General features: G+C 38.7%; 56 protein-coding genes (1 of these 56 running past the window's edge). 54 read left to right on the top strand and 2 right to left on the bottom strand.

Annotated features, from left to right (window positions below; all coding sequences use genetic code 11):
* Positions 1-60 precede the first annotated feature (60 nt).
* The 10 genes from murD to ACGHIY_RS05490 all read left to right on the top strand — a co-directional run bounded on the left by murD (position 61) and on the right by ACGHIY_RS05490 (position 10,146).
* Positions 61-1,431 (top strand): UDP-N-acetylmuramoyl-L-alanine--D-glutamate ligase, encoded by a 1,371-nt coding sequence (gene murD / locus ACGHIY_RS05535; RefSeq protein ID WP_287507332.1) that lies wholly within the window; start codon positions 61-63, stop codon positions 1,429-1,431.
* Positions 1,431-2,540, top strand: coding sequence for an undecaprenyldiphospho-muramoylpentapeptide beta-N-acetylglucosaminyltransferase (murG, locus tag ACGHIY_RS05530; RefSeq protein ID WP_012864506.1), 1,110 nt, complete (start codon positions 1,431-1,433; stop codon positions 2,538-2,540). Before murD ends, murG begins: the two co-directional genes overlap by 1 nt.
* A 14-nt stretch (positions 2,541-2,554) precedes the next feature.
* Positions 2,555-3,937, top strand: coding sequence for a UDP-N-acetylmuramate--L-alanine ligase (gene murC / locus ACGHIY_RS05525; RefSeq protein ID WP_105086602.1), 1,383 nt, complete (start codon positions 2,555-2,557; stop codon positions 3,935-3,937).
* A complete protein-coding gene (locus ACGHIY_RS05520) occupies positions 3,934-4,866 on the top strand; it encodes a D-alanine--D-alanine ligase (RefSeq protein WP_105086601.1) in 933 nt (310 codons plus the stop codon). Before murC ends, ACGHIY_RS05520 begins: the two co-directional genes overlap by 4 nt.
* Positions 4,867-4,894: 28 nt before the next feature.
* The gene (locus ACGHIY_RS05515; RefSeq protein ID WP_105086600.1) at positions 4,895-5,776 is read left to right on the top strand and encodes a cell division protein FtsQ/DivIB; all 882 of its coding nucleotides are present in this window, start codon (positions 4,895-4,897) and stop codon (positions 5,774-5,776) included.
* Entirely contained in the window at positions 5,777-6,472 is a 696-nt protein-coding gene (locus ACGHIY_RS05510; RefSeq protein WP_105086599.1) for a DUF881 domain-containing protein, read from the top strand.
* The gene (locus tag ACGHIY_RS05505; RefSeq protein WP_004696202.1) at positions 6,469-6,813 is read left to right on the top strand and encodes a small basic family protein; all 345 of its coding nucleotides are present in this window, start codon (positions 6,469-6,471) and stop codon (positions 6,811-6,813) included. Before ACGHIY_RS05510 ends, ACGHIY_RS05505 begins: the two co-directional genes overlap by 4 nt.
* 138 nt (positions 6,814-6,951) lie before the next feature.
* The gene (ftsZ, locus tag ACGHIY_RS05500) at positions 6,952-7,992 is read left to right on the top strand and encodes a cell division protein FtsZ (RefSeq protein WP_004696200.1); all 1,041 of its coding nucleotides are present in this window, start codon (positions 6,952-6,954) and stop codon (positions 7,990-7,992) included.
* Positions 7,993-8,072: 80 nt separating this feature from the next.
* Positions 8,073-8,642, top strand: a complete 570-nt coding sequence (locus tag ACGHIY_RS05495) for an outer membrane beta-barrel protein (protein ID WP_004696198.1) — start codon at positions 8,073-8,075, stop codon at positions 8,640-8,642.
* A 256-nt stretch (positions 8,643-8,898) separates the two neighbouring features.
* Positions 8,899-10,146, top strand: a complete 1,248-nt coding sequence (locus ACGHIY_RS05490) for an aminotransferase class I/II-fold pyridoxal phosphate-dependent enzyme (protein WP_004696196.1) — start codon at positions 8,899-8,901, stop codon at positions 10,144-10,146.
* Positions 10,147-10,275: 129 nt separating this feature from the next.
* On the opposite strand, the gene ACGHIY_RS05485 is transcribed toward ACGHIY_RS05490, so the two are convergent.
* The gene (locus ACGHIY_RS05485; RefSeq protein ID WP_004696194.1) at positions 10,276-10,545 is read right to left on the bottom strand and encodes a DUF896 domain-containing protein; all 270 of its coding nucleotides are present in this window, start codon (positions 10,543-10,545) and stop codon (positions 10,276-10,278) included.
* A 123-nt stretch (positions 10,546-10,668) separates the two neighbouring features.
* On the opposite strand from ACGHIY_RS05485, the gene nth reads away from it, so the two are divergent.
* The 40 genes from nth to ACGHIY_RS05285 all read left to right on the top strand — a co-directional run bounded on the left by nth (position 10,669) and on the right by ACGHIY_RS05285 (position 49,971).
* Positions 10,669-11,304 (top strand): endonuclease III, encoded by a 636-nt coding sequence (nth, locus tag ACGHIY_RS05480; RefSeq protein ID WP_278451667.1) that lies wholly within the window; start codon positions 10,669-10,671, stop codon positions 11,302-11,304.
* 1 nt (position 11,305) lies between these two features.
* Complete coding sequence (locus tag ACGHIY_RS05475; protein WP_278451666.1) at positions 11,306-12,751, top strand: hypothetical protein; 1,446 nt, start codon at positions 11,306-11,308, stop codon at positions 12,749-12,751.
* A 104-nt stretch (positions 12,752-12,855) separates the two neighbouring features.
* Complete coding sequence (locus ACGHIY_RS05470; protein ID WP_390525345.1) at positions 12,856-13,125, top strand: YdbC family protein; 270 nt, start codon at positions 12,856-12,858, stop codon at positions 13,123-13,125.
* Between the two features lie 79 nt (positions 13,126-13,204).
* On the top strand, positions 13,205-13,402 hold the full coding sequence (gene rpmE / locus ACGHIY_RS05465) for a 50S ribosomal protein L31 (RefSeq protein WP_004696185.1): 198 nt from the start codon (positions 13,205-13,207) through the stop codon (positions 13,400-13,402).
* Between the two features lie 57 nt (positions 13,403-13,459).
* Positions 13,460-14,365, top strand: coding sequence for a DUF1385 domain-containing protein (locus ACGHIY_RS05460; protein WP_278451765.1), 906 nt, complete (start codon positions 13,460-13,462; stop codon positions 14,363-14,365).
* A 2-nt stretch (positions 14,366-14,367) separates the two neighbouring features.
* Positions 14,368-15,450 (top strand): peptide chain release factor 1, encoded by a 1,083-nt coding sequence (prfA, locus tag ACGHIY_RS05455; RefSeq protein ID WP_004696177.1) that lies wholly within the window; start codon positions 14,368-14,370, stop codon positions 15,448-15,450.
* Complete coding sequence (gene prmC, locus ACGHIY_RS05450) at positions 15,443-16,312, top strand: peptide chain release factor N(5)-glutamine methyltransferase (RefSeq protein ID WP_278451665.1); 870 nt, start codon at positions 15,443-15,445, stop codon at positions 16,310-16,312. The genes prfA and prmC overlap by 8 nt, the downstream gene beginning before the upstream one ends.
* 1 nt (position 16,313) lies before the next feature.
* Positions 16,314-17,345, top strand: coding sequence for an L-threonylcarbamoyladenylate synthase (locus tag ACGHIY_RS05445; RefSeq protein WP_278451664.1), 1,032 nt, complete (start codon positions 16,314-16,316; stop codon positions 17,343-17,345).
* A gap of 112 nt (positions 17,346-17,457) precedes the next feature.
* Complete coding sequence (locus ACGHIY_RS05440; protein WP_278451663.1) at positions 17,458-17,904, top strand: low molecular weight protein arginine phosphatase; 447 nt, start codon at positions 17,458-17,460, stop codon at positions 17,902-17,904.
* Between the two features lie 11 nt (positions 17,905-17,915).
* On the top strand, positions 17,916-18,353 hold the full coding sequence (rpiB, locus tag ACGHIY_RS05435) for a ribose 5-phosphate isomerase B (RefSeq protein ID WP_278451662.1): 438 nt from the start codon (positions 17,916-17,918) through the stop codon (positions 18,351-18,353).
* Positions 18,354-18,398: 45 nt separating this feature from the next.
* Positions 18,399-19,631, top strand: coding sequence for a serine hydroxymethyltransferase (gene glyA, locus ACGHIY_RS05430; RefSeq protein ID WP_004696166.1), 1,233 nt, complete (start codon positions 18,399-18,401; stop codon positions 19,629-19,631).
* Between the two features lie 185 nt (positions 19,632-19,816).
* Positions 19,817-20,443, top strand: a complete 627-nt coding sequence (gene upp, locus ACGHIY_RS05425; protein WP_004696164.1) for a uracil phosphoribosyltransferase — start codon at positions 19,817-19,819, stop codon at positions 20,441-20,443.
* Between the two features lie 244 nt (positions 20,444-20,687).
* Entirely contained in the window at positions 20,688-21,713 is a 1,026-nt protein-coding gene (locus ACGHIY_RS05420; RefSeq protein WP_012864497.1) for a sugar-binding transcriptional regulator, read from the top strand.
* A gap of 68 nt (positions 21,714-21,781) precedes the next feature.
* A complete protein-coding gene (gene gap, locus ACGHIY_RS05415; protein ID WP_278451661.1) occupies positions 21,782-22,792 on the top strand; it encodes a type I glyceraldehyde-3-phosphate dehydrogenase in 1,011 nt (336 codons plus the stop codon).
* Positions 22,793-22,805: 13 nt separating this feature from the next.
* Positions 22,806-23,984: a phosphoglycerate kinase gene (locus ACGHIY_RS05410; RefSeq protein WP_278451660.1), complete on the top strand. Its 1,179-nt coding sequence runs from the start codon at positions 22,806-22,808 to the stop codon at positions 23,982-23,984.
* Between the two features lies 1 nt (position 23,985).
* Entirely contained in the window at positions 23,986-24,756 is a 771-nt protein-coding gene (gene tpiA / locus ACGHIY_RS05405) for a triose-phosphate isomerase (RefSeq protein WP_278451659.1), read from the top strand.
* 13 nt (positions 24,757-24,769) lie between these two features.
* Positions 24,770-26,296: a 2,3-bisphosphoglycerate-independent phosphoglycerate mutase gene (gpmI, locus tag ACGHIY_RS05400; protein ID WP_390525344.1), complete on the top strand. Its 1,527-nt coding sequence runs from the start codon at positions 24,770-24,772 to the stop codon at positions 26,294-26,296.
* A gap of 117 nt (positions 26,297-26,413) precedes the next feature.
* Positions 26,414-27,697 (top strand): phosphopyruvate hydratase, encoded by a 1,284-nt coding sequence (gene eno / locus ACGHIY_RS05395; RefSeq protein ID WP_278451657.1) that lies wholly within the window; start codon positions 26,414-26,416, stop codon positions 27,695-27,697.
* Between the two features lie 188 nt (positions 27,698-27,885).
* Positions 27,886-28,896 carry a GspE/PulE family protein gene (locus ACGHIY_RS05390; protein ID WP_174892267.1) on the top strand — a complete coding sequence of 337 codons (1,011 nt, stop codon included), beginning with the start codon at positions 27,886-27,888 and terminating at the stop codon, positions 28,894-28,896.
* Positions 28,880-29,899, top strand: a complete 1,020-nt coding sequence (locus ACGHIY_RS05385; protein WP_004697309.1) for a type IV pilus twitching motility protein PilT — start codon at positions 28,880-28,882, stop codon at positions 29,897-29,899. The genes ACGHIY_RS05390 and ACGHIY_RS05385 overlap by 17 nt, the downstream gene beginning before the upstream one ends.
* A gap of 8 nt (positions 29,900-29,907) precedes the next feature.
* A complete protein-coding gene (locus ACGHIY_RS05380; RefSeq protein WP_008601184.1) occupies positions 29,908-31,080 on the top strand; it encodes a type II secretion system F family protein in 1,173 nt (390 codons plus the stop codon).
* 39 nt (positions 31,081-31,119) lie between these two features.
* Entirely contained in the window at positions 31,120-31,566 is a 447-nt protein-coding gene (locus tag ACGHIY_RS05375) for a competence type IV pilus major pilin ComGC (RefSeq protein ID WP_004697182.1), read from the top strand.
* Positions 31,567-31,619: 53 nt separating this feature from the next.
* Complete coding sequence (locus tag ACGHIY_RS05370) at positions 31,620-32,162, top strand: prepilin peptidase (RefSeq protein ID WP_390525343.1); 543 nt, start codon at positions 31,620-31,622, stop codon at positions 32,160-32,162.
* The gene (locus ACGHIY_RS05365) at positions 32,141-32,602 is read left to right on the top strand and encodes a hypothetical protein (protein WP_024061885.1); all 462 of its coding nucleotides are present in this window, start codon (positions 32,141-32,143) and stop codon (positions 32,600-32,602) included. The genes ACGHIY_RS05370 and ACGHIY_RS05365 overlap by 22 nt, the downstream gene beginning before the upstream one ends.
* Before the next feature lie 7 nt (positions 32,603-32,609).
* Positions 32,610-32,966, top strand: a complete 357-nt coding sequence (locus ACGHIY_RS05360) for a hypothetical protein (RefSeq protein ID WP_120054854.1) — start codon at positions 32,610-32,612, stop codon at positions 32,964-32,966.
* Positions 32,963-33,607 carry a hypothetical protein gene (locus tag ACGHIY_RS05355; RefSeq protein WP_120054853.1) on the top strand — a complete coding sequence of 215 codons (645 nt, stop codon included), beginning with the start codon at positions 32,963-32,965 and terminating at the stop codon, positions 33,605-33,607. Before ACGHIY_RS05360 ends, ACGHIY_RS05355 begins: the two co-directional genes overlap by 4 nt.
* Positions 33,588-33,995: a hypothetical protein gene (locus ACGHIY_RS05350; protein WP_021148255.1), complete on the top strand. Its 408-nt coding sequence runs from the start codon at positions 33,588-33,590 to the stop codon at positions 33,993-33,995. The genes ACGHIY_RS05355 and ACGHIY_RS05350 overlap by 20 nt, the downstream gene beginning before the upstream one ends.
* Before the next feature lie 9 nt (positions 33,996-34,004).
* Complete coding sequence (locus tag ACGHIY_RS05345) at positions 34,005-34,859, top strand: hypothetical protein (protein WP_390525342.1); 855 nt, start codon at positions 34,005-34,007, stop codon at positions 34,857-34,859.
* 169 nt (positions 34,860-35,028) lie between these two features.
* Complete coding sequence (locus ACGHIY_RS05340) at positions 35,029-35,439, top strand: fimbrial assembly protein (RefSeq protein ID WP_390525341.1); 411 nt, start codon at positions 35,029-35,031, stop codon at positions 35,437-35,439.
* A complete protein-coding gene (locus ACGHIY_RS05335) occupies positions 35,408-35,836 on the top strand; it encodes a hypothetical protein (protein ID WP_237301763.1) in 429 nt (142 codons plus the stop codon). Before ACGHIY_RS05340 ends, ACGHIY_RS05335 begins: the two co-directional genes overlap by 32 nt.
* Before the next feature lie 119 nt (positions 35,837-35,955).
* Entirely contained in the window at positions 35,956-36,798 is an 843-nt protein-coding gene (locus ACGHIY_RS05330; protein WP_287501600.1) for a shikimate kinase, read from the top strand.
* A complete protein-coding gene (locus tag ACGHIY_RS05325; protein WP_390525768.1) occupies positions 36,770-37,684 on the top strand; it encodes an ATP-dependent 6-phosphofructokinase in 915 nt (304 codons plus the stop codon). Before ACGHIY_RS05330 ends, ACGHIY_RS05325 begins: the two co-directional genes overlap by 29 nt.
* Positions 37,685-37,842: 158 nt before the next feature.
* Positions 37,843-38,925: an efflux RND transporter periplasmic adaptor subunit gene (locus ACGHIY_RS05320; protein WP_287512023.1), complete on the top strand. Its 1,083-nt coding sequence runs from the start codon at positions 37,843-37,845 to the stop codon at positions 38,923-38,925.
* A gap of 12 nt (positions 38,926-38,937) precedes the next feature.
* Complete coding sequence (locus ACGHIY_RS05315; RefSeq protein WP_004696122.1) at positions 38,938-39,660, top strand: ABC transporter ATP-binding protein; 723 nt, start codon at positions 38,938-38,940, stop codon at positions 39,658-39,660.
* Positions 39,653-40,864: an ABC transporter permease gene (locus ACGHIY_RS05310; protein ID WP_287512022.1), complete on the top strand. Its 1,212-nt coding sequence runs from the start codon at positions 39,653-39,655 to the stop codon at positions 40,862-40,864. The genes ACGHIY_RS05315 and ACGHIY_RS05310 overlap by 8 nt, the downstream gene beginning before the upstream one ends.
* A 225-nt stretch (positions 40,865-41,089) precedes the next feature.
* Positions 41,090-41,554: a PaaI family thioesterase gene (locus ACGHIY_RS05305; RefSeq protein ID WP_077708498.1), complete on the top strand. Its 465-nt coding sequence runs from the start codon at positions 41,090-41,092 to the stop codon at positions 41,552-41,554.
* Positions 41,555-41,590: 36 nt separating this feature from the next.
* Positions 41,591-42,613: a phenylalanine--tRNA ligase subunit alpha gene (pheS, locus tag ACGHIY_RS05300; RefSeq protein ID WP_390525340.1), complete on the top strand. Its 1,023-nt coding sequence runs from the start codon at positions 41,591-41,593 to the stop codon at positions 42,611-42,613.
* A 9-nt stretch (positions 42,614-42,622) separates the two neighbouring features.
* On the top strand, positions 42,623-45,067 hold the full coding sequence (pheT, locus tag ACGHIY_RS05295) for a phenylalanine--tRNA ligase subunit beta (RefSeq protein ID WP_390525339.1): 2,445 nt from the start codon (positions 42,623-42,625) through the stop codon (positions 45,065-45,067).
* A gap of 88 nt (positions 45,068-45,155) precedes the next feature.
* A complete protein-coding gene (locus ACGHIY_RS05290) occupies positions 45,156-47,579 on the top strand; it encodes a DUF3656 domain-containing protein (RefSeq protein ID WP_390525338.1) in 2,424 nt (807 codons plus the stop codon).
* Positions 47,533-49,971 (top strand): endonuclease MutS2, encoded by a 2,439-nt coding sequence (locus ACGHIY_RS05285; protein WP_390525337.1) that lies wholly within the window; start codon positions 47,533-47,535, stop codon positions 49,969-49,971. Before ACGHIY_RS05290 ends, ACGHIY_RS05285 begins: the two co-directional genes overlap by 47 nt.
* 184 nt (positions 49,972-50,155) lie before the next feature.
* Here the strand turns inward: ACGHIY_RS05285 and ACGHIY_RS05280 are convergent, their stop codons facing one another.
* A complete protein-coding gene (locus ACGHIY_RS05280) occupies positions 50,156-52,243 on the bottom strand; it encodes a transglycosylase domain-containing protein (protein ID WP_390525336.1) in 2,088 nt (695 codons plus the stop codon).
* A gap of 163 nt (positions 52,244-52,406) precedes the next feature.
* On the opposite strand from ACGHIY_RS05280, the gene tyrS reads away from it, so the two are divergent.
* The 4 genes from tyrS to ACGHIY_RS05260 form a co-directional block, all read left to right on the top strand.
* Positions 52,407-53,615: a tyrosine--tRNA ligase gene (tyrS, locus tag ACGHIY_RS05275; RefSeq protein ID WP_390525335.1), complete on the top strand. Its 1,209-nt coding sequence runs from the start codon at positions 52,407-52,409 to the stop codon at positions 53,613-53,615.
* 239 nt (positions 53,616-53,854) lie between these two features.
* Positions 53,855-54,496 (top strand): CoA pyrophosphatase, encoded by a 642-nt coding sequence (locus ACGHIY_RS05270; RefSeq protein ID WP_005386328.1) that lies wholly within the window; start codon positions 53,855-53,857, stop codon positions 54,494-54,496.
* A gap of 77 nt (positions 54,497-54,573) precedes the next feature.
* On the top strand, positions 54,574-56,955 hold the full coding sequence (gene ppsA, locus ACGHIY_RS05265) for a phosphoenolpyruvate synthase (RefSeq protein ID WP_005386329.1): 2,382 nt from the start codon (positions 54,574-54,576) through the stop codon (positions 56,953-56,955).
* 98 nt (positions 56,956-57,053) lie between these two features.
* Positions 57,054-57,671, top strand: the 5' portion of a protein-coding gene (locus ACGHIY_RS05260) for a helix-turn-helix transcriptional regulator (protein WP_257846458.1). The gene runs 12 nt beyond the window's last position; 618 of the gene's 630 nt are visible here — the first part of the coding sequence; its start codon is at positions 57,054-57,056; its stop codon lies off the right edge, out of view.

Raw genomic sequence — 57,671 nt, 5'->3', positions numbered from 1 at the left:
AATAATGGTATGCTTATTAGATAGGATACATTAATTTTATAAATAATTTAGGTGATATAGATGGAATATGGAGATAAACATATACTTGTTCTTGGCGCTGGAGCTAGCGGTATAGGTGCATCTTGGGTATTAGCCCAAGTGGGTGCGCATGTTGTGTTAAATGATTATAAGCCTATGACACTGCCTACGGCTGAGGAGAAACGACTCGTTGCGGCAGGGGTAAATATTATTACAGGACATCAAGATGAATCCTTGCTAGATGGCGTGGATCGTATCGTTATTTCTCCAGGTATTTCTTTAGATATTCCGATTGTAAAAGCAGCACAGGCTCGTGGTATTGACGTGGTCAGCGAAGTAGAATTAGCTTATGAAGTATCTAAATCACCTATCGTAGCTGTTACTGGTACAAATGGTAAGACTACGACAACAACCTTATTAACTAAAGTACTAGAAGGCTCTGGAAAACCAGTTCACGTCGGTGGAAATATTGGTGATTCCCTTAGTGAAGTGGCGTATTCTATGCCTGCAGACGGTTTTTTGGTAGCTGAATTATCTAGTTATCAATTAGAGACAATCAAGCATTTTAGGCCTATTGGGGCTATTATGCTCAATATTACTCCAGATCACTTAGCTCGTCATAAGACGATGGAAAACTATATTGCTGCGAAGGAACGCATCTTTGAAAATCAATTAAGTACAGATTATTTAGTGTTGAATATAGATGATCCCGTTGTAGCTGATATGGAACATCGTGCGCCTAGTCATATTCTAAAGATTAGTCAAAAAAAAGCCGTAGAGAATGGCGCTTATTATGCTGATGGGAAATGTTATATTGCTAAAGATGGGGTAGCAAAATTTGTTATTGGAAATGAAGATATTCATATTCCAGGCAGTCATAATATTGAAAACATATTGACCGTTATTGCTTTATCTTATGCATTGGGCGTACCCGTAGAGACAATTCATCGTATTATTAGTGAGTTCCATGGCGTTGAACATCGTTTAGAACGCGTTAAAACGATTGATGGTATTACATTTTATAATGATTCTAAAGCGACTAATGTAGATTCTGTGGTTAAAGCATTAGAATCCTTTGATCAACAAGTTATTCTATTAGCTGGTGGTCATGATAAAATGACGCCTTTAGAAGACTTCATGGAGTTAGTTAAGGAGAAGACTAAAGCGGTTATTTTCATGGGGGAAGCGGCAGATCGTTTCGAGACGGCTGCAAAAAAGGCTGGTGTGAAGCCGATTTATCGTGCTTTATCCATGAAGGACGCAGTAGAGAAAGGCTATAAATTGGCAGAGACGGGCGATATTGTGCTATTATCTCCGGCTTGCTCAAGCTTTGATTGGTACAGCTGTTTTGAAGAGCGTGGAGATGACTTTAAACGTTGTGTTCATATGTTGCAAGAGGGAGGACACCATTAATGAAACGTGTTATTATTTCAGGTGGTGGCACTGGTGGACATATATATCCAGCAATAACTATATATAAGGAAATTATGAAACAAAATCCTGATGCAAAGGTGTTATATGTTGGTACCAAGCAAGGTCTCGAGGCTACATTAGTTCCTAAAGAGGGAATAGAGTTTACTACGATTCCTGTGCAAGGCTTGCAGCGTCAATTATCGTTAGGTACTTTAGTTACATTAGGTAAAACTGCTTTAGGCATTGTAAAAGCTAATGCTATAGTTTGTAAGTTTAAACCTGATGTTGTTATTGGTACTGGTGGTTATGTATGTGGGCCTGTTCTCTTGGCTGCAGCATTACATAATATTCCTACTATAATTCAAGAACAGAATGTCATAGCAGGTATTACTAATAAAATTCTGAGTCGTTTTGTTGATGTGGTAGCCCTAGGCTATAAGGATGCGGAAGCATCGTTTTCTAAAGCAAAGCGCGTAGTCTATACAGGGAATCCTGTTCGTCCAGATGTGCTAGTTGATTCGAGAACAGTGGGACGTAACTATTTCAATTTAAGTGATGATACCTTTACAGTACTCATAGCTGGAGGTTCTCGAGGGGCGAGAACTATTAACAATGCTATGATAGATGTACATAAACACTTCCAAGGTGTGAAAGGTATTAAATTAATCCATATTACGGGAAACGGAGAATATGAATCTGTTTTATCCCAATTGGGCATTACCGATGGGGATGGTTTAGGTAGTTCATCTTTGATTTTGCCGTATTTACATGATATGCCAAAAGCACTAGCAGCAGCCGATTTAGCAGTATTTAGATCTGGTGCTATAGGTCTTGCAGAATTAGCAGTTCGCGGTATTCCATCCGTATTGATACCGTATCCATACGCAGCGGAAGATCATCAAACCTATAATGCACGTATCTTTGTACAAGAAGGGGCGGCGCATATGATTGTAGATAAAATGTTGAGTGCTCACGATTTAATAGGGGAAATCGAGATGTTTATGGCCAACCGTGATTTGTTGGCACAAATGGGAGACCGAGCATTGCAATTGGGGAAACCGAATGCGGCTCATGATATTGCAAAATTAGCTTTATCTATTGCAAAGTAACAAGGAGAGGTTTTATGTTAGACGGTATTCACAAAATTCACCTTATCGGTATTGGTGGATCTGGTATGCGTGCGATAGCGAATATTTTGATTCAAAAAGGTTATGATGTATCTGGTTCAGATATTGCTGAATCTGCGGTGATTTCTAAGTTTAGAGATATGGGTGCCACGGTGCATATCGGTCATAATAAAGAATATGTAAATGGTGTTGATGCCATAGTTCGTTCTACAGCGATTCGTGAAGACAATCCTGAAATTGTTGCCGCTAAAGAGCAAGGGATTACCATTTTACATCGTTCTGATATTGTAAAGGCTGTATTAGATGTAACAGATGGTATCGCAGTAGCTGGTGCGCATGGTAAAACATCTACAACCTCAATGATTGGACAAATTTTAGTGGAGGCTAATGCGGATCCTACAGTAATTATCGGTGGCGAAGTAGATTATCTCAAAGGTAGCAGTTGCCTTGGGAAAGGCCATTTTTCCGTTGTGGAAGCGGATGAGAGCGATGGTTCATTTTTAAAACTGCATCCACATACTATCGTTATAACTAATATTGAAGATGATCATATGGATCATTATAAAACTATGGATAACTTGTTAAACGCTTTCTGTGAGTTCGTCGAAACGTTACCAGAAGCAGGCAAAGCTATCGTATGTGGTGATAATGAAAATATTCGTTATGTTATGAGCCGCGTAAAACGTACTTTTATTACGTATGGGTTAGAGGATAATAATGATTATGTAGCAAAAAATATTCATTATGTGGACTCTTCCTTGGTATATGATGTATATCATAAAGGCATTAATATAAGCCGCATCAGCTTGCGCGTGCCTGGAGAACATAATGTATTAAACTCATTGGCAGCCTTTATTGTGGCTCATGAATGTTGCGGTGTAGAGAATCGCTTTATCACAAAAGCGTTAGGTAAATTTATCGGTGCAAAACGACGTTTTGAAACAAAGGGTCATGTTGGTGGAGTCTGGGTTGTCGATGATTATGCACATCATCCAACAGAAATTAAAGCGACCTTAAGAGCGGCAAAAGAGCTTGAAAAACATCGCGTTATTTGTGTGTTTCAACCGCATCGGTATACACGTACAAGTTTGTTGAAAGATGAATTTGCCACTGCTTTTACAAGTGCTGATGAAATATATATGACAGATATTTACAGTTCTGGTGAAGATCCGATTGCAGGTATCGATGGACGTACTATTCCTGACGCTGTTGAAGCTGCTACACATAAGGTTGTACATTATGTACCATCTGTTGACGACATACCGGCTGTATTGGCAAAAATTGTGCGACCTAATGATCTGGTTATCACAATGGGTGCCGGTTCTATTAATCAATATGGACCCAAATTATTAGCTATATTGGAGGAAGGCTTACAATGAAAGATAGAAAAATAATCGTATTGATGGGTGGCCCTTCCAAAGAGGCTGAAGTATCTCGCCGTACTGGCGTTGCTATTGCGGAAGCACTCGAAAGCAAAGGGTATAATGCGCAAACATTAGAACTTAATCCTCGTACTGTTTTAAAAGATATTGAATCCTTAGGCGGAGAGATTGTATTTAATGCAATTCACGGCCGTTATGGTGAAGATGGCGCATTACAAGGCTTGCTTGAAATGGCAGAAATTCCATATACTGGATCGGGCATCATGGCTCATGCGGTAGGAATGAATAAAAAAGTAAGTAAAGATGTTTTCAAAGGAGCTAATATTCCAACAGCCGCTTCTGAATCCTTTAATGGTAATTTAGAATCTGCAGAAGCTATTATAGGACATATTCGTAAACAGTTTACGATTCCTGTAGTGGTAAAATCTGCTACTCAAGGATCTAGTATTGGCGTTACCATTGTTCGTGATGAGGTACAATTGGAGGATGCTGTTACAGAGGCACTAAAATATGATCCGATTCTTGTAGTAGAGCAATTTCTTGATGGTCGCGAATTTACAGTATCCGTTCTTGACGGCAAGGCCTTGTCAGTAATCGAAATCCGTCCACATTCTGGGGAGTATGATTATACCAGCAAATATACTGTAGGTGCTACAGAATATTTAGTGCCTGCGCCTATTAGTGAAGAAATGACTGCTGAGATGCAACGCATAGGGGAACTTGTGTATCGCGAAGTACAAGGCAGTGGGGTTATTCGTGTTGATATTATGACAGATCATGCAGATGATATGTATGTTCTAGAATACAATACTGTGCCAGGTATGACGGCAACGTCTTTAGTACCAAAGGCAGCTAAAGAAATGGGAATTGACTTTCCAACATTATGTGAAAAGATTCTATTAACAGCTAGTATAGGAAAATTTTAAGGGCTGAATAGAACATAAGGAGTTATCTATGGATGATAAGCAATACCATCCATCCAACTCTGGGGAGATGCAGTCTTCTACACCTGTTCAAGATGAACGGGCTGTATTTAGAAAACGAGTGTTAAAAATCGGTGGTGCAGTTACTCTCGTGTTGGTGGGATTGTTTACACTACCTATTCCTTTTGGATCCTTAAAAATTATAGGGTCGGATAAGGTAACTGTACAAGATGTAATGGTAGCAGGGGATATTCATGAACCTGTAAATATATTGCAAATTAGTACAGAGAAATTAAAAACTAGATTGGCGAAAGACTTACGGGTTGAAGAGGCCCAAATTAGTTATCAATTGCCATTTACAATGGTTGTACGTGTCATAGAGCGCAAAGCTGTTGCAGTTGTACCAGCTCAGTTTGGTTATTTAACACTTGACAGTAAAGGTCAAGTGATTGCATCAGAGCCTGCAATACAAGATACGTCGGTACCAATGATATCAGGTGTTAAGGCGGGAAATATTTTGTTAGGTGATACCGTTGTGGATAAGCCCATTTTAGCGGCTCTTGAATACTTAAACTCTCTTGATGAGAGCACCTTCAAGACTATTGCAGAAGTCAATATAGGAGATCCTGATGCAATAATGGCTTATACCGTATCGGGGGTGCAAATTAGATTAGGAGATAGTAAAGACTTACCTAAAAAAGCCGAGTTAACTCAGTCTATGTTACAAGATATTAAGACAACACATAGCAATGTACAATATATAGATGTTAATGTTTCATCACCATATATAAAAACTGATGTAATACCGGAAGTTAAAAAGCATCAGACTGGAACAAAGACAACAGAAAATTCATCTACTAAGAAGGATGATAAAAAACAAGATAAACAAGGTCATGTTGAAGATAAAAGGTAGATGATTGTCGTGAGACACGAACGGTGGGCAATAGCCTTAGTCAGTTGTATATTGGGTTTCATGGTTGTTACTCAATATAAGATGACTCAAGATAATATAGAAGAAAATATCCGTTTACAACGGGCTGGTGATTTAGCCGTACAATTACGAGAGGCTCAAAGTGAACGTGATACATTGTTAAAACAAATAGAAGAACTTAAACAGTCTGGTGCTAGTAGCAATGTTAAAGCAGATGAACAGTTGATGATGAAAGCAGCTTTAACTAATGTTAAAGGTACAGGTGTTAGTGTATTAATTGAGGATAGCTTAAAGCCAATTCAAAGTGGTGAAAATCCTAATTTATATGTAATTCATGATGAAGATATTTTACGTATTGTTAATGAATTGCGAGCTGGTGGGGCTGAGGCGATAGCTATCAATGATCAACGTCTCATAGGGACTTCTGAAATACGATGCTCTGGTCCGACTATTACTGTGAATGGTAAGGTTTTTGGGGCTCCTTTTACAGTTAAGGCAATTGGTGATCCAAAAACACTAAATTCTGCGCTCACCATGCGAGGCGGTGTGGTGGATTCCTTGAAACACTGGGGCATAAAGGTAACCATAAAGGAAGAAAATGAAATAGCTATTCCAGCTTTTACAGGAACCTTTAGAGAAGAGCATATAAAGCCTAATGAAACAGGAGGTAAAGAATGAATATTTATATCTTTGCCATTGTTGGTTTAATTGTAGGTACTACATTAGGGTGGCTTTCACCATTTCATATACCTATAAGTTATGCAAATTACACATCGGTCGCTGTTCTGGCTGCACTAGATGCTGTATTTGGTGGTAGCCGGGCTGCATTGGAACGAACCTTTGATCTTAGTAATTTTGTACTTGGGTTCTTTTCAAATGTTGTGTTAGCTGTTATTCTTGTATATGTAGGTGACCTCATAGGAATTAACCTATATTACGTAGCTCTTATTGGCTTTGGATTGCATGTATTTATTAATGTAGGCGCTATACGAAAGATTATTATGACTAAGCGATTCTAATAAATCACATTCTATATAGTGGAAAGTTTTTAAATTTTAGTGTAAAATAAATGTAATTGTTATAAGATTGTCAGTATATAAATCGATACATTGGGACGTATATTGATACGATAGATAACGATAAGAGGAGGAAGTTCAATGTCTGATTTTGCAAATATTAAAGTTATCGGTGTTGGTGGCGGCGGTAATAACGCTGTTAATCGCATGGTAGATAGCGATCTTAAAGGTGTTCAATTTTTATCCGCTAATACTGAAAGCCAAGTGCTTGAATTATCTAAAGCGGATGTAACGATTCAAATTGGCGAGAAGGTTACAAAAGGTCTTGGTGCAGGCGCAAATCCACAAATCGGTGAAGAGGCTGCTCAAGAAAGTCGCGAAGAAATTATAAAAGCTCTTGAAGGTGCTGATATGGTATTCGTAACTGCTGGTATGGGTGGTGGTACTGGTACAGGTGCTGCTCCTATCGTTGCAGAATGTGCTAAAGAAATCGGTGCCTTGACAGTAGGCGTCGTTACTAAACCGTTCGCTTTTGAAGGTAAACGCCGTCGTGCACAAGCGGAAAAAGGCATTGAATTCTTGACTCAAAAAGTAGATACTATTATCGTTATTCCTAATGATAAATTGTTGCAAGTTGTAGATAAAAAATGTTCCTTAAGCGATGCATTCCGTACAGCTGATGATGTACTTCGCCAAGGTATCAAGGGCATTTCAGACTTGATTCAAGTTCCTGGCTTGATCAATCTTGACTTTGCAGATGTTAAAACTATCATGACTGAACAAGGCGAAGCATTGATGGGGATTGGCGTTGGCGAAGGTGAAAACCGCGCTGCTGACGCAGCTAAAATGGCTATTAATAGCCCATTGTTGGAAACATCTATCGATGGTGCAAAAGGCATCTTACTCAATATCTCCGGTAGTGCTAACTTAAGCTTGTTTGAAATTAATGAAGCTGCCGAAATTATTTCTGAAGCGGCGGATCCTGATGCAAATATTATCTTTGGTTCTGTTATCGATGAAAGCTTAGGCGATACAGTTCAAATTACTGTTGTGGCAACTGGTTTTAATTCAAATACTAAGAATGTACCTGAATTCGGTAAAACAACAACTACATCCCGTCCGGCATCCACTACAAATACTAACAATGGTATCCCTGATATCCCTGTATTCATGAAACGCTAATTTATAGATTGTATAATTATTATACCTATCAATTAGTAACTTATTAAGACATACCATTGGTATGTGTATAGGAGGTAAAAATGAAGAAATTAGTATTATTAACTTTAGCAGCTACAGTTGTAGCCGGCAGTGCATTTGCTGCAGCTCCTGTAACAAAAATTAGTGATGGATCCACCAAGGTACAAGCTGATTATGCTTTTAAACAACACGTATCTAACGGTGGTGGCAATAGCAATGATGGTTTCGGTGTTTCTTTACAACACGACCTTTCCAATAAAGCCGCATTACAATACTCTTACGATAAATTAAATGCAAAAAATGGCGATATTAAAGATCATCAATTAGCATTGGTTTATAAGGTACATCCAAATGTAAATCTATATGGTGCAGGTACTGCGATTCGTACAAATGATACTGAACTTGGTTTCCAAGCTGGTGTTATCGGTCATGTACCTTTGACTAATAAAGTAAACGGCTTTGCTAAGGCTGGTTGGGGTAATGATATTAAGCAAACTTATCAAGTAGGTGCTCAATATGAAGTACGCCCTGATGTAGATTTGAATGTATACTATGGCTATGATAAATATAGCGTAGATAGCAATGATAAAACTGCAAAAGGTTTACACGCTGGTGTAGGCTACTCCTTCTAAGGATGATAAGGACCACTCTTTTGAGTGGTCTTTTTTTTATATATTTACTGTTTTATTGTATATTTGTTAACAATTTTTCCTAAATAAGGTACTTAATTATTATATATATATATATATATTTAATAAGTGTTGAATTACTAATAGTTAGTTAAATCTTCTATGTATACAATATATTTACTGAATATACGTTGTATATTTAAATCAGTTTAGGTATGATAAATGTGTAATATTCATTTCAGATAGGATGGTGCAAGTTATGACAAGTGTTGCTGCAAAGCATGCAAAAGGAAAAAAATTAAAAGACGTAATCTTCGTAACTGCTGGTCAAGCTCAAGCTGATGCTAAAGAAAATGGCCGTGAGAATGTTGTGAATGGTACGTTGGGTGCTATTCATGATGAAGAGGGAAACTTAGTTTTTCTTAAGACCGTTAAAGAAGAATATTTGAGTCTTTCGGATTCTGAACATGTTGGTTATGCACCAATTGCGGGTATTCCAGATTTTTTGTGTGCTGCTGAAAAAGAATGTTTTGGTAATTTCCGTCCAGAAGGTCATATTCGTAGCATTGCTACCGCAGGTGGCACTGGTGGCATTCATCATTTGATTCATAACTATACAGAGCCTGGTGATGAAGTATTAACAGCGGATTGGTACTGGGGTGCATACCGTGTTATTTGTAGTGATACTGGACGTACACTAGTTACGTATTCCTTATTTGATGAACATAATAACTTTAATCATGAAGCATTCCAAAATCGTGTAAACGAATTGGCGGCTAAACAAACAAATGTGGTTGTTATCTTTAATACACCAGGTAATAACCCAACCGGCTATTCTATTGAGGATAAAGATTGGGATTCTATCCTTAATTTCTTGAAGGATTTAGTTGCTATTGGTCGAAATAATGTGATTATTGGTATTGATGTAGCATATCTTGATTACTCTGGTGAAAAAGATGAGGTACGTGCGTTCTTCAATAAATTTAGTCATTTACCAAAAGAAATTCTCACCTGTGTGTGTTATAGCTTATCTAAAGGATTTACTATGTATGGTCAGCGCGTTGGTGCGATGATTGGGATCTCTGACGATGAAGAAATAGCTGATGAGTTTTTCGAAGTTAACAAATCTACAAGTCGTGCCACATGGTCCAATATTTGTCGTCCCGCAATGCGTACAATGGCTAATATTGTGGCTGATCCAGCTAAGTTTAAGGAATATGAAGCTGAACGCAATTGCTATTATCAATTAATTCGCGATCGTGCTGATATCTTTAAACAAGAAGCAGCACAAGTGGGACTTCCTATGTTACCTTACCGCGGTGGCTTCTTTATTACAATTCCTACAGACTCTGCGAATGCTATCTGTGAAGAATTGAAAAAAGAGCACATCTATGTGATTGCATTAGCAAATGGTATTCGTATAGCAGCATGCGGTATTCCTAAATGTCAAATGACAGGTCTAGCTGAAAAAATTTATAATGCCATGAAACGTCTTGGTAAATTATAATACATAAGTAAATTATACTAAAAACCACTTGATACATGTATCAAGTGGTTTTTAGAATGTAGATATAAATTTGATTGAATAAATATAAAAGGATATTAGTAATGTAATCAATTTTGTTTATTTGTTACATTAGTGAATATCTTTATGCTCTTTAATGTCTTTATCAGCTTCTTTTGCCAAGTTTTCAAGCGCTCGTTTAGGAGCGGTTCTTTCACCTGTTTCTGGGTCTATAAATTCAACGCGGTCCAAGGTGCTTGTAATTTGACCACGAATGAAGCTTAAGTAGATTTCGTATAGTTCTTTTTTTTCTGCTAACTCTTCTGGCGTTAATTCTTGACCAGATTTTTTCTTTGCAGCTAGTTCATTTATTCGTTTTAATGTATCGTTAATATTACTCATATGCGCCTCCTGTATTCTATATTAGAATAGTATGTTTTATTATAACATAGAACTTAATGAATACGTATGGTAAGATATAAGTTGTACGCGTCTGTACTTTCACAGGTGAGAAAGGAGAACTGTATGCGTGTAACAAAAGCGATAAAGGCAGAGCAGTTGAAATTGTTACAAGAGCATTATTTTGATGCAAAACCTGCCCTTGAGTATACAAATGAATTTGAATTATTAGTTGCTGTAGTTTTGTCAGCACAATGTACGGATGAACGGGTTAATATTGTTACTAAACGACTGTTCCCAGAACTTAATCATCCTGCAAAGATGCTTGAAATCGGAGTTGCTAAGTTAGAGACTCTCATTAAAGATTGCGGTCTTTATAAGTCCAAGGCAAAAAACTTAATTGCTACTTGTCAAATTTTAGTTGACCGATATCATGGAGATGTACCTCGTGAGTTTGATCAACTCGTTGAATTGCCTGGTGTGGGGCGTAAAACAGCAAATGTTGTGGTATCCGTTTTATTTGGTACACCAGCCATTGCGGTAGATACACATGTATTTCGCGTGTCTAACCGATTAAAATTAGGTATTGCTAAGACGCCAGAAGAGATGGAACAAAAGTTACAAAAGGCAATTCCAAAAAAGGACTGGGCTGCTGCACACCACTGGTTAATCTATCATGGCCGTAGATTGTGTAAGGCTCGTAAGCCTTTGTGTAATGAATGTTTTTTAAATCATCTATGTCCTTCTGCAGGAAAGGTTTAATATGAAAGTAAACAATGAAGAATTTATTACCCTTTGTGCCGCACATGGTATTGAGGGAATTGATATTGTAAATGAGTTAATGCGTTTTAAAGTGCTAGATCAATTGATTTCTAGTAATGCTAGCTCCCGTGAGTGGGGTGTAACGGCAGATGATTTATATGCGTTAGCAGAAAAATCCACAGTAGAATCCTTTGGTCCTGTACCATATGATTTGAATACATTCCAAGCTCTTTATGGACCATCCTTTAGAGTGGAATTGTTTGATTTTATTAGTGACACAGGCATTTTAGAAGGTCTAGATGTAGGAACTATTTGGGAAACTCCTGTTCGTGAAAGTATCGAAGCTCATAGTAAAACGGGAGAATTGGTTCTGTATGCTTATGTAGAAGAATATGCAGGCATGGTTGAAGAGATTCTTCAATCTTATGAAGATAAAAAAGTCGTTCTGTATACGGCATCTCCCGTGTGTTATAGCATTTTGACACGTTTATATCCAATGGCTCAAATCATTAATCAATGGCCTCATCGTAGCTATTTTGACCATATCTTTACAGGCACAGTTGGTATGTTCCAATCCTCTGAAGATATTGTGGAAGAGGTCGCTAACGGATTACATAACTTGGTTCCAGAAGGGACTGCTCAATTATTCTTACCTGCTACAATGGCACAAAATCAATTGGGCTTAAATAATATGGCGTTGCAATTTTTCTTGAACCAAAAACGAGTAGAAGCTATACGGGAATGGACTCCATTAGGGGCTTATGAAATCGTATATGGTAAATACGATGTAAAAAAAATGCGTGTTGGTCTTCGTGAACGTGTAGGGGATGAGTGGAAAACAATTAATTATATTCCATTACCTCATGGCGTATTTGCGCAATTGCCAGTATTTACGGTATTAAATTATGGCTTGTCCTTGCGTTCTATTTTGTTGCCCGGCAGTCAAACGGACGTAGCCTTAGGTCAAGATGGTATTTATTGCATTGATAGCCGTGTATCTGAATTAGGTCGCACTGCTCTTATTGAAAGTGGAGCTTATTTTCTTACTTTTAAACGTCATACTGATCATATTGATGTAGATATTACGACAGAAGCGCCTGTAGATGATATGTACTGGATGCTCCCAGATGCTGAATTAGCATATATGTGGTATGCCTATTTCTGCAGCACTACGGGTCAAACATTGATTCAAGAAATCTCCATGCTCGTTCAAACAGATGAATCCTTTGGCTATATGCTTAGTAGCGTACGTCGTCGCGTATTAGATGTAAAGGATGAGACCCAACTAATTGAATCTGTACAGGCTGCTGACGAGGCATATATTAAGGCTGTTACGGAGGCTACAACGAGTTGGAAAGAGACCGTAGATTCATTAGGTGCACAAGTTATGCCACCTACAGCTTCTATTGATATTGAAGATTATAGTGACTATAAAAAAGAATTGTAAATCATATAATTTTGGTTTAAAATATATCGTATCCTAAAAAATATAAACTACTAAATATAGTAGATACGAAACATAGCATATGAATATGTAAGAAAGGAGGACCTATGGCAGTTATTAATTTTGAAATCTTCAAGGTTATTGGTACTTTATCTGAAGATAAAGATGGTTGGAAAAAACAATTAACATGTACTAGTTGGGGAAAATACAATCCTAAGTTTGATCTTCGTGCTTGGGATAGTGAATATACAAGCATGAAAAAAGGTATTACCCTTTCTTTAGAGGAGCTTATTGCATTGCGTGACATCCTCAACGAAAGCGACTTGGAAGCTATTTTAGCTGAGGCTATTGAAGAAAAGCAAGCATTCAAGGAATAGTATTGGTTACTTGCATTTGTGCAGGTGTCATGCTATAATCTATAAGAATAATATTGATTGCTGGAAAGAGGTGTATAGAATGAAACAAGGTATTCATCCAGACTATAAAGAAGCTACAGTAACTTGCGGTTGTGGTAACACATTCAAAACTGGCTCTGTAAAAGAAGACCTTCGTGTAGACGTTTGCTCCAAATGCCATCCGTTCTTCACTGGTCAACAACGTGCGGCTCAAGCTCGTGGTCGTATTGAACAATTTAACAAACGTTACGGCAAATAATTTGTATTGTAATGTAACATGTATTGGCAGGGCTGTTGGCTCTGCCTATATTTGTTTATGAGAGGAGATCTTGTGAACAGAGAACGTATAAAAAAGTTTGTCGGAGGACAGGCTGTGATCGAAGGTGTCATGATGAGAGGCCCTGGCTATACGGCAACTGCCGTACGTGAGCCTGCGGGAACTATTGTAGTTCAAAAAGAGGCTACAAAGTCCATTGCTGACACATATCTAATATTGAAAAAACCATTTCTTCGTGGCTGTGTAGCTCTCTATGAATCTCTAGTGATAGGCATGAAGGCTTTATCCTTCTCTGCTAAGGCTGCTGGCGATGAAGAGGAAGAAATGTCTAATAGTGAAATCGCCATTACCATGGTCATTTCTACACTGTTTGCGATAGCTGTGTTTTTGGCATTGCCTACATTTATCGTAAAATTCATTCCTGGTGTACAGGATAATCATATAGTATTAAATCTCATTGAAGGTGTCATTCGTTTAGTACTTTTCTTACTTTATATTTGGGGGATTGGTCTTACGAAGGATATTCAACGAGTTTTCCAATATCATGGGGCAGAGCATAAAACGATTCATACCTATGAATTAGATTTGCCGCTTACTGTAGAAAATGTTCGTCAACAAAGTCGATTGCATGCACGATGTGGTACAAACTTCTTACTTATTGTTATGGTAGTTAGTATCTTTGTATTTGCTTTCTTGGGTTGGCCCAATTTGTTGGAACGTATCGTGAGCCGCGTACTCCTTATGCCTGTAGTAGCTGGTATTGCGTACGAGGTAATTCGTCTTGCTGGACGTAGCGATCATTCTTTTGTAAAAGCTCTTATTAAACCAGGTCTTGCGTTACAATATATGACAACGCGTGAACCAGAAGATGATCAAATTGAAGTTGCTATACGAGCTTTAGAAGAGGTCCGTCCGCCTGAGAGTGACGCATATGAAGAGGAATAAACATGTTAGTTGATAAATTACAAGTTATTGAAGATAAATTTATGGATCTTGAGCAGCGTATTAGTGACCCAGAGGTCATTGCTCGCCAAGATGAATGGCGTAAATTGACCCGTCAACATGCTCAATTATCTGAAACCGTTGAAACGTTCCGTACTTACAAAAAAGTTTTATCTGGTATTGATGAAGCTATGGAAGTTATTGAAGATAAATCCATGGACGAAGAATTCCGAGAAATGGCTCAAGAGGAATTGAAAGACTTAAAACCTCAAAAAGAGGAATTGGAAGAAAAGTTGCAAGTTCTATTATTGCCTAAGGATCCTAATGATGATAAAAATATTATCATCGAAATTCGCGGGGGCGCTGGCGGTGATGAAGCTGCATTATTTGCAGGCGACTTGTTCCGCATGTACACAAAATATGCGGAAAGCCAAGGCTGGCGTTGTGAGATTATCGATGCTAATGAACCAGAGCTTGGTGGCTTTAAAGAGGTTATTTTCTCTGTGGATGGTGAAAATGTATACTCTAAGATGAAATTTGAATCTGGTGTACATCGTGTACAACGTGTACCGGCTACAGAAACACAAGGCCGTGTACATACATCTACAGTTACAGTAGCCGTATTGCCAGAGATGGAAGATGTTGATATTGAAGTTAATGAAAAAGATTTAAAAATTGATACATATCGTGCGAGTGGTGCCGGTGGTCAGCATATCAATAAAACTGAGTCTGCTGTTCGTATTACACACTTACCATCTGGTATCGTTGTAGCGTGTCAAGATCAACGATCTCAATTACAAAACCGTGAAAAAGCTATGCGTGTATTACGTGCTAAGTTACAGGATCAAGCTGAACAAGAGGCCATTTCTAGTATGGCTGCAGATCGTAAGAGTCAAGTCGGTACAGGTGATCGTAGTGAACGTATTCGCACCTATAATTACCCACAAGGACGCGTCACAGATCATCGTATTAATTTAACATTATATAAATTAGATGCTATTTTAAATGGCGATCTTGATGAAATTATTCAAGCCTTAAATGCTGCAGACCAAGCGGCAAAAATGCAGGAGGCCAATACAAATGCATAAGGAGATTTGGACAATCGGTCGTATTCTCCAGTGGACAGAGCAGTACTTTCAAAGCAAGGAGATGGATACACCTCGACTTGATGGGGAAGTACTGCTTTCTCACGTTTTAGGTAAAGATCGGATTTATCTATATACCCATTATGACCAACCGCTTATTCAAGATGAACTCGATGCCTTTAGACCTCTCGTTCAAGAACGAGCTAAGGGACATTGTGTAGCGGCTATCATTGGGGAAAAGGACTTTATGGGGTTGACCTTTAAAGTGAATGATAAGGTATTAATTCCACGACCTGATACGGAAACCTTGATTGAGCATGTACTAGGCACATATCCAAAAGATAGCGATATGCGTGTCCTCGATGTATGTACGGGTCCTGGTACGATATTGTTAAGTCTATTACACTACTTGCCGAATGCGTGTGGAGTAGGACTTGAAATATCTACCGATGCTTTGTCAGTGGCTGAGGAAAACTGTGAAAGGTTTAATTTAAATGATCGTGTTCAATTTATAGAATCCGATATGTTTTCTGGTTTGGTAGGTAAAACTGAGAAGTTTGACCTCATCGTATCGAATCCACCATATATCTGTACAGGGGATGCTAAATTATTGTCTCAGGACGTGTTAAATGAGCCTCATATTGCCTTATTTGGTGGTGAAGATGGACTTGATTTTTATCGTATTTTGACTAAATCATGCGGTATATATTTAAAATCGCAAGGCCGTATAGCTTTTGAAATAGGTTTTGATCAAGCTGAGGCTGTAAAGTCTTTATTAGAGGAAACAGGGCAGTATTCTAATATTCGATGTATTACTGACCTTGGTGGAAATAATCGCGTTATAACAGCTGTGTATGAGGGATAATATGGATACTCAAATTATTACAAATCCATCAGATCAAGAACTAGATATGCTTGCTCGCGCTTTGCGTAATGGCGAATTAGTGTCCATTCCTACAGAAACTGTATATGGATTAGGTGCTAATGGGTTAGATCCGGAGGCGATGGATAAAATCTACACCGCTAAAGGTCGCCCTTCCGATAATCCACTTATTTTACATGTTCCTAATAGTGAAAGTATAAAACCTTTAGTAACAGAGGTTTCAAATACGGCACAATTATTAATGGATACGTTTTGGCCTGGTCCGTTGACAATCACATTGCCTAAATCAGATTTAGTGCCAGATCGTGCTACAGGCGGGTTACCTCGTGTTGCTTTACGTTGCCCTGATCATGAGCTTTGTCGAGTTTTACTAGAGCGTGCTGGTGTACCTATAGCGGCTCCTAGTGCTAATATATCTGGACGGCCAAGTCCCACAACGGCACAAGATGTTTATCATGATATGAAGGACCGTATTTCCTATATTTTAGATGCTGGTTCATGTACGATTGGTGTAGAGTCTACTGTGGTGGAAGTTCATGATGATAAGGTTATTATATTGAGACCTGGTGGAATTACAAAAGCACAGCTAGAAGATGTTGTGTCTACTGTTGAGTATGATACTGCTCTTGTTAATGCAACAACTAAGCCAAAGGCTCCTGGTATGAAGTATACCCATTATGCTCCTGATGCACCTATGACAGTTGTTGTAGGCAGTCCAGAAGATGTAGCAAGTACTTTCAAAGAGCTTTCTGCAGAGGTAGAAGGTCCCATAGGTTGTTTGGTAAGTCATGAAACGTATAATTTGATTAAAGGGGATACACGCTTTATATGTCATTGTTTTGGCCATCATAGTGATGCTTTATCATTAGGTCATGACTTTTACAAAAGTCTATTACATTTTAATGAAAATCATGTTACCCTAATCCTAGCAGAAGGTGTTGATGATGACGGTTTTGGTGTTGCTATTATGAATCGTATGGAGAAGGCATCGAGCCATCATATCATTTATAAGTAAATTTACTAGCATAAAAATGTCCACTGATAATAGAAATATGTCTTTACATATTGGATGAATTTGCTATAATGTATAAAGTAATCACAAAATGTGATTAAGTAAGGATGTTATTATGAATATTTTATTTGTGTGTACCGGTAACACTTGCCGTAGTCCTATGGCTGAAGTTATTACACGGGCACTTGCAGCGGAGCAACATAAGGATGTTACCACTGTATCGGCTGGGTTATTTGCCGCTTATGGCGCAAAACCAACTGAACAAGCCGTGGAAGCCGTCCGTTCCATTGCAGATATTTCTGATCATGAATCGAGACCATTGACGATGGAACTCGTGAATGCAGCAGATCTTATCATTGGTATGACGAAAGATCACAAATCTGTACTGCTTCGCCAATTCCCATTTGAGGAAAGTAAAATCAAAACGATTTCCGAGTGGGGTGGTCAAGATGGTGATGTTACGGACCCATATGGATCTGATCAAACCGTATATAATCAATGTGCGGAACAAATTTATCACTTAGTAGAGGCTGGTCTTACATCAGTGCCTCAGAAGGCGTAGGAGATGAAATTATGAAAGTTGCAATCGGTTGTGATCATGGCGGATTACATTTAAAGGCATCCGTTAAGGAATTGTTAAATGCATTGGGACATGAAGTAGAGGACTTTGGCTGTCATACAGCTGATTCTTGCGACTATCCTGATATTGCTGTACCTGTAGCAAATGCAGTTGTATCTGGTCAAGTAGACAGAGGTATTTTGATTTGTGGTACTGGTATTGGTATCGGTATTGCAGCAAATAAGATTGCAGGTATTCGAGCTGCTCTTTGTCATGATACATTCTCTGCCCATGCATGTCGTGAACATAATGACGCTAATATTCTCACAATGGGGGAACGCGTTATCGGCCCCGGCCTTGCAAAGGACATCGTTACTATTTGGATGGCAACGGATTTTGAAGGTGGCCGTCATGAACGCCGTGTGGAAAAGATTAAAGCCTTAGAGAAGTAATACATCGTTACCTTATACGCATATATTTACATGAGGAGGATACTTATGAGTTTCTTAGAAAAACAAGACCCTAATATTCAAGCTGTTATCAATCAGGAGTTGGCACGTCAACGTGACAAATTGGAAATGATTGCTTCTGAAAACTTCGTTTCTCAAGCAGTAATGGAAGCTCAAGGTAGCGTATTGACTAACAAATATGCAGAAGGGTATCCTGGTAAACGTTATTATGGTGGTTGTGAAAATGTTGATGTTATTGAAACATTAGCTATTGAACGTGCAAAACGCTTGTTCGGTGCAGAACATGCTAACGTGCAACCTCACTCTGGTTCTCAAGCAAACTTTGGCGTGTATTTCGCATTATTACAACCAGGTGATACTATTGTGGGCATGAACTTGTCCCATGGCGGTCACTTAACTCATGGTTCCCCTGTTAACGTATCTGGTACATATTTCAACGTAGTACCTTACGGTGTAGATGCAGAAACACAACAAATCGATTACGATGAGTTCCGCAAGATTGTCTTGGAAGCAAAACCTAAATTGATTATTGCCGGTGGTAGTGCTTATAGCCGTCAAATCGACTTCAAAAAAATGGCTGATGTAGCTCATGAGGTTGATGCTATCTTCATGGTAGATATGGCTCATTTCGCAGGCCTTGTAGCAGCAGGTTTACATCCAAATCCTGTAGAATATGCTGATATCGTTACTACAACAACTCATAAAACATTGCGTGGTCCTCGTGGTGGTATGATTCTTTGCAAAGAAAAGTATGCTAAAGCAATCGATAAAGCTATTTTCCCTGGCATTCAAGGGGGTCCTTTGATGCATGTTATCGCTGCTAAAGCCGTAGCATTTGGTGAAGCTTTACAACCTGAGTTCAAAGTATATGCACAACAAGTCATCGACAATGCAAAAGCGTTGGCTGCAGCATTGCAAGAAAAGGGCTTAACAATTGTTTCTGGTGGTACAGATACTCATGTTATGCTTGTAGATGTTCGTAATACTGGTTTAACTGGTAAAGAAGCTGAACACTTACTCGATGAAGTAGGTATTACATGTAATAAAAATACAATTCCATTTGATCCAGCTAGCCCCTTTGTAACAAGCGGCATTCGACTTGGCACGCCAGCTCTTACGACACGTGGTTTGCAAGTGAAAGATATGGAAGAAATTGCCGATATTATTGCAGTGGTTCTTAAAAATCCTGAAGATAAATCGGTCCATGAAGAAGCTAGTAAACGTGTCGCTACACTTTGTGAAGCGTATCCATTGTACTAATCGATTACATTAAAATTACATTATATATTTATAGTCCTATAAGTTTATAGGTAGTATAAAAGGGGTGTGCCCTCGGCACATCCCTTTTAATATTTTTATGGCATGATTTTCTAATCTGTGATAGAGTAAATATGATAGTTAATAGCTAGAATGGGATATGTATATTGTTTTATAGGAGGACAGTCATGAAAGTTAATGTTATGACACATCCATTGATTCAACACAAAGTTACATTGATGCGTGACGTACAAACAGGCTCTAAAGATTTCAGAGAACTACTTGATGAAATTACTATGTTGATGGGGTATGAAATTACACGCAACTTACCACTTGAGGATGTGGAGGTAGAAACACCATTAACTAAAATGATTGGCAAACGAATTGCAGGTAAAAAATTGGGTATTATTCCAATTCTTCGCGCTGGTCTAGGTATGGTAAATGGTATGCTTAGTTTAATTCCAACTGCAAAAGTTGGTCATATCGGTTTGTACCGTGATCCTGAGACTTTGAAACCAGTAGAATACTACTGTAAACTACCATCTGACGTAGGCGAACGTGACTTTATCGTAACTGATCCAATGCTTGCTACTGGAGGGAGTGCAGCAGCAGCTATTACATTGTTAAAAGAAAAAGGAGCTAAGCATATTAAGCTAATGTGCTTAGTGGCTGCTCCTGAAGGTGTAGAGGCTGTAAATAAAGAACATCCTGATGTACCTATTTATGTAGCAGCACTTGATGAAAAGCTTAATGATCATGGTTACATCTTGCCTGGCTTAGGTGATGCAGGTGACCGTATCTTCGGTACAAAATAAAATACAATAAAGTAAAACGACATATTAAAATATAATAAGAGGACATGACGACATATTATTAGATTTGAAATAATAACAAATCATCTAAGACGTATGTCGTTTTCTCTTATTTAGGGTTGAATAAAATTTACATAAGGTATACAATACAAGTGTAAAAGTATTTTTTTATTTTAGGTGGGACGGATTTTGTTCACATGGGACGAAAAACGATTCATGCAATCCAAACGGGTAAAGGAGGGACCCGATGAACGAATTTCTAATGATATGTGAACGTATTGTTCCTGAAATTGTTAGCGTATTGAAGGAGCGATACAAAATACTAAACCACCTTGTTTATGAAGAGCCTATAGGCCGTAGGACATTAGCTACTGCAACGGACCTTCCTGAGCGAACCGTACGAAGTCATATTGAGTTAATGCGTGCTAATGGTCTTGTAGACATTTATAAACCAGGGATTTTTCTCACTGATGAGGGACATGCAATTGTTCCAAAGTTGCGAAATTTTTTAAATGAGCTAGATCGTATTAACGAGCTAGAACATCGATTGACTGAAGCACTTCATATCGATAGGGTTATCATCACTCCTACTGAAGGAACCTTGATGGTTAAAAAGTTAGGTTTTGCAGCAGCAAAGCTATTACAGGAATTATTAGAGCCTGACTCTGTAGTTGCCATCAGTGGTGGCAGTACAATGGCTGCAGTAGCTGAAGAGATGCCAGTATTACCATTTAATCCTATTGTTGTACCTGCCCGGGGTGGCGTTGGTGAGGTAGTGGAGTATCAAGCTAATGTAATCGCTTCTGTGTTAGCTGAAAGACTTCGCGGGTCCTATAAGATGCTCCATTTACCTGATGGACTTTCACAAGACTCATTACATATGCTCATGACTTGTGAACCGCAAATTAAAGAAATTGGAGATCTCATTAGTAGGACTGACGTACTATTATTTGGTATTGGTACTGCAATGCGCATGGCAGATCAGCGCCATATTGCTGATGATGTGCGTAAGCAGTTGATAGATAATCATGCGGTAGGTGAAGCACTTGGTCAATATTGTGACATTGAGGGTAAGTTAATTTATTCTACTAATAATATTGGTTTATCACTTCCTGATGTAGTAAAGGTTCCCAATGTTATTGCTGTAGCTGGTGGACAAGAAAAAGCGAATGCTATTATAGGTGTGATGCGAGCTTGTCAAAAAGGTATACTCATAATTGATGAGCAAGCAGCGGAGGGGATGCGTCAATTGTTACAAATTTCTGCCTTATAGGCGAATTAGTAGTTATAAATTTTAGTTTGAAATTTGGTTAAAATTTTTGTTATTAGGAGGATTTAACAATGGCAGTAAAAGTTGGTATTAACGGTTTTGGTCGTATTGGTAAATGTGTAGTTCGCGCAGCGATTAATAATCCTGACGTTGAGGTTGTAGCAATTAATGCAACTGGTGATAATGAAGGTACTGCATTATTGTTAAAATACGACTCCGTACATGGTACAATTCCTAACGAAGTAACATTCGACGAAGAAAATATCTATGTTGATGGCAAAAAAATCCGCGTATTCCATGACCGCGATGCTTCCAAATTACCTTGGTCTGAAGAAGGCGTAGAAATCGTAATTGAATGTACAGGTAAATATCGCGATGCAGAAGAAGCAAAAGTTCATTTAGAACAACCTACAGTTAAAAAGGTATTGATTTCTGCACCTGGTAAAAATGAAGACTTAACTATGGTTATGGGTGTTAACCAAGATATGTACGATCCTGCAAAACACCATATCATCTCCAATGCATCTTGCACAACAAACTGTTTGGCTCCATTCGCTAAAGTATTATGCGATGAATTCGGTATTAAACGCGGCATGATGACTACTATTCATTCCTATACAAATGACCAAAAAATTCTTGATGCACGTCATAAAGACCCTCGTCGTGCTCGTGCAGCTGCTATGTCCATCATCCCTACAACTACTGGTGCAGCAAAAGCTGTTGCTAAAGTATTGCCTCAATTAAAAGGTAAATTAGATGGCTTCGCATTGCGCGTTCCAACTCCAGACGTATCTGCTACAGATCTTGTTTGCGAACTTGAAAAACCTGCTACTAAAGAAGAAATAAATGAAGCATTCCGCAAAGCAGCTGCTGGCGAATTAAAAGGTATCTTAGGTGTATCTGATGTGCCATTAGTATCTTGTGACTTTAGCTCCGATCCACGTAGCTCCATTGTTGACGCTGATTTAACAATGGTTATGGATGGCAATATGGTAAAAGTTGTTTCTTGGTATGATAACGAATGGGGTTACTCCGAACGTCTTATCGACATGGCCGCATTTATAGCAAGCAAAGGCTTATAATCAGGAGGCTTTAATGAAACAAACAATTGAAGGTTTACAAGTAGCTAATAAAACAGTATTTGTTCGTGTTGATTTTAATGTTCCTATGAAAGACGGTGTCATCACTGATGACACTCGTATTCGTAGTGCATTACCTACTATCAATTACTTAATCGAAAAAGGGGCAAAGGTTATCCTTGCTTCTCACTTTGGTCGTCCTAAGGGAGAACGCAAACCAGAAATGTCTTTGGCACCATGTGCTAAGCATTTATCTGACCTTATCAACAAGCCTGTAGCATTCGTAGATGACTGCATTGGTCCTAAAGTTGAAGAAGCTGTAAAAGCATTACAATCTGGCGATGTATTGATGCTTGAAAATTTGCGTTACCACAATGAAGAAACTAAAAATGACCCTGAGTTTGCTAAGCAATTGGCATCTCTTGCAGATGTTGCTATCAATGATGCGTTTGGAGTATCTCACCGTAATGCGGCATCTGTAGTCGGTATTGCTGATTATATCCCTATGGCAGCAGGTTTCTTGCTCAAAAAAGAAATTGAAGCATTAAGTGCAGCTGTAGTACATCCTAAAACACCTATGGCGGCAATCATTGGTGGTGCAAAAGTAACAGATAAAATTTCTGTTATTTCTAACCTTTTGCCTAAAGTGGATGTAATGATTATCGGCGGTGGCATGGCTAATGCGTTCATTAAAGCACAAGGATGCAACATTGGTAGCTCTTTATTTGAAGAAGGCCAAGAAGCTATCGCTACAGACCTTGTTATGGAAGCTCGCGTAGCAGGTGCTAAATTATTAACACCTATCGATGCTGTAGTAGCAGATGCTTTCAGCAACGATGCTAATACTAAAATTGTAGACGTTGATCAAATCGAAGACGGCTGGATGATATTAGATATTGGGCCTAAAACACGCGAACTTTATATAGAGGCATTGGCGCCAATGAAGACTATTATTTGGAATGGTCCTATGGGCGTATTTGAAATGGAAAACTTTGCAGCTGGTACGAATGCAGTAGCGAAAGCTGTAGCTGAATCCGATGCGATGACTATCGTTGGCGGTGGCGACTCTGTGGCAGCCATTGAAAAAAGTGGCTTAGCAGATAAAATTAGCCACATCTCCACAGGTGGCGGTGCATCTTTAGAGTTCTTAGAAGGCAAAATTCTACCAGGTATTGCTGCATTGTCTGAGGCATAATATGAGAAAACTCATTATTGCAGGGAATTGGAAAATGAATGGCACCATTGCGTCTGGATCAATTCTGATCGAAGCGTTTAACAGCGTGTTACAAGATATGGAATTGTTCTGTGATGTAGTTGTATGTCCGCCTTTCACAGCCATCGAACGTGCTGTAGTATTGACGAAAAATACAGCTATGGAAGTAGGTGCACAAACTATGGATTATCATGATGCTGGTGCGTTTACTGGTGAGATTTCACCACTTATGCTTACAGAGGTAGGCGTTAATTATGTAATCATCGGTCACTCTGAGCGCCGTGAATATTATGGTGAAACAGATGAGACCGTCAATGCAAAAATTAAAAGTGCATTTCATCATAATTTGAATCCTATTGTCTGTGTTGGTGAAAGTTTAGAACACCGTGAAACAGGTCATACACTTGACTGGATTACATCTCAACTAGAAGGGGCGTTGGCTGATATTCCGAAAGAACAAGTCAGTCAATTGATTATTGCGTACGAACCAATTTGGGCTATCGGTACTGGCAAGACAGCAACGGCTGATCAAGCTGAAGAGGTATGTAAAGAAATCCGCAATTACATTCAATCTCTATATGATAATGAAACTGCTGATGCAGTACGCATCCAGTATGGTGGTAGCGTTAAATCAGAAAATGCATTAGAAATCCTTGGAGAGCCTAATATTGATGGTGCTCTTGTAGGTGGTGCATCCCTTGTGGTTGACGAATTTATTGATATTATTAAAGCTGCAAACCAAGTAAGCGCTTAATATGAGGTTACAAATGGCTAAATTAGAGGCTCCCGTAATGCTAGTCATCCTAGATGGCTTTGGCTTGGGGGATAAATCAGACACAACCAATGCTGTAGTACAGGCGAAGCCGCTCTGTTTTAATCGATTATGGGATATGTATCCACATACAACATTAGAAGCATCAGGGCTTGCGGTAGGTCTTCCAGAAGGTCAAATGGGAAATTCTGAAGTTGGCCATTTAAATCTTGGCTCTGGTCGCATAGTGTATCAAGATTTGACTCGTATTACTAAAGATGTCGAGTCTGGTGAGTTTTATAATCGCCCTGTTATGAAGGAACTATACGAAGTAGCTAAGAAGCAAAGCTTACATCTTATAGGCCTAGTTTCAGATGGCAATGTGCATTGCTCCTTAGATCATATTAAGGCAGTCATCAAGGGGGCTCATGATAATGGAATCGAGCATGTGTATGTTCATGCTTTGCTCGATGGTCGTGATGTAGCTCCACAATGTGCACAAGGCTATTTAAAGGACTTAGAAACGTATATGGCTGATTTAAATTGTGGCAAAATTGCTACAGTTAGTGGTCGCTATTATGCAATGGACCGCGATAATCGTTGGGACCGCGTTGAATTGGCATATAATGCCATTGTGCATGGTCAAGGCGAAAAGGCTACATCTGCATGTGAAGCGGTGCAACAGTCCTATGATAGAGATGCGACAGACGAGTTTGTACTTCCTACGGTGATTGATGCTGCAGGGACTATCAAAGAAGGAGATGCGGTTATATTCTGTAATTTCCGCCCAGACCGTGGTCGTGAACTTACAAAGGCACTAGTGTTACCTGATTTTGATGGCTTTAAACGGGAGCCACTATCTATATATATGGCAACTATGACAAAATACGAGGATGGTTTGCCCGTACATATTGTGTATCAAAAGGATACATTATCTGAAACATTAGGTGAAGTTCTAAGTACAGGTGGTTATCGCCAATTGCGCATCGCGGAAACAGAAAAGTATGCTCATGTTACATATTTCTTTAATGGCGGTGAAGAGGAACCCTTTGAAGGGGAGGACCGCATTCTCGTAAAATCCCCTCAAGTGGCCACCTATGATTTACAACCAGAAATGAGCGCTTATGAAGTGACCGATAAGGTTGTACAAGCAATACAAGATGAAACATATGACATGATCATCTTGAACTTTGCAAATCCAGATATGGTTGGTCATACTGGTAGCTTTGAAGCTGCCGTTAAAGCGGTTCAAGCAGTAGATACTTGTTTAGGTCGTATCGTGGAGGCTATTCGTAGCAAGAAAGGTCATCTGTTAGTTACAGCAGATCATGGTAATGCAGAGCTTATGGTTAACCATGAAACAGGTAAGGTACATACGGCACATACAACGAACTTGGTTCCTTTAATTTTAATGAGCGACAGTTTAAAAACAGCTACATTAGAAGCTGGTAAATTATGTGACATTGCTCCTACATTATTAGATTTAGCTGGGATACAACAACCAAAAGCTATGACAGGTCACAGCTTGGTACATAAAGCATAATATGGAGCTTTCACTATATTAGTAGTTAATTAGAGTTATAAGCCTATAAGGTTTAGCTCAATATATATAATGGCTGTCAGATGGCAGTTATTCCATTAGATTATATGAGGTGAAAAAATGGCAGTAATTGAACAAGTCATTGCAAGAGAGATTTTAGATTCCCGCGGTAATCCAACAGTTGAAGTTGAAGTATGTTTAGAAGATGGTACTATTGCGACAGCAGCTGTTCCATCTGGTGCTTCCACAGGTATGTTTGAAGCCGCAGAATTACGGGATGGAGATAAATCCCGTTACTCCGGTAAAGGTGTTTTAAAAGCTATCGATAATGTAAATGCTAAAATTGGTCCTGCACTTATCGGTTATGACGCTACAGAACAAGTGGCAATCGATAACTTGATGTTGCAACTTGACGGTACAGACAATAAATCTAACCTTGGTGCAAATGCAATTCTTGGCGTATCAATGGCAGTAGCTCGTGCGGCGGCTGAATCTTTGGACTTGCCATTATTTGTATATCTTGGTGGCTTCAATGCTAAAGAGTTGCCAGTTCCTATGATGAATATCTTGAATGGTGGCGCACATGCAGATAACAACGTAGATATTCAAGAATTCATGATCATGCCTGTAGGCGCTAAATCTTTTGCAGAAGCTCTTCGTAGCTGTGCAGAAGTATACCATACTTTGAAATCCGTACTTCACAATAAAGGTCTTAGTACTGCAGTAGGTGATGAAGGTGGTTTCGCACCTAACTTGTCATCTAATGAAGAAGCATTAGAAGTAATTTGTGAAGCTATTAAAGCTGCTGGTTATGAACCAGGAAAAGATTTCAAATTGGCACTTGATTCTGCATCTTCTGAATTCTACGAAGATGGTAAATACAATCTAGCTGGCGAAGGCAAAGTTAAAACAGCTGCTGAAATGGTAGACTTTTACGAATACCTAGTAGGTAAATACCCAATTGTATCCATCGAAGATGGTCTTGCTGAAGAAGATTGGGAAGGCTGGAAATTGTTGACAGACCGCCTTGGTGACCGCGTACAACTTGTTGGTGATGATTTATTTGTGACTAACACAAAACGTTTGGCTCGTGGTATTGAGCTTGGTGTAGGTAATTCTATTCTTGTAAAAGTTAATCAAATCGGTACTCTCACTGAAGCTTTTGATGCTATGGAACTTGCTAAACGTGCTGGTTACACTTGCGTAGTATCTCACCGCTCTGGTGAAACTGCAGATACATTCATTGCTGATATTGCTGTAGCTGTAAATGCTGGTCAAATCAAGACTGGCGCACCGGCTCGTTCTGAACGTGTAGCAAAATATAATCAATTACTTCGCATTGAAGAAATGTTATACGAAACAGCTCAATATAAAGGTAATGACGTTTTTTATAACTTAAAATAAGATACGTTATATCTAATAGTCCAATAAGGGCGCCCTTTGGGGCGCCTTTTTTGTATGTCTAAAAATAGAAAAGTTTTCGCTTCGTGGATTTTTAAAAATAAAAGAGGGATTTAGAGGCTGATGTCGAAACCTATAACGCCATACGCTAGTGTGAGGTAAAAACATACCGCAAGGTATTGGAGGTGACCATGTATGTAGACGTAACATTAGACGATATTATCTTGTATGCCTTAGAACACCATGTGAGCGATATCCACTTTGATCCCGTTAAAAGTGGTGCTCATGTTCGGTTGCGAAAAGATGGACTGCTGCAACATTACATGACTGTATCATTTGAAGAAGCTGAACTCATTATCAACCGTATTAAGGTTTGTAGCTCTCTAGATATTAGCGAGAAGCGTTTACCACAAGATGGGCGTTGGTCTTGGAGTCATAAAAATAAGTCTGTAACGATGCGTGTATCTACATTGCCTAGCCTATACGGAGAAACCTTAGTATGTCGCCTTATGGGAAATGAAGGGAGTCATAAAGACTTAAAAGAATTAGGCATGCAGCCGGATATCTTTGAGCACATTGAACAATTATTAAAACGTCCTTATGGATTATTACTTATCTGTGGACCTACAGGCAGTGGTAAGACAGCTACTTTATATGCCATGCTTCGCATGTTAAATTTAGACGAAACTAAGCTTATCTGTCTTGAAGATCCTGTAGAAGCCGAAATCAAAGGGGCTATACAAATTGGTATTAATGAAAAGATTGGATTTACCTTTGCCAAAGGTCTTCGCTCTGTATTACGGCAAGATCCAGATACGATTATGATTGGTGAAATTAGGGATAAGGAGACCGCAGAGTTAGCCGTTAAGTCTGCTTTAACGGGGCATCGCGTATTATCTACTATACATACCAATACAGCTATAGGCGTTGTAACGCGACTCATGGATATGGGCGTAGAGCCGTACTTAATACGGGCTACTTTAATGGGGGCTATTGCACAACGGCTAGTACGAAAATTCGATGGTACATCATATCAGGGACGGACTGCTCTATTTGAATACTTAGAAATACCAGCTAATTCAGCTCATTGGGACGAATTAGAAACACATTTATTATTGTCATTAGAAGAGTCTGCTCGTAAGGCCGTATCTCAGCATGTTACATCTATAGAGGAGGTGCATCGTTGTGGACTCATGCTGTAAGAGTGAAAGTTTAGAAACTATTGTAGAAAATGCAATACAACTATCATCAACAGATATTCATCTACAATGTGGTCAGCCTATCTATTTGCGACATGGTGATGGATTAAGGGCTACTTCCTTTATGTGTACTACAGAATTAATCGAGGATATATTGCGTCGTTGCGGTATAGCATCCTATGAGTGGCAGTCTCTTGATGAGGCTTGTTCCTGTTGTGGTGTGCGTATCCGTGTTCATCTATATCGAGCTAATCAGACCATATGTGGTACATTGCGATTACTTTGTCATCAGCAACTTAAGTTAGATGATAATAGTGAAGGTCAGTTATTACAAAAGCTATGTGAAGCACATGATGGTCTATTGCTTGTTTGTGGCCCTACAGGCAGTGGTAAAAGTTTTACCTTAGCTTGTTGTATTGATTATATAAATCAGACTATGGAGCGTCACATTATTACCTTAGAAGACCCTATCGAATTTGAGTTTGTATCTAAAAAGTCTTTAATACATCAACGACAATTAGGTGCTGATATTAATACTATGTCAGATGGTATTCGAGATGCTTTACGAGAGGATCCGGATGTCATTATGGTAGGCGAACTTCGAGATCGTGAAACCCTTGAAGCGGCACTTCATGCGGCAGAGACTGGTCACCTTGTAATGGCAACTATGCATACACAGCGTGCAGTGATGGCGGTTCACCGCATGATTTCTCTATTTCCTGGGGAGCAACAAGAAGAGATACGCAATCAAATATCTCAAGTGTTACGGGCCGTTATATGTCAGCGTTTACTTCGATGGAATAAAAAGTTCATTACTATTCGTGATATTTTGCTAAATACCCATGCAGTAGCAAATTTGATACGGACCCGTAAGGAACCACAAATCATATCTATTCAAGAAACGCAACTACCGATGAAAACATTAGAAATGGCTGTGCGAGATGTAAAGGCACAATATGGAGCCCAACAACAATTGCATACCTTGCTTGATCAACAATTATCGTAGGTGAATATATGGAGGCTTATGAATATGTCGTAAAAAATAATCAAAATGAAACAGAAAAAGGTTTGATGTGGGGGGATTCAGAACAAGAAATTGCAATACGGTTAAAACGAGATGGTTATAGAATTTATAGAATATCGTTGCAGGATGAAAGAAAGAAACATAAATGGAATCATACTATGGTGGTAGATGTGACTTATCAATTAGGTCTACTCATTGAATCTGGTGTTCCATTACGGCGAGCCTTACAGTTGCTCTGCCAGGGGAAACGAGTACTACTCTATACAGCTTTATATGAATCTATAGAGCGTGGTCAGACTTTATCACAGGCTTTACGAAGTGAAGGATGTCCTCCTATTGCTTTGGCTTTACTAGAAAGTGGTGAAGCAGCGGGCACTTTGGGTGAGAGTTTACAATATATATCCCGCCACTATGATTGGGAGAGGCAGCTGAAACAAAAGGTTATGAGTGCTATTTCTTACCCTTTATTTCTTCTTTTAATGATGAATATATTTTTTCTAGTTACCATTTTGTTTATTATTCCTTCGTTTGAAAAGGTATTTACCACTATGCATATTACATTACCTTTGATGACGCGAGCTCTTTTTGCATTAGGACAAGGGTTAAAATCGCATCCTCTAATGGTAATAGCTATTCATTGTGTTGTAATAGGTTCCTTAGCATTTGCTTATAAACAGCATAGTATAAAGTGTAAAGTACATCGTTGGCTTTGGCTGTTGGCTCACCGATACCAATGGAGTACTTGTGTGTATTATACAAGTATGTTAAAAGTTTGGGCTCTCTTACTAGATTCTGGTATTTCTATCATTCAAACCATGAATATCACTCGCCCTTTGTGGGGGAATATATATGGTGTTGAATGTAGTAAACAAGTGGAAGCAAGATTATTATCAGGACATTCACTGGAAGAAAGTTTACGTAGTGGTCAGATAGGAAACGCTTTTATATGGCAAATGGTGTCCATTGGAGAAGAGAGTGGTGAATTAGTAAAAATGTTAAACCACTGTGGCTACTACTATGAATCTATACTTTCAAAATATATTGCTCGTTTAGAACGATTATTGGAACCAATTTTACTAACCATAATGGGAATCGGTGTAGCCGTATTAGTTGTATCTGTTATGTACCCCTTATTTACGTCCATTGCCAACTTAGGAGGGTAATAGACAATGTTATTACTTAACTATTAAAAGGAGAATATTATGAAGTCTGTTATGCATATGATTCATGGAGTGAATCATCGATTAGAAATGTGCGGTCAATGGGTCGTAGATCGACTACATATTTCTCGTGTTCGAGAAGGGTTTAAAAAATCGAGAAAAGGCGGATTTACTCTCGTTGAATTAATGGTTGTAGTAGCGGTTATCGCTATATTAGCAGCTATTGCGATGCCACAATTCTTATCTGCAGCGGATAAAGCTCGAAACGCTAAAGAAACAGCAGATATTCAAATTATTAAAAATGCCACTCAATTGTATATGATTGATAAGAATGTCGACACACCTCCAACAGTAGAAAATCTATATAAGGAAGGATATCTTACTGAACATGTTAAGACTGCAAAAGGAAAAGAATACACTATTACTTATGAAGTTGTCAGTGGTGGGACTTCAAAATCTGTTGTTGTTAAAGCACCTAATGAGCCTTAATTAACTTGTATAGATTATGAATTATATACATTAGTTATATGAAAGGATAAGGTATGAAAGGGACTAATTATGTAATAGGACTTTTTGTATATATAGCATCTATATTGTTACCTATTATAGTTTCATCAAAAGCAATATCTTATACTCACATTGCTTTGTATGCTGTGTTTTCACTCATCATCATAGCAGGTGCTACCATCGATATGCATTACTATATATTGCCTGATGAAGGGGCATTAGTTCTTGTAATAGGTGGCATTATATATAGCTATATAAATGATCAATCTATGTTAGTAACCTTATTAAGTGTTATCAGCGTAGGTGCTATTACATATGGACTTCGTTTGATTAGCCATAAAGGCTTTGGCATAGGCGATATTAAATGGTTTTCTGCTATTGCAATATGGCTCACTCCATGGGAAATTATATGTTTCTTTTACGTAACTTTTTGTGTTGGTTCTCTCTATCTCTTACTCGCCGGTTATCGTAATCGATATATCCCATTTGGTCCCTTTCTATGCTTTGGCGGATGGTGTGCCTTACATGGTGGTTCCTATATGGAGGTGCTTTATCAATGGTTAAGGTGCAACTTATAAATCGTCAAAGTGGATCTTTATTGGCGGAATGGATTATTACTATTGGTTTAATCTTATTGCTCATTTCTATTGCCTTACCTATTGTGACAACACCTAGTCGTTATACTTTAAATGGTGCTACGCAAGAGGTGGCGTATATGCTCAAGAAAGTTCAACTGTGGTCTATGTTAGGGCATAAATCTAATGGTAAAGGGAGAATGCTTTTTATTTTAAATAAGGACAGTTATACCTTAGAGGAAGATGTTAATCATCATACGGTAAACATATCATTACCGCAAAATATTGAGAATGAACGGTCTATGACAATTATTTCTTTTTCAGCCTTGGGCTTACCCTATGATGGGACAGAAATTATTTTGAAAGATCGTGAAAGTGGTGAGAAAAATCGTATATGGATATCTGTACAAACGGGGCGAATTAGATGGGAAGAAGTGCACTGAAGGATTTATGTATGGTGACGCTTTAATATCAGCCGCTATAATCATGTTCATTTTACCGGTTGTATTATCTATTTTTTGGATGGCTACTCTTACGGTATATAGGGCGTATTATTGGGATCATATATTGCAAGATACCATAACGTATTTAGAAGTGGCTAAAGCTTCTTATTATAAGAATGGAGCAATAGAAACTGGTGTATATAATTCTCAATTTACAATGAGTCCCAGTGAAAAAATTACCTATAAAATACATATAAAGCCTGTAGTGATAGAAGGTGTATCTTTACAACGATTAACAGTAGATGCCATCGACAATCAATCTGTTGTCTATTCTCTATCAGTTGATTTGGAGGGGATACATTGAAGGGCGAGGATATAGAAACGGTAATTGGGAAGAATAAAGAATACAAGCAGAATCCCATAACAGATAGAAATAAAAATAGAAATGATATGGGTTTTATTTTGTATTCTACGCTTATTAGTATGATGATTTCTATCATAGTCCTTACCTTATTGTTAGGTATCGTATTCTATGCAGTTATGTGGGATGCTAAATTACTTGATAGTGTAGCTATGATGGAGGATGGTCGATATACACGGCGTATGGTTGTGGCTCATATGATATGGAATCCTGTGAAGGTTACTGTAGAAGATCGTAATACAAGTTTATATATTCACGATACAAAGCGCACAACCTTAACTGTACAACGTCATGCATTATACAGAAAATTAACGGATGGTAGCTTGCAACCTGTCAGTGGTAGTCGAATTGTAGGAACTACAGATAAAAGAAATGTGGGCTATACCCAAGAATACCCTTTTAGTGTAGATACTAATGGGACCGTGTATTTACGTTGGTATATTAATAATCGTTTTGTTAATGATAGAAAATACACAAGTGGTTATGGAGGATTATCCATATATGAGGTCTCTATTGGACAGAGTACTATTTATGATTGGTATACAAGTAAAGAGGAGACAGGTTATGAACGTAGGAGCCCATAACGCGGGCTTTATTACATATATAGCGATACTTACAATGTCCTTTTTATTATTATTAGCTTTTATGGGGCTGCGTATAGGACAAATATGTGAAAGTAATGTGGTAGACGAATTGCATTTGGAAGAGGCTCATTATGCGGCACAGAAAGGTGTTCATTGGTTTGTGGGCTATTGTAAATTAGGAAATGTATGGGACTTTCAAAATAAATTAGTTGTGATAGATGATGAAAATGTAGAGATTACTATTGAAGCAGACCAATCAACAGATAATCCGCGACATATTATGAGTTATGGAAAATTGAAAAATAGTGAAATCGTGAGTCGTGTACATATGTATGTGACCGTAGATAAAGAAAAACATATGCATGTTATAAAGGTAAAACCTTATTGAGGTGATTCTATGAAACGAAAAAAGAGAATACATTCTGGAGTATGTATAACTGATGAACATATTGTATGTGTTACCGCTCATATAGAAAATAAAACAATGGTCATTACTGATGCGTTAGAAATGAAGCGTACAGGACCTATTGATGAAGACGTTACAAAATTTATAGAAACGTATGATTTAGATGAAGGGGCTTATAGTATTGTTGCTAATATTGATACACAAATGCATGTAGCACCTTATGATCCTCATGATTTTGATATGAAGGAGTTTATAAAGTGGAATATAGAGGACTACTTTAGTTTTGAGGGGGATAGTTTCCAAATGGATGCTTGTCGCCGGGAATATCCACGACACAATTATCATATGTTTATGGTGGCTGTAGATCGGCATTCACTAGAGCTTTTGAAGCAAGGTATACGAGATACTTATGCACCCGTTGATGTTATTGATTTTTGGCCTATTCCTATTTGTTATTGCTTGATGCGGCGCAGCGGTACTGTAACAGGTGTTGTAGAAGAAGGCGCCATGCATTTATGGCTTTGGTGGAATGATATATGCATTCAAGAGTGTATTGTACCTATTACTAGTAGCGATGTAGCTGAAGCTATGGATAAGTTAGAAGTGAGATTACAAGACTTTGGTATAGATGAGATACAGGGGATTCGGATGTATGGGTTAGAATCTATAACAAATGAAGAACGGACAGATATGGAAGGTATAATTTCCATATATGGAGAAACTGAATATATTCCATTATTATTCTTAGGTCGTGGTCGTAATCGTTGCAAGCAAGGACAATTAGATTGGGACATGGCTATTGGCATGGCAGCAAGGGGGCTGAAATGGATTGGATTGGGCTGGTAAGAATAGATGTATTAATTTAATGACACGATCCTTACGATGGCATAGTTTATGGCATACCTATCGATACTTTCTTTACGGGATAAGTTTTATATACGTTATAGTAGGGTTTGTTACCCTATATAGTTGTTGGTCAAGTTATCGTAGCTATGAAAATCGAAAGATAGACTTTGTGCGATTGCAAGCAAATGCTCAGTATCAAGAAATACATCAACAATATGGTGAATTAATGGAAATAAGAAATAAAATAATAAAGAATAAAATCCTTAAGAATCAAACAGATATATTACCCAATACAATGGTCGTATATATTCTTGATGCCGCTATGGCAGAACATATTAGTTTACAGCATCTTAGCGTTAAGGAAGGCCGTATCAGTATGGATGGTATAGGCATGAGTGACGAAGTATGTCGTAAATTTATTGCTATTCTCCAACAAAAATTACTAGGGATGGAGTGTCATGGAACAGTTAAAGCAGATAAAGGTGTTTATACATTCCATATGGACGGATCTAAAAGAGAGCACAACGTATCAGGTCAAGAGAATATTAGTGAGCCTAGTGTTGTGGGCGATGCTCATTAGCCTTTCTATGTATGGGCATATCTATTTTGAAGAAAAAAATAATAGCTTAAAAAATCAACAAGAAAATTATATTATACAAATGAATGCTGAGTCAGATTATATAGAGTCTAATGAAGCAAAACTATTAGAATCTTTTACACGGAACAAGACATCTAATACGAGTTCTAATACAAATATTTTTGATTCCTTGCAAGGAGAACCATTAATGATTGTCAGTACTGATGAGCATGAAGGTATACTAGAATTAACAGTATTAGGTAGTACAGAGCGTATGATTAACTGGATAAATACTGTTGAAGAAAAGGATCCTTCACGCCGTATAGAAATAGAAGATATAGAACGTAAAGGTAATGTAGTTTATGTGCATTGTGCAATTAAATCGATTATAAAACCTTAATGAAAATCGGATGTACTGTATAGAGACAGATTATAGATTTTATGTCTATAGTCTGTCTTTGTTTTTGGACCATTTTATAGTACAATGAAGGATATGTAATGATAAGGGGCACATAATAGATGATAATAAAACGGAATATTATGCTCATCGGTTCTATGGGAAGTGGCAAAAGTCACTTTGGACGGAACCTTGCAGAACGCAAGGGTTGGCAATTTGTAGATACCGATCGTGTATTAGAAAGTCGTTTTGGGTTGCCCATTGCTGAGATTTTTAAAAAGATAGGAGAAAAAGCATTCCGCCGCGCCGAAATGGATGTACTAAAAAAGGTTTGCTTATACCATGAAGCAGTGATTTCTGTGGGTGGGAATTTTCCTATTGAACATCGCACCTTAAAGGTATTAAAAAAATATTCCTATATTATTGGTATCCGAGCTGCACAATTCCGTATTGTCAGTCGCGTGAATCGCCGTGTTGGGAAACGGCCTACCATGGACTATAGTAATGTGAATGCCTTTGTACATGCTATGATACAATCGTGGAAGCCCGTGTATAAGCAGTGCGATTTTGTACTAGATACAACAAATGGCCGGACCTATGATTTTATACAGCGTATTGAGGATGAATTAGATGCCTCAGATGTGCATTTTAAAGCAAGACGTCAACCCAATGATACAAACAATGTAGATGCTAAAGAAGCAGCTGAAGATATACAATTTAATAATCAACAAAGTAGGAAAAAAGAGATTTCTGAAGCAGTATCAAAAAGAGCAATGTCTAATAAAATTCGTTATGATAAGAGGTATAAACAAAAGACTTCTAATCAAACGAATAAAAAAGGTAAAGCACATAGTATATCCAAACAACGTACACCACAAGGGGGTAATGGATATGAGAAGAATCGCAATACTAACAAGCGGCGGAGACGCACCTGGAATGAACGCCGCCATAAGAGCGTTAACTAGAAAAGCTATACATGAAGGCTTTGAAGTGTTTGGCATTGAGCGTGGCTATTTAGGTATTATTGAGGAAAAAATATTTCCTTTATCGAATCGAGACGTTGGTGGCATCATAACACAAGGTGGCACGATGCTGAAAACGGCTCGTTTTCCAGCATTTCAAAATGAAGAAATTCAACGCAAAGCTTATGATATTTTGAAAGCTTATGACATCGACCATCTAGTCGTTATCGGTGGTGATGGCTCCATGCGTGGTGCTGCAAGTTTATCTAAACTTGGTATGTCTACTATGACCATTCCATGTACGATTGATAATGACATGGGTGGCACACAATATACGATAGGCTATGATACGGCTCTCAATACGGTAGTTGATGCGGTTGGACGTATTCGTGATACATCAAACTCCCATGAACGTGTAGCCATTGTAGAGGTAATGGGGCGCAAAGCTGGACATATTGCATTAAAGGCAGGCCTAGCTTGTGGGGCAGAAATAGTTTTGGTTCCGGAAAATCCAATGTCTTTACATGCGGTTTGTCGTCATTTAAAGGAAACACAAATTCGGGGTAAAGAATATAGTGTTATCCTTGTTGCAGAAGGTGCCTATAACAGCGGTGAGGTGAAAGCTTTTATCAAGGAGCATACAGAATTTGATCCTAGCCTAACTGTGTTAGGCTACTTACAACGTGGCGGTGGTCCATCGGCATTTGATGCTATTTTAGCGGCTCGCATGAGTGAAGTCTGTATTAATCTATTGATGAGTGGTGTCGCTAACCGATTAGTGGGCTATATAGATGGTCATATCCGTGCGCTATCTTATGAAGAGGCAGAACGTCTTGAATTTCCAATCGATGAGAAGGATTATAGATTATTGTCAATATTGAGTAGTTAATGGCCCGTAAGGGCCATTTTTTATATATCATAATTTATTCATTAATGAAATTATATTGCGTAAAAGCAATTGGTGCTGTATAATTTAAAAATACTATATGTGTTGATATAGAATAAATGTCTTTTTAATATATCTTCATCTTAAAAAAGGAGATCATAATGAAAGAGTTCTTACAAAAGCATCGTAAACGCATAGTGACTGGTGCTGTTGTTCTTTGTGTTCTTGGTGGTGGCACATATTACTACATGGATAGTCTAAATGCAAATCAAGCACAAACGTTATACACTACTGGCAAGGTTGAAAAGGGTGATGTAAAAACTAGTATCAGTGCCACAGGTACTATTAACCCTGTAAATTATGTAGATGTTTCTACAAATGTTGCTGGTAAACTTGAAAAAGTTTTAGTTAAAGAGAATGATCAAGTTACGGCCGGTCAAGTTATCGCTTATATTGATACACGTCAATTACAAGCATCTGTTGATGATGCTCGTGCGGCGTTAGCCAAAGCAGAACTTGATATGAATCGTTATAAATCTTTGGCGGCTCAAGATGCTATTGCACAACAAACATATGATGATTCTGTAACATCTTATGAACGTGCTAAATCTACTTATGAACGTGCGGCTGCAGATTTAAGTGATGCTACTATTACAGCTCCAATGTCTGGTACTGTTGTTGGTACACCGCTAAAAGCCGGTCAAACTATTAGTACTGGTATTTCCACACAAATGATTATTGCTACCATTGCAGATTTAAAAAATTTAGAGATTTATCTTACTGTAGACGAAACCGATATTGGCAATATCAAACAAGGTGCTAAGGTAGAGTTTACTGTAGATTCTAAGCCAGGTGAAACTTTCACAGGTTACGTTTCTGAAATTGCAAAAGGTACAAAGGGTAATATGGGCACTACAAGTACAAGTGTAGTGTACTATACGGTTAAAGTTCAAATTCCTGAAAATATTGCAGGTAATTTCTTACCATCTATGACAGCTCGTGCCACAATCTTTGGTGAAGATATTAAAAATACATTGGTAGTTCCTCTTACTGCTGTACGTACGGATAAACAAGGTGAGTATGTATATGTTATAAAAGATGGTCAACCAGTACGTACCGCTGTTTCTACAGGTGTAACTGGGGATACTAATGTTCAAATCTTAAAAGGTTTATCTGAAGGTGATGAAATTATCGTAAGCGGTGATGTGAATGCACCAAAGAATAATGTAGCTGGACCATTCTAAGGGTAGGTGCTTATGAACCAAACAGTAATTGACATACAAGGGATTACAAAAACCTATGTGAATGGCAAATTATCAGTACCTGTTCTGCATGGCATTGATTTAGTTGTCAATAAGGGTGAATTTGTATCCATTATGGGGCCATCTGGATCTGGTAAATCAACCTTTATGAATATTCTCGGATGTTTGGACCGACCTACAACTGGTTCTTATCGACTCAATGGAGACGAGGTTGCTACCTTATCTGATGATGAACTTGCGTATGTACGTAACAAACAGATCGGTTTTGTATTTCAAAGCTTTAATTTGTTGACAAAATTGACAGCCCTAGAAAATGTAGCGCTTCCTATGATTTATGCCGGTGTAAATAAAAAGATGCGCATTGAACGGGCCACTCAATTATTACAGTCTGTCGGCTTGGGCGAGCGTATGGACCATTTGCCATCCGAGTTGTCTGGTGGGCAACGTCAACGCGTGGCGATTGCTCGTGCATTGGCAAATAATCCTGCTATTATCATGGCTGATGAACCGACAGGGAATCTTGACTCCAAGTCAACCATTGACGTTATGAACATCTTTCGAGGCCTTCATGATGAAGGCCGTACGATTCTTCTAGTTACACATGAACCGGATATTGCTACGTACGCGAGTCGTAATGTAGTCTTGAAAGATGGGATAATCGTAGAGGATTCGATCAATTCTAATATGACTCCTATAAAGGAGGTGCCTAATGTATAAAGAAAGTTTTCTAATGGCATGGGCTTCCTTGATTGCTAATAAATTGCGCTCCCTTTTGACCATGTTAGGTATCATTATCGGTGTAGCAGCTGTTATTGCCTTGGTATCTATCGGTAATGGGGTGAAGCAAGATATTGAGGATTCTATTTCTAGCTTAGGCTCTAACTTGTTGGTAGTTCTGCCAGGGGCACCGCGGACGCCAGGTGCTAGATCTTCGCAGGGGTCCATGAAATCGTTGAAAATATCTGACTATGAAGCTATTGCTAAGTTAGAAGGTGTAAAAGCCGCCAGTCCTATGACAAATGGCTCTTATGTGGTGATTTATCAAAATAAAAACTGGACTACATCTGTTGCGGGGGTTAATTCTAACTTTCAGGACGTAAATAATTGGACTATGACATCTGGTCGATTTTTCTCCGATAAAAATGTTCAGAACCGAGAACGTGTAGCGGTTGTGGGACAAACGGTAGTAAAAAATTTGTTTGCTGATGAAGATCCTGTAGGCAAGGAAATCCGTGTTAAAAATATTCCATTCCGTGTCATTGGTGTTCTCAAAAGTAAAGGGAACGGAACCATGGGTAATGACCAAGACGATACGGTGTTAATTCCATATACAACATCAATGGAGCGCGTAGAGGGCATTGACTATCTTCGCAGGGTGTATGTTGTGGCTAAGGATGATGGGGGCATTGATCGTTTGCAGGCAGATATAGAGAATTTGTTGCGTGTTCGTCATAATATAAAAGATACAAATTTGGATGATTTTAATATTCAAAATATGAAATCTATTATGGAAACAGTGGCTCAGACGACGGGAACATTTACGTTATTCCTAGGGGCTGTAGCTGCGATTTCACTCGTTGTAGGTGGTATTGGTATTATGAACATCATGCTTGTATCTGTAACGGAACGGACTCGAGAAATTGGCGTGCGTAAAGCTTTGGGGGCTACGTATAGCGTAATTGTTACACAATTCTTAATAGAAGCTGTTGTAATCAGTTTGATGGGGGGCTTTATTGGTATTGCTTTTGGTATAGGAGCCTCAAAAGTAATCGGAATGGTATCTGGAATGAGTACAATTGTATCTGTTCCAACAATCATAATGTCCTTTGCCTTTTCCATGGCTATTGGTTTGATTTTTGGTATATACCCAGCCCGTAAAGCGGCTAAGCTCAATCCAATCGATGCATTGCATTATGAATAGTTTTGAATTTATAAATGTGTTTTCTTAAGAACATACCATATAATTAGATAGAGTTATTCGCATATGGTGCGTTGCATGATACAATATGTATGATGTAACGCACCATTTTTATATGTTTGTATTGAATTTTTACATTTAACTATAAAGATTTTCATACAGGTAATGTAATAGACTTAGTATTCAGATTAGTTAATCTATGAGTATGTATATAGAATGGAGAACCTTATGGCTACAACATTGTTAGAATATTTCAACGAATTACGAGATCAAAACCCATTTTCTTGGGTAAAAGATTCTGCGATTACAGCAGTGGAACCAGGTCATGCGGAAATGACATTGCAAACAAATGAAACAGATTACTGCAATTTTAGAGGGGATTTGCATGGTGCCGTATGTATTGGCTTAGCAGATAGTGTGATGGGGACTGCTTGTTTTACATTGGGAAAATCTGTTAGCACCATTGATCTTAATGGTAACTATGTGAAAGCTGTTAAGGGCGGTGCTGTATTGCGTGGTGTAGCCAATGTAGAGCACAATGGTAAAACTACTATGGTTGCTACCGCTCGTATTTATAATGAATTAGGTGAACTTGTTCACTTGGCACGGGGTACATTTTTTGTACTAGAAGAGAAGCCATTACCTGATTTACCATGGCGTTTTATTGAAGAAGATAACCCTGATTTGGTATAATATAAGTTAGACTTTTACAAATAGGAGGATGCTTGAATGGAACAAGAATTACAACGTATTAAGGCAGAAGCCCTTGATGCCATCAAAGGCGCTGCTGATCAACAAGCGTTGCAAGATATACGTGTTAAATATTTAGGTAAAAAAGGCGAGGTAACGGCTTTATTAAAAGGTCTTGGTAAATTATCTCCAGAAGAACGTCCTAAAGCGGGGGCCCTTGTTAATGCTGTTCGTGAAGCGTTAGAGGCTGAAATTGATACGGTTAAAGCTCGTATGGAAACTGCAGAGTTAAATGCTCGTTTAGAAAAAGAGCGCATCGATATTACATTACCTGGCCGTGCACAAAAAGCTGGTCATATCCATCCATTAACAAAGGTTAATGAAATGATTGAGGACTTCTTCATGAAAATGGGGTATACCGTTGAAGAGGGGCCAGAAATTGAACAGGATTACTTTAACTTCGAATGCTTAAACTTGCCTAAAGATCATCCTGCACGTGATATGCAAGATTCCTTCTATATTACAGAAAACTTCTTATTGCGTACGCATACATCTCCAGTACAAGCTCGTACAATGCAACGTCATGAGCCTAACAGCCCAATCCGTATGATTGCGCCTGGTAAGGTTTATCGTTGGGATTATGATGCAACACATTCCCCAGTATTCCATCAAGTGGAAGGTCTCATCATCGATGAGCATATTACATTTGCTGATTTGAAAGGCACATTAGAGTCCTTCTTGCGTCACATGTATGGGGATGAAACAAAGGTACGTTTCCGTACAAGCTTCTTCCCATTCACAGAACCATCTGCAGAAGTAGATATTTCCTGTGTAATGTGTGGTGGTGAAGGTTGCCGTGTATGTTCTCATACAGGTTGGCTTGAAATCTTAGGATGTGGTATGGTTCATCCTGATGTATTGCGTATTAATGGGTACGATCCTGAAAAGGTTAAAGGCTTTGCCTTTGGCATGGGCGTAGAACGTATTGCTATGCTTTTATACGGCATTAATGATTTACGTCTATTCTTTGAAGATGATGTACGATTCTTGGAACAATTTTAGGAGGAACTCATGAAAGCAAGTTTACAGTGGATGAACGAATACGTGCCTGTGGATATGAATCGTCCTGCTCAAGAATTGGCCGATGAATTAACACAAGCAGGGATTCCTGTAGAAGATGTCATTGCTATGGATAATGGCATTAAGAAAATTTATACTGGTAAAATCGTAGAAATCACGAAACATCCAGATGCAGATAAATTACAAGTATGTCAAGTTGAATGCCTTACTGAAGACGGTGAGCCTGTTACTAAACAAATCGTAACAGCAGCCACAAATGTAGCGGTAGGCCAAATCGTACCTGTAGCGTACCATAAATCTCGCTTAGCTGATGGAACAGAAATTAAAAAAGGTAAATTGCGCGGCGAAGTATCTGAAGGTATGTTCTGTTCTGTTGCAGAATTTGGTATCTCCAGCGATTTAGTATTGCCAGAAGAAGCACAAGGTATTTATATCTTTCCTGAAGGCACACCAATCGGCCTTGATGTAAAAGATGTATTAGGCTTAAACGACACAGTGTATGAATTTGAATTGACTGCAAACCGTGCGGACTGTTTCTCCATGGTTGGTTTATCCCGTGAATTCGGCATGATGACAAATCAAAAAGCTTTATTCCCTGTTATCATGGTTAACGAAAATGGTGAGTCCATTGAAGGTAAAGCCTCTGTATCTATCGAAGCGGATGATCTTTGCACGCGATTCATGTCTCGTATCGTTACAGATGTAAAGGTTGAACCATCCCCATTGTGGATGCAAAATCGTTTGCGTAACAGCGGCATTCGTCCTATTAATAATGTAGTAGACGTAACAAACTATGTTATGTTAGAACTTGGTCAACCTATGCATGCCTATGACTATGACCATGTAAAAGGTCATCAACTAGTGGCAAGACGTGCCAAAAATGGTGAAGTTCTTGTTACACTTGATGGTTCTGAACGTGAATTGAATGACTCTATGCTTATTATTGCCGATGCAGAACGCCCAGTAGGTGTAGCTGGTATCATGGGTGGCTTTGATAGCGAAGTAACAAATGAAACGACTACTGTTATGCTTGAAGCTGCTGTGTTTAATGGACCATCCATTCGCCGCACTGCAAAAGCGCTTGGTATGCGTTCTGAAGCATCTGGACGTTTTGAACGTGGCGTAAACCATAAATACACTGCCTATGCTATCGACCGAGCAGCACAGTTATTGCAACAAATTTGCCCATCCTGTAAAGTTGATGTAGGCATTATCGATGTGTACAAGAACCCTGTAGAGCAACATACAGTTACTTTCACAGCAAAACAAATCAACGATTACTTGGGTACAAACATTGAAAAAGACGAAATGGTTCGCATTTTGACTGCTCTTGAATTCGTTGTAACTGAAGAAGGGGACCAATTATCTGCCCTCGTTCCAACATGGCGCGGTGACGTAACAGTAATGCCTGATATCGCTGAAGAGGTAGCTCGTATTTATAACTATGATAATATCGCTCCTACAATTCCTGTAGCCGTATTGTCCTCTGGTGGTATGACGCCTAAGAAAGCTCTTACGAAAGAGGTAACACATACGTTAGCTAAATTGGGTATGACTCAAATCATTACATTTAGCTTTATGCATAAAGATGGCCTTTCCAATATGATGCTTCCTGAAGGGGATAGCCGTTATACAGCCATTCCAATTTTGAATCCTATTTCCGAAGAATTCCCTTATATGCGTACTACATTGGTGCCAGCTGTTATCGAAGCTGCGAAACGCAATATTGCGCAACAAAATAAGGATCTTTGGTTGTTTGAAACAGCAAATGTATATGAACCAAAAGCATTGCCTTTAACAGAAGTGCCTCATGAACGCCCTATGGCTTGTGGTATCTTGATGGGTAAGGCAAACCAAGCTGGATGGAATCAAGCAGAACGTACTACAGATTTTTATGATGTAAAAGGCATCGTAGATGCGTTGTTAGCTGAACTAGGCGTTACAGGCTACGAAATCAATCGTGGCACTGAACCTTACTTCCACCCAGGTGTAAGTGCTCAATACGTAGTTGATGGTAAAATGATTGCTCAATATGGTGAATTACATCCACAAGTGAGCAAAAACTTTGATTTACCAGGAAAAGTATATATGTTTGAAATCGATTTGGAAGCAGTATTATCCTTAACGATTCCAGCATTCCGCTATACCTCTTTCAGTAAGTTCCCAGGTACTAGCCGTGACCTTGCCATTGTAGCACCTGTGTCCGTATCTAGTGGCGAAATTTTATCTATCATTAAAGAACATGGTGGAGAATATTTAGAAAGTGCATCTATCTTCGACGTTTACGAAGGTGAACATATCGAAGCTGGTTACCGCAGTCTTGCGTACAACTTACAATTCCGCTCTATGGAAGGTACGTTGAATGATGAGGATATTGAGGGTAATATTCAAGCTATTATCGATGCATTAGCAGAAATTAACTGCAGATTACGTTAATCTCAAGCAGTATATTGAAAGGGTTTGCCGTATGGTAAACCCTTTTAGTACTATAGTTATACCTTTAGTTAGGTAGAAAGGATTATCCATGGAATTATTGGCTCCTGCCGGTACGATGGAAAACTTTATAGCCGCTTTAGAATCTGGTGCTGATGCTATTTATCTTGGCGGTAAAGGCTTTAATGCTCGTGCTCATGCAGCGAACTTTGGCATTGAAGAACTGGCTGAGGCTATTCGTTTGGCTCATATTTTAGATGTGTCCGTATATGTAACCGTAAATATCCTCATAGGTGATTCCGAATTAAAGGATCTCGAGGCGTATTTAAAGGACTTAGAGCGCATCGGTGTGGATGCTATTATCGTTCAAGATTTAGCAGTTGCTAAATTGGCACAACGAGTGGCTCCTAAACTTCACTTGCATGGCAGTACGCAGATGACGGCTGCTACATTAGATGCTGTTCGTTTTTATGAAAGCCTCGGCTTCACTCGCGTTGTGTTAGCTCGTGAATTGAGTCTTCCTGAAATTGAACATATTTGTAAAAACTGTACAGCTGAAATCGAAGTCTTTATACATGGTGCCTTATGTGTGTGCTATTCTGGTCAATGCTTGATGAGTTCCTTTATCGGTGGTCGCAGTGGTAACCGTGGTGCCTGCGCACAACCTTGCCGTTTGCCTTATGAACTATTGGATTCTTCTGGTACTAGTTTGCTACCTAAACACGAAGCCTATTTACTAAGTCCAAAGGATCTTAACTATAGTGAGCATATGAATGAGCTCGTAGCTGCCGGTGTTACGTCCTTTAAGGTAGAAGGGCGTATGAAAAAGGTTTCCTATGTGCGTCAAGTCATTGGGACCTATCGTCATATTTTAGATACAGCTCATATGGATGCTGCTGATGCCGATGCATTGGCATCTGGGTTTAATCGTGGCTTCTCTACAGATTATTTAACAGACCATGTAGGGAAATCTATGATGACTGTTGTAGCTCCAAATAATCAAGGCAAATTAATTGGTAAAGCAGAGGTCAAAAAGGGACAAGTTCATTTATTCCTAACAGAACCGATTGAAAAAGGATCACTTTTAAAGGTAATGCAAGATTCTGGTAGTATTACGTATTATCAAATTGATCAAAATTGGTCCTTAATGGATGAAAAGCATTTTGTAGGCAAACCTGATGAAGGGTTTGCAGCGGGACAAGTATTTTTAGCATCTACGCCAAAATCTCAAAAGCAACGAGGCTTACAAGATTTTAGTGCTAAATTAGAGGTACATGGTTATCTATCTATTAATACAGACCGAGAACAACCTTGCACAGACCTTACCTTTGTATTGAATGATGGGCGTACTGTGACTGTATCTAATGAGTTTGAACCGGTTTATGCTAACAATAAACCGACTACATTAGAGAAGGTTACTGACCAAGTAGGTAGATTAGGCAATACATTGTTTACGCTTGGCTCTATGTCTATTCCTGATGGACCTTATATGTGGCCAGCTAGTGTGTTAAATGCATTGCGTCGAGATGCTGTAGAAGCACTAGAAAACTTATTGATTACAGACCATGAAATGGCTTGGGCTGAGCTGGCTGCAGAACCTCAAGATATGTCATCTATGGTTGCTAAGGGTAAGGTTCAATATTCTGAGCCTATGGTGAGTGCTCGCGTTGATGAATTAGATTCTGTAAAAGCTGCTATTGAAGGGGGCGCTAAGAAGATTATCTTCGGTGGTGACCGTTTACAACGTAAGCCTTATGAACTTAGCATCTACGAGCAGGTAGCTAAGCTTTGCAAAGACCATAAAGTACTTTGTGTATTTGCTACCCCTCGGGTTGTGAAAGATGATGAAGTAAAGGCGTATATGAATACCCTCAAGGCCATAGTTGAGGCGAAACCAGATAGCATTTCTATTCACGTCCCTCAAGCGTTATTGTGGCTTCGTGACTTAGGGTATACAGGTGCTATTGAAGCCGATACAGGTCTTAATATATTTAATGGCTCTGCACTACAAGTATGGCAAGACTTTAATATGAGTAGTATAGCACCATCATTAGAGTTAACCTTGGCACAACTTGTTAACTTGCAAAAATCTACTAATTTGCCATTAGAAATAATGGTACATGGTTACACGGAAATGATGATTTCCGAATACTGTGCCATCGCAAGCTTTGTGGGCACTGGTAAAAAGGAAAACTGTCCTATGCCATGTGTAAGCGAGGACTATGCATTGAAGGACCGTAAAGGGGAAGTGTTCCCACTTCGTACGGATCCGTATTGCCGTATGCACATCATGAATAGTCATGAAATGGACATGCGTGCCTATGTGCCAGAGTTACATCGAAAAGGGCTACATATTTTGCGCATCGATGGACGTCATATGGATCCAAAGAGATTACGTACTATCGTAGCAGATTATGTATCCATTCAAAATGGAACAAAAGAGGCTCCTCCTAAAAGTGTAGGCAAGGATGATACGCCTATTACAAGGGGCCACTATTTTAGAGGTATTTTATAAAAGAGGTAGTACATTGTTTAACGAAGATGTATTAGACTTTCACCATATAAAAGAACAATTACAACAACATTGTAGTTCTACCATTGCTAAAGAATTAGCTATGCATATTGAACCAATGACAGATGCTAAAGCTATTCAAGAGAACCTTGATGAAACAGCAGAAGCCATGCGTTCTTTACAAACTGAGGTAGAACAACCGTTAGGCGGTACGCGAGATATTCGTGAGTCCTGTAAGAAGAGTCGTAAAGACTTTGTCCTTACGCGTGAAGCATTGTGGGATATTTATTTAACCATTGGTGCTTATAAGCGAATGACAAAGTTCTTTAGAACGAAATATATGGAATATCCTTTGCTATCCTTATGGGTACAGGATATGCCAAATACAGATCGCATTGAAAATCGATTTAAACGCGTCTTTGATGAAAAAGGGGAATTACTTGATACAGCATCTCCTAAGTTGGCGAGCCTAAGAAATACGATTATTAAAACTCGTGAAAAGATCAAAAATGATATTCAAGCTATCTTACACGATAAGGATAATCAGAAGTATTTCCAAGAAACAATCATTACACAGCGTAACAATCGCTATGTAATCCCTGTAAAACAGGAATATCGCCAATATTTTGATGGTCTTATTCACGACCGTTCTGCAACGGGTCAAACACTCTATATTGAACCGATGCGCTTGGTGAATCTAAATAATGAATTACAAGAGGCTTTGATTGGTGAAGAGCAAGAGGTATTGCGCATTTACCGTGAATTATCTGCCCTTGTTAAACAGCATAGTAATGATTTGATGGATGCTTGTGAAAAGGTATCCCATATCGAATTTGTATATGGTAAGGCGAGCCTTGCTATTTCCTATAAGGGTGTACCAGCTATCTTGAGTACTGATAGAACAGTTAATCTCATGAGAGCTCGTCATCCATTAATTCCACCAAATGTGGTGGTGCCTACAAATATTGTATTAGGCACATCATATCGCATTCTATTGATTACTGGTTCTAATACAGGTGGTAAAACAGTATCCCTTAAAACATTAGGGTTATTGAGCTTAATGAACCAATGTGGTCTATTTATCCCGGCAGATCACGGATCAATGTTGCCTATATTCCATAATATCTTTGCCGACATTGGGGATGAACAAAGTATTGAAGCCAGCCTTAGTACGTTCTCTGCTCATATGACACAAGTTATTTCCATCATTAAACATTGTGGCCCAAATGACTTGGTATTGCTGGATGAGCTTGGATCTGGTACAGATCCAGAGGAAGGTAGTGCACTTGCTGTATCTATCCTGGAGTTCTTCCGTAAAAAGGGTGCCCTTATGATGGTAAGTACTCATTATAATGAGCTTAAAAATTATGCATACCATACGGAAGGTATTGAAAATGGCCATGTAGAGTTTGATGAGCGCACCTTAAAACCAACATATCGACTTCATATCGGTGTAGCTGGTAGTAGCCATGCATTGAGCATTGCGGCCCGTCTAGGCTTGCCAAAAGATATCGTAACTCGTGCGGCAGAATATAAGTCTCAATTTGGTAACCATGAAATGGAAGAAGTTCTTTCAGATTTGAATGAACAACTTCGTAAGGCATCTGAACGTGAAAGAGCCTTAAAAAAAGAGCTTGATGAAACACGTCGTATGCGTGGCCAGTTAGAGAAGGAAAAGAAACAGTTTAACGAAAAACGTAAACAAATCTTAGCCAAAGCTCAAGCTGATGCAGAATCTATGAAACGTAGCTTACGCGTCGAAGGGGAAGCGATTATCAAGCAATTGAAATCGCAATTCTCCGAAACAAATAAGGATAAGCGTCAATCTGCTATTAATGCTGCACGTAAGGGCATTTCTAATGTACATGTACCAGAAGCCCCAGTAGATGATGATCGTAAGTCCTTGACGGCAGATGCTATTAAGGTAGGCCAAGCAGTATATGTTACATCTTTACGTTCATTAGGTACCGTATTAGCTATCAATGGTAATCGTGTAAATGTAGATATTAATGGCTTAACTGCTACAGTTAAAGTTAATGAATTGCAATCTACAACTCGTGAAGAGGGCAATAAACTAGAACGTGAACAAAAAGCAGCTATGCCTAAGACTAGAAAACGTATGGGTGGCTCTGCCGTACAACGTCAAAAAGAGATTCGTACTGAAATCAATATTCTTGGACAAACGGTAGATGAAGCGACAGTTTCTGTTGGTAGATTTATTGACCAAGCTTTACTTGGTGGTGTTAATCAAGTGCGCATTATTCATGGTAAGGGGACTGGCGCATTACGAGAAGGTGTGCATCAATATTTGCGTACCTTACCTCATGTAGCACACTTTGAAACAGCAGGCTATGACGAAGGTGGAGCAGGAGCTACCAATGTAGTTCTGAAATAAAGCTACTCAATAGTGATATAGTTATTTATAATACAGTAAATTATTATCGTATATCGAATTGGTTATGGGGTATAGCCATAAACATATATAGAAATAGAAAAGGTAGTAAGTTCTTTGAACTTACTACCTTTTTTCCGTAAAAGAAAGGAGCGGAACACATGTTCCACTCCTTTAGCGTATGAGATTAACGATCTTTTTTACTAGACTTTTTACTTTTCGATGAATTAGATTTTGTTTCAGTTGCATCATCTTTTGAGCCACTGTCATCTTTTACAGCTTCATCTTTTGACTTGTCTTTATCGTCTTTTTTATCTGCTTTCTCGTCTTTTTTATCATCTTTTTTAGGCTGTGCTTTTACAGGATTATAATAACCTTCAGAGACAGCCGCTTGAGCACTAGCAGGTACATTAAAGTCAGAAGCAGGGGTATTAGCTAATGCGGCCGACATAAATTGTCTCCACATTACTGCCGGCGTTGAACTACCGGTAATACCTAATGTTTCAGATCCGTAGTCATCGCCTATCCAAACCGCAGCAACTAAATCAGGTGTATATCCAACGAACCAAGCATCTTTTTCATCATCTGTTGTACCTGTTTTACCAGCTGCAGGTCTACCGATAGCAGCATTGCCACCAGTACCACCATTAATAACAGATTCTAACATATCAGTGATGATAGCAGCATCTTTTTCTTCAACGACGCGCTTTTCTTGGATGGAATTTTCTTCCACCACTTGTCCGTTGCGATCCACGATTTTTATGATTGCTGTAGGTTGAACCTTAACGCCGCCATTAGCGAGTACGCCATAAGCTTCTGCCATTTCTAATGGGGAAACACCATGAGTTAAACCACCGAGTGCTGTTGATAAGTTGTTATCTTCATCGGTTAAGGTAGTAATACCCATTTTCTTAGCTAAGTCGATAATCTTAGACATGCCTACTTCATCAGCAATTTTTACAGCTGGTACGTTACGAGAATGTTGTAATGCATAACGGTAAGTAATATTGCCTTCATAGTTTCGTTCATAGTTTTGAGGACGCCATCCATTAAAATCAACAGGACTGTCATCAACAATGGAACCTGGAGTTTTACCAGATTGAATAGCAGCTAAGTAAACAAATGGTTTCATAGCAGAGCCTGGTTGACGTTCCGCTTGTGATGCACGGTTAAAGGCATCATCACCGCGACCACCAACCATAGCCATAATGTAACCATTATGAGGGTTCATAGCTACGATAGCACCTTGTGGTTGATGTAAACCATTGCTATCAGTGTAGTAATTAGGCAAGTTTTGCATTGCTGCTACAGCTGCATTTTGTGCATCCATATCAAGAGTTGTATAGATTTTTAAACCATCTTTATAGATTGCATCGTCGCCATATTTTTCAGAAACTTGTGCAATAACATAGTTAATGAAGTAAGATGCATTAGATTTTTCATGCGTTTGTTCTTGTTTTGCCACTAAGCCTAAATCTGCTTGACGTGCTTCATCAGCTTGCTCTTGTGTAATGTAACCGTATTTAACCATTTGGCCTAATACAACAGCTTGACGTTTTTTACTAGCTTCCAAATCATTGAATGGAGAGTAGTAGTTAGGACTTTGTGGTAAGCCTGCAATGAGTGCTGCTTGAGCTAGCGTTAATTGGCTAGCATCCTTACCAAAGTATACATGAGCTGCAGATTGTACACCGTATGCACCTTGGCCAAAGTAAATTTGGTTCATGTACATTTCAAGGATTTCATCCTTAGTGTAATGTTGTTCAATTTTAAGTGCTAGCAATGCTTCAGAAATTTTACGTTTAAATGTTCTGTCTTGAGATAAGAATGCATTACGCGCTAACTGTTGAGTGATTGTAGAACCACCTTCAGATACGCCACTATGAACAATGTTAACCCATACAGCACGCAAGATACCAACAGGGTCGATACCGTGATGGGAATAGAAGCGAGAGTCCTCAGTAGCAACAAAGGCATTTTGTAAATCCTTTGGTACAACTTTTAAAGGTACAGGTAATCTGTTCTCTGTGGAATGAACCGTTGTGATGAGATTACCATGGACATCGTAAATTTGAGACGATGCGGAAGGACGTACATTGGATACATCTGGTAGGTTAGACAGTGTAGCACTGATGAAACCACAGCCACCTCCGGCTACGATGAGTATAAGGAGAAGGGTACAAATCCAAAATAGACGCTTCGGACTTGTTTTCTTCGGTGTAGAGCCGCTACCGTTAGAACGGCGGCTGCTTCTCGCATTTGAGTTATTACTCATAGAGTCACCTCTTTTTTTCTTTTGTTAGTAAATATAACGTAAATTCTATTACGCAGTTATAAATATTATATCATATATGGCTTAAAACCAATACTATATATATAATTGTGAAAGTTTTTAGATAATGGTATACTAAAACAATAGTATTTCGAGGAGGATTATCATGGTTAGTGCTCAAGAACAAGTGCGCCAAATTAAACACGGCGTAGCAGATTTAATTAATGAACAAGATCTTGTAAAGAAAATAGAAAAATCCATTAAGGAAAATAAACCTTTAGTTGTAAAATTAGGTTTGGACCCAACAGCGCCAGATATTCATTTGGGTCATACTGTACCACTTCGTAAATTACGTTTGTTCCAAGAATTTGGTCATCAAGTCGTAATCGTTATCGGTGGTTTTACTGCACGTATTGGTGATCCTACTGGTAAAAGCGTAACTCGTCCACCACTTACAAAAGAAGAAGTATTGAAAAATGCTGAAACCTATAAAACACAAATCTTCAAAGTGTTGGATCCTGAAAAAACTATCGCTCGTGACAATAGTGAATGGTTAGAGTCTATGAACTTTGCTGATGTGCTTCGCTTAGCAAGTTCTTACACTGTAGCGCGTATGATGGAACGCGATGATTTCAATAAACGTTTCAAAGAAGGTCGTGCAATCGGTGTTCATGAATTTATGTATCCATTGATGCAAGGTCAAGATTCTGTAGCATTACATGCTGATGTTGAATTTGGTGGTACAGACCAAACGTTCAACTTGTTAATGGGTCGTCATTTACAAGAATTAGAAGGTCAAGAACCACAAGTTGTTATTACAATGCCATTGCTTGAAGGCCTTGATGGTGTTCAAAAAATGAGTAAATCTTTAGGTAACTACATCGGTATCGATGAAGAACCTAAAGAAATGTATGGTAAAGCAATGTCCATTCCAGACGAATTGATGATGCGCTATTTCATGCTCGTTACAGATATGCCAATCGAAGAGCAAGAAGATATGGAAAAACGTCTTGAAAGTGGTGAATTACATCCACGTGATGCTAAAATGCAATTAGCTCGTACCATCGTTCGTTTGTACCATGGTGAAGAAGCTGCTCTCGAAGCAGAAGAAGAATTCAAACGCGTATTCCAACAACGCGCGTTGCCTACAGATATTCCTGAATACGCTATGGATGCGCCAACAGAACCAATCTTTGTACCGCAATTCTGTACAGATGCTGGTTTAACTGCCTCTAATGGCGAAGCACGTCGCTCTATTAAAGCCGGTGCTTTCAAAGTAAATGGTGAAAAATATACAGAAGAAAACCTTACCCTTGAAGACGGCATGATCGTTCAAGTTGGTAAACGTAAATTTGTAAAAATTAAATTTAACTAATATAAAACTGTGATGAGATAGAAACCTCATCACAGTTTTTTTATGTCTATTTGGTCTATAAGATTATTTATCTACTAAATCTGTTGTTTGTAAAGCAAAAAATGACTTACAAGTTCATGTATAATGAAAGTAAAATATAAATTCAAATTTAAATACAGATACAAATATAAAATACAAATTTGACACATAAAAGATTTATAGAGATATCGTATAGTATCTATAAAGTAAGAGGACTATATATGGACAAAGAACTAAGCAACTTTTTAGAACAACGAGAACATACTGTTCTTACCGATATTGATGTTATAACTGCGGCAGTAGCTGTACCATTATTAGAAATCGATGGGGAAGATCATGTAGTATTTACTGTGCGCAGTAATAAGCTACGCCGTCAACCAGGTGAAATCAGTTTTCCTGGTGGACATTGTGAGCCTAATGATAAAAGTGGTGCCCATGCTGCCATGCGTGAATGCTCTGAGGAACTGGGTATCGATTTAGATCAAATTGAACTTCTGGGCAATTTAGACTGCTTAGTATCTGCGATAGGTGTCAAGCTATATGCCGTAGCCGTGCGCCTGCATACAAGCGATTTGAAACCAAATCCAGACGAAGTAGGAGAGGTATTCACAGTTCCATTACAATATCTATTAGACATGGAGCCAACGGTAGGTCATCTAGACATTGGGACGAAACCGTTAAGAGACTTTCCGTTCCATTTATTAGAAGGCTACAACATTGACTGGAAAATCAGACAAAACTACTCCGTTTATTTCTATCCTTATAAACAATACACCATATGGGGGCTAACTGGGCGAGTACTGAAGAACTTTTTAGATATATATAGGGAGATAGATTTGCATAATAATCCTCATATAAATTGACAGATTGTAAATTAAGGTATACTATTTATGTGTAAAAGGTTTAATGTGTTGCACTAATTAATCTAGGAGGTTCTCACATGAATCGCGAAACAGCATACGTACTTTGGTTTGATGAATTACGACGTGAAGATGTTAATTTAGTTGGTGGTAAGTCTTCTTCCTTAGGGGAATTGACATCCTCCACTAATGTACCTGTACCTTACGGCTTTGCTACAACTGCTCATGGTTATCGTGAGTTTATGAAAGCAACAGGTTTGGAAGATAAAATCCGCGCTGAACTTGATGCATTAGATGATGTAGAAAATTCTGCATTATTGCGTGAAGTATGTGCTAAAATTCGCCGCATGATTTGCGAAGAAGAAATGCCTAAAGAATTGGCAGATGCTATTCGTCATGCTTATGAAGAACTTGGTAAAAAAGTAAACGAAGAAAATCCATTCGTAGCAGTTCGTTCTAGTGCAACAGCAGAAGACTTGCCAGATGCAAGCTTTGCAGGACAACAAGATACATATTTAAATGTACGTGGTGCTGATGTTATTATTCAAAAAGTAAAAGAATGCTATGCATCTACTTTCACAGACCGTGCAACATATTACCGTGTAAAACAGGGTTTCGATCATATGACAGTAGCATTGAGTGCAGCTGTTCAAATGATGGTATTCTCTAAAGCGGCTGGCGTAATGTTCACTGTTGACCTTGTAACAGGCAATGACAACAATATTCTTATTGAAGGCTCTTGGGGTCTTGGTGAATACGTTGTACAAGGTACCGTTACACCAGATAATTTCCGTGTAGATAAAGCTAAAATGGAAATTACAGACCGCATGATTAATGACAAAAATATCCGTTTAGTTCGTAAAGCTGACGGCGATTGCGTTGAAGAAGTTGTTCCAGCAGATGAAGCTAAACAACAAGTGATTACAGATGCTCAAGTTCTAGAGCTTGCTGAATATGCAAAAGCAATCGAAAAACATTATGGTTGCTACATGGATATGGAATGGGGCGTAGATGAACGAGACGGTAGAATTTGGATTTTACAAGCTCGTCCAGAAACAGTTTGGTCCCGCAAAGAAAAACCAGAAGTATCTGAAAAATCTAGCACATTAGATGCAGGTAATCGCGATATTATCGTAAAAGGTTTGCCAGCATCCCCTGGTAATGCAGCTGGTAAAGCTCATGTTATCATCAATCCTGAGGATATTGATGAGTTCAAAGAAGGCGAAATTCTTGTTACAGCTATGACAGCTCCTGACTGGGTGCCAGCAATGAAAAAAGCGAAAGCCATCGTTACTGATGCCGGCGGTATGACTTGCCATGCGTCCATCGTTAGTCGTGAGCTTGGTATTCCATGTATCGTAGGTACTAAGAGCCGTAGCCATGAAGCGACTACATCCATTAAAGATGGTCAAATGATTACTGTAGACGCTACAAATGGTATCGTATATGATGGCGTATTAGAAGATATCGTTAAAAAGCCAGAAGCACAAGCTACTGCAAATGTTGTTGCTGAATCTGTTCCTGTAACAGGTACTAAGATTTACATGAATTTAGGCGATCCTGATTTGGCTGAAAAACATGGTGTATTGCCTTGTGATGGTATCGGCCTCATGCGTGAAGAGTTCATTTGGACTACTTTCATCCATGAACATCCATTGCACCTTATCGAAACAGGTCGCAGTGATTTTGCTGTAAATACATTGGCAGAAGGTATGCGTAAAGTTTGCCAAGCATTAGCTCCTCGCCAAGTTGTAGTTCGTTTGAGCGACTTCAAATCTAGCGAATACCGTGATCTTAAAGGTGGTGACAAATACGAACCACATGAATCCAGTGCATTACTTGGCTGGCGTGGTGCTTCTCGTTACTACGATCCTAAATATACACCTGCTTTCAAATTAGAATTAGAAGCAATCAAAAAAGTACGTAACGAGTTTGGTTTCAAAAACTTACAAGTTATGATTCCATTCTGCCGTACTGTAGAGGAAGCTGAACTTGTTACTAACTTAATGGCTCAAGAAGGCCTTGTACGCGGTAAAGATTTCAAAATCTGGCTTATGGCTGAAATTCCAGCAAATATTATCTTAGCTGATCAATTCAATAAATATGTAGATGGTTATTCCATCGGTTCTAACGATTTGACTATGCTCGTTCTTGGCTGTGACCGTGATAATGAAACAGTTCAACATATCTATGATGAACGGAATCTAGCAGTTCGTAGAGCAATTCGCCATCTCATCGAAGTAGCTCACAAAGATGGTAAAACTGTATCCATCTGTGGCCAAGCGCCAAGTGTGTATCCTGAACTTTGCGAATTCCTCGTGAAGAGTGGTATCGACTCCATTTCTGTTAATCCAGATGCGGTTGTGAACACTAAGAAAATGGTGGCTCAAATCGAACAACGAATCATGCTTGATGCTATGACTGGTCGTGGTCGTCAAGAAACTGATGACTTAACTTGGTAATCATATAGTGGTATTGAAAGAGGAGGCCCGTTGGTCTCCTCTTTTTCTGAATGGTAACTTAGGATATAATACAAACAGAGATGAAAGGGGGTTACCGTGTGAAACTGTCGAAACGACAAGAACAAATTGCTCAAATCGTTCGTGAAGAAGGACCTGTTACAGGTAGTGCTATTGCTGAACATTTAGAGGTTACACGATCTGCATTGCGTTCAGATTTATCTGTTTTAACTATGCTAGGTGTTTTAGATGCACGTCCTAATGTAGGTTATTACTATGTGGGGCTTTCAAAGGAAACACAAACAGCAGAGCGATTAAAATCATTTCTGGTAAGTGATGTATTATCTCAAGCCGTCGTAGTCAATGGGGATACAAGTTTGTATGACACGATTGTTACTATATTTACTGAAGATGTAGGGACTATTCTAGTGTGTGATGATTCCTATTTAGTAGGTGTAGTATCTCGTAAGGACTTGTTGCGTGCCTCTATGGGGCAAACAGATTCACATACCATGCCTATATCTATGATTATGACCCCTGTTAGTAAGGTAATAACTGTGGAGCCTACCGATACATTAGTAGAGGCTGCACAGAAGATGATAGAATATGAGGTGGATTGTTTACCTGTTGTCGTTCGCGAGGATGTGGAGAATAAGAAGCGCCTAAAGGTTGTGGGCCGCGTATCTAAAACAACGGTGACAAAAGTATTTTTAGAATGT

The organism is Veillonella parvula (assembly GCF_042850485.1).
GTDB lineage: Bacteria > Bacillota > Negativicutes > Veillonellales > Veillonellaceae > Veillonella > Veillonella parvula_Q.
The sequence above is the reverse complement of the archived record's forward strand: the minus strand, read 5'-3'. Positions and strand labels throughout refer to the sequence as shown.

Coding starts and splice junctions, on each gene's coding strand:
- murD (WP_287507332.1), top strand. CDS start 61: ATGGAATATGGAGATAAACATATACTTGTTCTTGGCGCTGGAGCTAGC.
- murG (WP_012864506.1), top strand. CDS start 1,431: ATGAAACGTGTTATTATTTCAGGTGGTGGCACTGGTGGACATATATAT.
- murC (WP_105086602.1), top strand. CDS start 2,555: ATGTTAGACGGTATTCACAAAATTCACCTTATCGGTATTGGTGGATCT.
- ACGHIY_RS05520 (WP_105086601.1), top strand. CDS start 3,934: ATGAAAGATAGAAAAATAATCGTATTGATGGGTGGCCCTTCCAAAGAG.
- ACGHIY_RS05515 (WP_105086600.1), top strand. CDS start 4,895: ATGGATGATAAGCAATACCATCCATCCAACTCTGGGGAGATGCAGTCT.
- ACGHIY_RS05510 (WP_105086599.1), top strand. CDS start 5,777: ATGATTGTCGTGAGACACGAACGGTGGGCAATAGCCTTAGTCAGTTGT.
- ACGHIY_RS05505 (WP_004696202.1), top strand. CDS start 6,469: ATGAATATTTATATCTTTGCCATTGTTGGTTTAATTGTAGGTACTACA.
- ftsZ (WP_004696200.1), top strand. CDS start 6,952: ATGTCTGATTTTGCAAATATTAAAGTTATCGGTGTTGGTGGCGGCGGT.
- ACGHIY_RS05495 (WP_004696198.1), top strand. CDS start 8,073: ATGAAGAAATTAGTATTATTAACTTTAGCAGCTACAGTTGTAGCCGGC.
- ACGHIY_RS05490 (WP_004696196.1), top strand. CDS start 8,899: ATGACAAGTGTTGCTGCAAAGCATGCAAAAGGAAAAAAATTAAAAGAC.
- ACGHIY_RS05485 (WP_004696194.1), bottom strand. CDS start 10,545: ATGAGTAATATTAACGATACATTAAAACGAATAAATGAACTAGCTGCA.
- nth (WP_278451667.1), top strand. CDS start 10,669: ATGCGTGTAACAAAAGCGATAAAGGCAGAGCAGTTGAAATTGTTACAA.
- ACGHIY_RS05475 (WP_278451666.1), top strand. CDS start 11,306: ATGAAAGTAAACAATGAAGAATTTATTACCCTTTGTGCCGCACATGGT.
- ACGHIY_RS05470 (WP_390525345.1), top strand. CDS start 12,856: ATGGCAGTTATTAATTTTGAAATCTTCAAGGTTATTGGTACTTTATCT.
- rpmE (WP_004696185.1), top strand. CDS start 13,205: ATGAAACAAGGTATTCATCCAGACTATAAAGAAGCTACAGTAACTTGC.
- ACGHIY_RS05460 (WP_278451765.1), top strand. CDS start 13,460: ATGAGAGGAGATCTTGTGAACAGAGAACGTATAAAAAAGTTTGTCGGA.
- prfA (WP_004696177.1), top strand. CDS start 14,368: ATGTTAGTTGATAAATTACAAGTTATTGAAGATAAATTTATGGATCTT.
- prmC (WP_278451665.1), top strand. CDS start 15,443: ATGCATAAGGAGATTTGGACAATCGGTCGTATTCTCCAGTGGACAGAG.
- ACGHIY_RS05445 (WP_278451664.1), top strand. CDS start 16,314: ATGGATACTCAAATTATTACAAATCCATCAGATCAAGAACTAGATATG.
- ACGHIY_RS05440 (WP_278451663.1), top strand. CDS start 17,458: ATGAATATTTTATTTGTGTGTACCGGTAACACTTGCCGTAGTCCTATG.
- rpiB (WP_278451662.1), top strand. CDS start 17,916: ATGAAAGTTGCAATCGGTTGTGATCATGGCGGATTACATTTAAAGGCA.
- glyA (WP_004696166.1), top strand. CDS start 18,399: ATGAGTTTCTTAGAAAAACAAGACCCTAATATTCAAGCTGTTATCAAT.
- upp (WP_004696164.1), top strand. CDS start 19,817: ATGAAAGTTAATGTTATGACACATCCATTGATTCAACACAAAGTTACA.
- ACGHIY_RS05420 (WP_012864497.1), top strand. CDS start 20,688: ATGAACGAATTTCTAATGATATGTGAACGTATTGTTCCTGAAATTGTT.
- gap (WP_278451661.1), top strand. CDS start 21,782: ATGGCAGTAAAAGTTGGTATTAACGGTTTTGGTCGTATTGGTAAATGT.
- ACGHIY_RS05410 (WP_278451660.1), top strand. CDS start 22,806: ATGAAACAAACAATTGAAGGTTTACAAGTAGCTAATAAAACAGTATTT.
- tpiA (WP_278451659.1), top strand. CDS start 23,986: ATGAGAAAACTCATTATTGCAGGGAATTGGAAAATGAATGGCACCATT.
- gpmI (WP_390525344.1), top strand. CDS start 24,770: ATGGCTAAATTAGAGGCTCCCGTAATGCTAGTCATCCTAGATGGCTTT.
- eno (WP_278451657.1), top strand. CDS start 26,414: ATGGCAGTAATTGAACAAGTCATTGCAAGAGAGATTTTAGATTCCCGC.
- ACGHIY_RS05390 (WP_174892267.1), top strand. CDS start 27,886: ATGTATGTAGACGTAACATTAGACGATATTATCTTGTATGCCTTAGAA.
- ACGHIY_RS05380 (WP_008601184.1), top strand. CDS start 29,908: ATGGAGGCTTATGAATATGTCGTAAAAAATAATCAAAATGAAACAGAA.
- ACGHIY_RS05375 (WP_004697182.1), top strand. CDS start 31,120: ATGAAGTCTGTTATGCATATGATTCATGGAGTGAATCATCGATTAGAA.
- ACGHIY_RS05370 (WP_390525343.1), top strand. CDS start 31,620: ATGAAAGGGACTAATTATGTAATAGGACTTTTTGTATATATAGCATCT.
- ACGHIY_RS05365 (WP_024061885.1), top strand. CDS start 32,141: ATGGTTAAGGTGCAACTTATAAATCGTCAAAGTGGATCTTTATTGGCG.
- ACGHIY_RS05360 (WP_120054854.1), top strand. CDS start 32,610: ATGTATGGTGACGCTTTAATATCAGCCGCTATAATCATGTTCATTTTA.
- ACGHIY_RS05350 (WP_021148255.1), top strand. CDS start 33,588: ATGAACGTAGGAGCCCATAACGCGGGCTTTATTACATATATAGCGATA.
- ACGHIY_RS05345 (WP_390525342.1), top strand. CDS start 34,005: ATGAAACGAAAAAAGAGAATACATTCTGGAGTATGTATAACTGATGAA.
- ACGHIY_RS05330 (WP_287501600.1), top strand. CDS start 35,956: ATGATAATAAAACGGAATATTATGCTCATCGGTTCTATGGGAAGTGGC.
- ACGHIY_RS05325 (WP_390525768.1), top strand. CDS start 36,770: ATGAACGCCGCCATAAGAGCGTTAACTAGAAAAGCTATACATGAAGGC.
- ACGHIY_RS05320 (WP_287512023.1), top strand. CDS start 37,843: ATGAAAGAGTTCTTACAAAAGCATCGTAAACGCATAGTGACTGGTGCT.
- ACGHIY_RS05315 (WP_004696122.1), top strand. CDS start 38,938: ATGAACCAAACAGTAATTGACATACAAGGGATTACAAAAACCTATGTG.
- ACGHIY_RS05310 (WP_287512022.1), top strand. CDS start 39,653: ATGTATAAAGAAAGTTTTCTAATGGCATGGGCTTCCTTGATTGCTAAT.
- ACGHIY_RS05305 (WP_077708498.1), top strand. CDS start 41,090: ATGGCTACAACATTGTTAGAATATTTCAACGAATTACGAGATCAAAAC.
- pheS (WP_390525340.1), top strand. CDS start 41,591: ATGGAACAAGAATTACAACGTATTAAGGCAGAAGCCCTTGATGCCATC.
- pheT (WP_390525339.1), top strand. CDS start 42,623: ATGAAAGCAAGTTTACAGTGGATGAACGAATACGTGCCTGTGGATATG.
- ACGHIY_RS05290 (WP_390525338.1), top strand. CDS start 45,156: ATGGAATTATTGGCTCCTGCCGGTACGATGGAAAACTTTATAGCCGCT.
- ACGHIY_RS05285 (WP_390525337.1), top strand. CDS start 47,533: ATGATACGCCTATTACAAGGGGCCACTATTTTAGAGGTATTTTATAAA.
- ACGHIY_RS05280 (WP_390525336.1), bottom strand. CDS start 52,243: ATGAGTAATAACTCAAATGCGAGAAGCAGCCGCCGTTCTAACGGTAGC.
- tyrS (WP_390525335.1), top strand. CDS start 52,407: ATGGTTAGTGCTCAAGAACAAGTGCGCCAAATTAAACACGGCGTAGCA.
- ACGHIY_RS05270 (WP_005386328.1), top strand. CDS start 53,855: ATGGACAAAGAACTAAGCAACTTTTTAGAACAACGAGAACATACTGTT.
- ppsA (WP_005386329.1), top strand. CDS start 54,574: ATGAATCGCGAAACAGCATACGTACTTTGGTTTGATGAATTACGACGT.